At 48.9% G+C, this 57,671-nt stretch carries 58 protein-coding genes, 1 rRNA gene and 1 riboswitch (1 of these 60 running past the window's edge); of the genes, 58 read left to right on the forward strand and 1 reads right to left on the reverse strand.

Annotated elements, in window-relative coordinates:
- From rrf to rsmI, 12 genes are all read left to right on the forward strand, one after another.
- A 5S ribosomal RNA gene (rrf, locus tag KJS65_RS28495) occupies positions 1 to 85 on the forward strand; the annotation flags it as partial.
- 353 nt (positions 86 to 438) lie between these two features.
- Positions 439 to 858 (forward strand): hypothetical protein, encoded by a 420-nt coding sequence (locus KJS65_RS28500; protein ID WP_213653166.1) that lies wholly within the window; start codon positions 439 to 441, stop codon positions 856 to 858.
- Between the two features lie 802 nt (positions 859 to 1,660).
- The gene (locus KJS65_RS28505; RefSeq protein WP_136607541.1) at positions 1,661 to 1,846 is read left to right on the forward strand and encodes a sigma factor G inhibitor Gin; all 186 of its coding nucleotides are present in this window, start codon (positions 1,661 to 1,663) and stop codon (positions 1,844 to 1,846) included.
- A gap of 238 nt (positions 1,847 to 2,084) precedes the next feature.
- Positions 2,085 to 3,689, forward strand: coding sequence for an aminotransferase class I/II-fold pyridoxal phosphate-dependent enzyme (locus KJS65_RS28510; RefSeq protein WP_213653167.1), 1,605 nt, complete (start codon positions 2,085 to 2,087; stop codon positions 3,687 to 3,689).
- On the forward strand, positions 3,689 to 4,333 hold the full coding sequence (gene tmk / locus KJS65_RS28515) for a dTMP kinase (protein ID WP_213653209.1): 645 nt from the start codon (positions 3,689 to 3,691) through the stop codon (positions 4,331 to 4,333). Before KJS65_RS28510 ends, tmk begins: the two co-directional genes overlap by 1 nt.
- A gap of 74 nt (positions 4,334 to 4,407) precedes the next feature.
- Positions 4,408 to 4,737, forward strand: coding sequence for a cyclic-di-AMP receptor (locus KJS65_RS28520; protein WP_136607543.1), 330 nt, complete (start codon positions 4,408 to 4,410; stop codon positions 4,735 to 4,737).
- 87 nt (positions 4,738 to 4,824) lie between these two features.
- Positions 4,825 to 5,268, forward strand: a complete 444-nt coding sequence (locus KJS65_RS28525) for a YaaR family protein (protein WP_213653168.1) — start codon at positions 4,825 to 4,827, stop codon at positions 5,266 to 5,268.
- Between the two features lie 151 nt (positions 5,269 to 5,419).
- Positions 5,420 to 6,394, forward strand: coding sequence for a DNA polymerase III subunit delta' (gene holB / locus KJS65_RS28530; protein ID WP_213653169.1), 975 nt, complete (start codon positions 5,420 to 5,422; stop codon positions 6,392 to 6,394).
- 45 nt (positions 6,395 to 6,439) lie between these two features.
- A complete protein-coding gene (locus KJS65_RS28535; protein WP_136607546.1) occupies positions 6,440 to 7,240 on the forward strand; it encodes a PSP1 domain-containing protein in 801 nt (266 codons plus the stop codon).
- A gap of 28 nt (positions 7,241 to 7,268) precedes the next feature.
- Entirely contained in the window at positions 7,269 to 7,631 is a 363-nt protein-coding gene (gene yabA / locus KJS65_RS28540) for a DNA replication initiation control protein YabA (RefSeq protein ID WP_213653170.1), read from the forward strand.
- Between the two features lie 162 nt (positions 7,632 to 7,793).
- Positions 7,794 to 8,549, forward strand: a complete 756-nt coding sequence (locus KJS65_RS28545; RefSeq protein WP_213653171.1) for a tRNA1(Val) (adenine(37)-N6)-methyltransferase — start codon at positions 7,794 to 7,796, stop codon at positions 8,547 to 8,549.
- On the forward strand, positions 8,546 to 9,430 hold the full coding sequence (gene rsmI / locus KJS65_RS28550; RefSeq protein ID WP_213653172.1) for a 16S rRNA (cytidine(1402)-2'-O)-methyltransferase: 885 nt from the start codon (positions 8,546 to 8,548) through the stop codon (positions 9,428 to 9,430). The genes KJS65_RS28545 and rsmI overlap by 4 nt, the downstream gene beginning before the upstream one ends.
- A gap of 198 nt (positions 9,431 to 9,628) precedes the next feature.
- Here the strand turns inward: rsmI and KJS65_RS28555 are convergent, their stop codons facing one another.
- Positions 9,629 to 9,883 carry an AbrB/MazE/SpoVT family DNA-binding domain-containing protein gene (locus tag KJS65_RS28555; protein ID WP_006207408.1) on the reverse strand — a complete coding sequence of 85 codons (255 nt, stop codon included), beginning with the start codon at positions 9,881 to 9,883 and terminating at the stop codon, positions 9,629 to 9,631.
- A 314-nt stretch (positions 9,884 to 10,197) separates the two neighbouring features.
- On the opposite strand from KJS65_RS28555, the gene KJS65_RS28560 reads away from it, so the two are divergent.
- The 46 genes from KJS65_RS28560 to KJS65_RS28785 all read left to right on the forward strand — a co-directional run.
- Positions 10,198 to 11,478, forward strand: a complete 1,281-nt coding sequence (locus KJS65_RS28560; protein ID WP_213653173.1) for an HD domain-containing protein — start codon at positions 10,198 to 10,200, stop codon at positions 11,476 to 11,478.
- 57 nt (positions 11,479 to 11,535) lie between these two features.
- Positions 11,536 to 12,306, forward strand: coding sequence for a TatD family hydrolase (locus tag KJS65_RS28565; protein ID WP_213653174.1), 771 nt, complete (start codon positions 11,536 to 11,538; stop codon positions 12,304 to 12,306).
- Between the two features lie 205 nt (positions 12,307 to 12,511).
- Positions 12,512 to 12,738, forward strand: a riboswitch (cyclic di-AMP (ydaO/yuaA leader).
- Between the two features lie 273 nt (positions 12,739 to 13,011).
- A complete protein-coding gene (locus KJS65_RS28570; protein ID WP_213653175.1) occupies positions 13,012 to 14,169 on the forward strand; it encodes a resuscitation-promoting factor in 1,158 nt (385 codons plus the stop codon).
- Between the two features lie 155 nt (positions 14,170 to 14,324).
- Positions 14,325 to 14,873, forward strand: a complete 549-nt coding sequence (gene rnmV, locus KJS65_RS28575; protein WP_213653176.1) for a ribonuclease M5 — start codon at positions 14,325 to 14,327, stop codon at positions 14,871 to 14,873.
- A gap of 2 nt (positions 14,874 to 14,875) precedes the next feature.
- Positions 14,876 to 15,763, forward strand: a complete 888-nt coding sequence (gene rsmA, locus KJS65_RS28580) for a 16S rRNA (adenine(1518)-N(6)/adenine(1519)-N(6))-dimethyltransferase RsmA (protein WP_280531365.1) — start codon at positions 14,876 to 14,878, stop codon at positions 15,761 to 15,763.
- A gap of 128 nt (positions 15,764 to 15,891) precedes the next feature.
- Positions 15,892 to 16,788, forward strand: coding sequence for a sporulation peptidase YabG (gene yabG / locus KJS65_RS28585; protein WP_213653177.1), 897 nt, complete (start codon positions 15,892 to 15,894; stop codon positions 16,786 to 16,788).
- A gap of 197 nt (positions 16,789 to 16,985) precedes the next feature.
- Positions 16,986 to 17,261: a biofilm formation stimulator Veg gene (gene veg, locus KJS65_RS28590; RefSeq protein ID WP_136607554.1), complete on the forward strand. Its 276-nt coding sequence runs from the start codon at positions 16,986 to 16,988 to the stop codon at positions 17,259 to 17,261.
- A 209-nt stretch (positions 17,262 to 17,470) separates the two neighbouring features.
- Positions 17,471 to 17,650 (forward strand): small, acid-soluble spore protein, alpha/beta type, encoded by a 180-nt coding sequence (locus KJS65_RS28595; protein WP_136607555.1) that lies wholly within the window; start codon positions 17,471 to 17,473, stop codon positions 17,648 to 17,650.
- 152 nt (positions 17,651 to 17,802) lie between these two features.
- Positions 17,803 to 18,657 carry a 4-(cytidine 5'-diphospho)-2-C-methyl-D-erythritol kinase gene (ispE, locus tag KJS65_RS28600; protein ID WP_213653178.1) on the forward strand — a complete coding sequence of 285 codons (855 nt, stop codon included), beginning with the start codon at positions 17,803 to 17,805 and terminating at the stop codon, positions 18,655 to 18,657.
- Between the two features lie 167 nt (positions 18,658 to 18,824).
- The gene (purR, locus tag KJS65_RS28605) at positions 18,825 to 19,655 is read left to right on the forward strand and encodes a pur operon repressor (RefSeq protein WP_213653179.1); all 831 of its coding nucleotides are present in this window, start codon (positions 18,825 to 18,827) and stop codon (positions 19,653 to 19,655) included.
- Positions 19,656 to 19,848: 193 nt separating this feature from the next.
- Positions 19,849 to 20,133: a septation regulator SpoVG gene (gene spoVG / locus KJS65_RS28610; RefSeq protein WP_036712730.1), complete on the forward strand. Its 285-nt coding sequence runs from the start codon at positions 19,849 to 19,851 to the stop codon at positions 20,131 to 20,133.
- Between the two features lie 120 nt (positions 20,134 to 20,253).
- Entirely contained in the window at positions 20,254 to 21,636 is a 1,383-nt protein-coding gene (gene glmU, locus KJS65_RS28615) for a bifunctional UDP-N-acetylglucosamine diphosphorylase/glucosamine-1-phosphate N-acetyltransferase GlmU (RefSeq protein WP_213653211.1), read from the forward strand.
- A 115-nt stretch (positions 21,637 to 21,751) separates the two neighbouring features.
- On the forward strand, positions 21,752 to 22,705 hold the full coding sequence (locus KJS65_RS28620; RefSeq protein ID WP_136607559.1) for a ribose-phosphate diphosphokinase: 954 nt from the start codon (positions 21,752 to 21,754) through the stop codon (positions 22,703 to 22,705).
- A 92-nt stretch (positions 22,706 to 22,797) separates the two neighbouring features.
- Complete coding sequence (pth, locus tag KJS65_RS28625) at positions 22,798 to 23,358, forward strand: aminoacyl-tRNA hydrolase (RefSeq protein ID WP_213653180.1); 561 nt, start codon at positions 22,798 to 22,800, stop codon at positions 23,356 to 23,358.
- A 92-nt stretch (positions 23,359 to 23,450) separates the two neighbouring features.
- Positions 23,451 to 23,681, forward strand: coding sequence for an anti-sigma-F factor Fin (gene fin / locus KJS65_RS28630; protein WP_136607561.1), 231 nt, complete (start codon positions 23,451 to 23,453; stop codon positions 23,679 to 23,681).
- A 240-nt stretch (positions 23,682 to 23,921) separates the two neighbouring features.
- Positions 23,922 to 27,446 (forward strand): transcription-repair coupling factor, encoded by a 3,525-nt coding sequence (gene mfd, locus KJS65_RS28635; RefSeq protein ID WP_213653181.1) that lies wholly within the window; start codon positions 23,922 to 23,924, stop codon positions 27,444 to 27,446.
- Positions 27,433 to 28,512, forward strand: a complete 1,080-nt coding sequence (locus KJS65_RS28640; RefSeq protein ID WP_213653182.1) for a peptidylprolyl isomerase — start codon at positions 27,433 to 27,435, stop codon at positions 28,510 to 28,512. The genes mfd and KJS65_RS28640 overlap by 14 nt, the downstream gene beginning before the upstream one ends.
- Positions 28,513 to 28,850: 338 nt before the next feature.
- Positions 28,851 to 29,393, forward strand: a complete 543-nt coding sequence (gene spoVT, locus KJS65_RS28645; RefSeq protein WP_136607564.1) for a stage V sporulation protein T — start codon at positions 28,851 to 28,853, stop codon at positions 29,391 to 29,393.
- Positions 29,394 to 29,569: 176 nt separating this feature from the next.
- Entirely contained in the window at positions 29,570 to 31,213 is a 1,644-nt protein-coding gene (locus KJS65_RS28650; RefSeq protein WP_213653183.1) for a putative polysaccharide biosynthesis protein, read from the forward strand.
- Positions 31,214 to 31,314: 101 nt separating this feature from the next.
- Positions 31,315 to 32,805, forward strand: a complete 1,491-nt coding sequence (gene yabN / locus KJS65_RS28655) for a bifunctional methyltransferase/pyrophosphohydrolase YabN (protein WP_213653184.1) — start codon at positions 31,315 to 31,317, stop codon at positions 32,803 to 32,805.
- Between the two features lie 246 nt (positions 32,806 to 33,051).
- On the forward strand, positions 33,052 to 33,324 hold the full coding sequence (locus tag KJS65_RS28660) for an HU family DNA-binding protein (protein ID WP_136607567.1): 273 nt from the start codon (positions 33,052 to 33,054) through the stop codon (positions 33,322 to 33,324).
- Between the two features lies 1 nt (position 33,325).
- The gene (locus tag KJS65_RS28665) at positions 33,326 to 33,604 is read left to right on the forward strand and encodes an RNA-binding S4 domain-containing protein (RefSeq protein ID WP_127606651.1); all 279 of its coding nucleotides are present in this window, start codon (positions 33,326 to 33,328) and stop codon (positions 33,602 to 33,604) included.
- A gap of 167 nt (positions 33,605 to 33,771) precedes the next feature.
- Entirely contained in the window at positions 33,772 to 34,053 is a 282-nt protein-coding gene (yabP, locus tag KJS65_RS28670; RefSeq protein WP_136607568.1) for a sporulation protein YabP, read from the forward strand.
- Positions 34,050 to 34,634 carry a spore cortex biosynthesis protein YabQ gene (yabQ, locus tag KJS65_RS28675; RefSeq protein WP_213653185.1) on the forward strand — a complete coding sequence of 195 codons (585 nt, stop codon included), beginning with the start codon at positions 34,050 to 34,052 and terminating at the stop codon, positions 34,632 to 34,634. The genes yabP and yabQ overlap by 4 nt, the downstream gene beginning before the upstream one ends.
- Positions 34,635 to 34,695: 61 nt before the next feature.
- Positions 34,696 to 35,058 carry an FtsB family cell division protein gene (locus KJS65_RS28680; protein ID WP_213653186.1) on the forward strand — a complete coding sequence of 121 codons (363 nt, stop codon included), beginning with the start codon at positions 34,696 to 34,698 and terminating at the stop codon, positions 35,056 to 35,058.
- Between the two features lie 127 nt (positions 35,059 to 35,185).
- Positions 35,186 to 35,677: a S1 domain-containing RNA-binding protein gene (locus tag KJS65_RS28685; protein ID WP_213653187.1), complete on the forward strand. Its 492-nt coding sequence runs from the start codon at positions 35,186 to 35,188 to the stop codon at positions 35,675 to 35,677.
- A gap of 444 nt (positions 35,678 to 36,121) precedes the next feature.
- Positions 36,122 to 38,551 carry a stage II sporulation protein E gene (gene spoIIE / locus KJS65_RS28690; protein WP_374706229.1) on the forward strand — a complete coding sequence of 810 codons (2,430 nt, stop codon included), beginning with the start codon at positions 36,122 to 36,124 and terminating at the stop codon, positions 38,549 to 38,551.
- Between the two features lie 115 nt (positions 38,552 to 38,666).
- Positions 38,667 to 39,407, forward strand: a complete 741-nt coding sequence (locus KJS65_RS28695) for a vWA domain-containing protein (protein WP_213653189.1) — start codon at positions 38,667 to 38,669, stop codon at positions 39,405 to 39,407.
- A complete protein-coding gene (locus KJS65_RS28700) occupies positions 39,391 to 40,338 on the forward strand; it encodes a serine/threonine protein kinase (protein ID WP_213653190.1) in 948 nt (315 codons plus the stop codon). The genes KJS65_RS28695 and KJS65_RS28700 overlap by 17 nt, the downstream gene beginning before the upstream one ends.
- A gap of 90 nt (positions 40,339 to 40,428) precedes the next feature.
- The gene (gene tilS / locus KJS65_RS28705; RefSeq protein ID WP_213653191.1) at positions 40,429 to 41,880 is read left to right on the forward strand and encodes a tRNA lysidine(34) synthetase TilS; all 1,452 of its coding nucleotides are present in this window, start codon (positions 40,429 to 40,431) and stop codon (positions 41,878 to 41,880) included.
- 47 nt (positions 41,881 to 41,927) lie between these two features.
- Positions 41,928 to 42,467 (forward strand): hypoxanthine phosphoribosyltransferase, encoded by a 540-nt coding sequence (gene hpt / locus KJS65_RS28710; protein ID WP_136607575.1) that lies wholly within the window; start codon positions 41,928 to 41,930, stop codon positions 42,465 to 42,467.
- Between the two features lie 113 nt (positions 42,468 to 42,580).
- Complete coding sequence (ftsH, locus tag KJS65_RS28715; protein WP_213653192.1) at positions 42,581 to 44,701, forward strand: ATP-dependent zinc metalloprotease FtsH; 2,121 nt, start codon at positions 42,581 to 42,583, stop codon at positions 44,699 to 44,701.
- A gap of 330 nt (positions 44,702 to 45,031) precedes the next feature.
- A complete protein-coding gene (gene nadA, locus KJS65_RS28720) occupies positions 45,032 to 45,970 on the forward strand; it encodes a quinolinate synthase NadA (protein WP_213653193.1) in 939 nt (312 codons plus the stop codon).
- Positions 45,971 to 46,009: 39 nt separating this feature from the next.
- On the forward strand, positions 46,010 to 47,626 hold the full coding sequence (gene nadB / locus KJS65_RS28725) for an L-aspartate oxidase (protein WP_213653194.1): 1,617 nt from the start codon (positions 46,010 to 46,012) through the stop codon (positions 47,624 to 47,626).
- The gene (gene nadC / locus KJS65_RS28730) at positions 47,616 to 48,476 is read left to right on the forward strand and encodes a carboxylating nicotinate-nucleotide diphosphorylase (protein WP_213653195.1); all 861 of its coding nucleotides are present in this window, start codon (positions 47,616 to 47,618) and stop codon (positions 48,474 to 48,476) included. Before nadB ends, nadC begins: the two co-directional genes overlap by 11 nt.
- A gap of 16 nt (positions 48,477 to 48,492) precedes the next feature.
- Complete coding sequence (locus KJS65_RS28735) at positions 48,493 to 49,260, forward strand: type III pantothenate kinase (RefSeq protein WP_213653196.1); 768 nt, start codon at positions 48,493 to 48,495, stop codon at positions 49,258 to 49,260.
- Positions 49,261 to 49,407: 147 nt separating this feature from the next.
- Positions 49,408 to 50,292 carry an Hsp33 family molecular chaperone HslO gene (hslO, locus tag KJS65_RS28740; RefSeq protein ID WP_213653197.1) on the forward strand — a complete coding sequence of 295 codons (885 nt, stop codon included), beginning with the start codon at positions 49,408 to 49,410 and terminating at the stop codon, positions 50,290 to 50,292.
- A 13-nt stretch (positions 50,293 to 50,305) separates the two neighbouring features.
- Positions 50,306 to 51,268, forward strand: coding sequence for a peptidyl-prolyl cis-trans isomerase (locus tag KJS65_RS28745; RefSeq protein WP_213653198.1), 963 nt, complete (start codon positions 50,306 to 50,308; stop codon positions 51,266 to 51,268).
- Positions 51,269 to 51,520: 252 nt separating this feature from the next.
- Positions 51,521 to 52,459, forward strand: coding sequence for a cysteine synthase A (gene cysK / locus KJS65_RS28750; protein ID WP_213653199.1), 939 nt, complete (start codon positions 51,521 to 51,523; stop codon positions 52,457 to 52,459).
- Positions 52,460 to 52,713: 254 nt separating this feature from the next.
- Positions 52,714 to 54,258 carry an anthranilate synthase component I family protein gene (locus KJS65_RS28755; RefSeq protein WP_244864909.1) on the forward strand — a complete coding sequence of 515 codons (1,545 nt, stop codon included), beginning with the start codon at positions 52,714 to 52,716 and terminating at the stop codon, positions 54,256 to 54,258.
- The gene (gene pabA, locus KJS65_RS28760; protein WP_213653201.1) at positions 54,255 to 54,836 is read left to right on the forward strand and encodes an aminodeoxychorismate/anthranilate synthase component II; all 582 of its coding nucleotides are present in this window, start codon (positions 54,255 to 54,257) and stop codon (positions 54,834 to 54,836) included. Before KJS65_RS28755 ends, pabA begins: the two co-directional genes overlap by 4 nt.
- A complete protein-coding gene (locus KJS65_RS28765) occupies positions 54,833 to 55,741 on the forward strand; it encodes an aminotransferase class IV (protein WP_213653202.1) in 909 nt (302 codons plus the stop codon). Before pabA ends, KJS65_RS28765 begins: the two co-directional genes overlap by 4 nt.
- Positions 55,722 to 56,585, forward strand: a complete 864-nt coding sequence (gene folP, locus KJS65_RS28770) for a dihydropteroate synthase (RefSeq protein ID WP_213653203.1) — start codon at positions 55,722 to 55,724, stop codon at positions 56,583 to 56,585. The genes KJS65_RS28765 and folP overlap by 20 nt, the downstream gene beginning before the upstream one ends.
- A 22-nt stretch (positions 56,586 to 56,607) precedes the next feature.
- Positions 56,608 to 56,970, forward strand: a complete 363-nt coding sequence (gene folB / locus KJS65_RS28775) for a dihydroneopterin aldolase (RefSeq protein WP_136607588.1) — start codon at positions 56,608 to 56,610, stop codon at positions 56,968 to 56,970.
- 9 nt (positions 56,971 to 56,979) lie between these two features.
- Positions 56,980 to 57,528 carry a 2-amino-4-hydroxy-6-hydroxymethyldihydropteridine diphosphokinase gene (gene folK / locus KJS65_RS28780; RefSeq protein WP_213653204.1) on the forward strand — a complete coding sequence of 183 codons (549 nt, stop codon included), beginning with the start codon at positions 56,980 to 56,982 and terminating at the stop codon, positions 57,526 to 57,528.
- Positions 57,480 to 57,671 carry the 5' portion of a helix-turn-helix domain-containing protein gene (locus KJS65_RS28785; protein ID WP_136607590.1) on the forward strand. 12 nt of this gene lie beyond the right edge of the window, so the window shows 192 of its 204 coding nt (coding positions 1–192); its start codon is at positions 57,480 to 57,482; its stop codon lies off the right edge, out of view. Before folK ends, KJS65_RS28785 begins: the two co-directional genes overlap by 49 nt.

A 57,671-nucleotide genomic window follows, 5' to 3' on the forward strand; every position in this document is an offset into this window, starting at 1 on the left:
ACCCATCCCGAACACGACCGTTAAGCCCTCCAGCGCCGATGGTACTTGGACCGAAGGGTCCTGGGAGAGTAGGATGCCGCCAAGCGAAGAACCACTGTTGATGAATAATCGATGGTGGTTTTTTTGTTTTAATTAAGAACTTTTTAATGCATTTAAAGGAATAAATATAAAAGAAGAGAAGAGATATCAATATGGATGTAGGCAAGGTAATGATGGTGAGAAAGGCAAGGCATTGATGGTAAGAACATATGGAGGTTACAGTCTGTACTATTGAAGAGGTTAAGATTATTTTAAGGTCGAGAATGTATAATCGATAAACTAATGTAACATTTTTGTTACCGACGCGCCAAAAGTTGTAAGTATAATAGTGAGTGTACATGTCAGGAGGTGCTTTTAGGATTCTTGATGTTTAACGATCTTAGAAGAAGGAGGACATACATGCGCAGACAATCATGGCTGCATGCTCTTCTTTTGTTTGGCATCGTCGTTATGTTAATTACAGGCTGCGGAAAGTCTGATTCTTCATGGACAACGTTTGAGGGTGCAGCCAACGAGAAAACATTCCCGGTGCCGAAAGAAGCAAATCGAACTGACCGTAATGTAGGCAATACAAAAATAGATTATGTCCGGTATTCCATGAATGGACTTAAGGAAAAGGAAAGCATCCCTGATGTATATTTGGAGAAGATCAAAGAATGGGGATGGCGAGAGATCACGGATGAATCGGAGGATGCCTCAAGGGTTTTTGAGAAGCAGAACCGGATCATTCATTTAACAATTCACGATAACTACTTTACGGTCACTGTTCTAGCCAAAGGTAAAGCAACCGTGAAAAGCACGGATTCCACTAAACCATAAAGACCCGCATCCGAGGATGCAGGTCTTTTTCTAATTTATAGGCATTGTAATGTTGTACTGCAACTTATTGCTGGTAGTAGCTGATATCCTGGTTATTAAATTTAATCATGCCATCCTTGCGAACACCCGTGAGCCGTGCGTATGCATAAAAGCGAGGGAGCAACAGCCACAAGTGCCAGAAAAGCAAAGAGATTACAAACGATAGAGGTGACATGAAAATTAAAGCGAGAAAGAGCACGAGACCTATTGCAGTAATGTAGGTATACACTTTGCGAAACATTCGAAAACTGATATGTTGATCTGTTATGTATCCAATCCAGGGGAGCTGCATGGAAAATTTCCAACGCCTGCGGTATGAAGAACCGGAAAGCAGCAAAACCGAACGCGATATGACGTAATGTATCCATAAGACTAAAGGCGCCGCCAAAGCGAAGTAAAACAGACTTGCCCAGGATATGAGAAGCATTTCCGCTATAATAGCAATATAGGGAAGAAGGAGGTAGCAGCGAACTAGGATTCGCGTTACCGGGATCTTTTTAATCAATTTATAGTGATAAAAGGTAGCGTTGATATTATTCTCCTCAGCCATAGAAAAATAGCTTTCCTCCCTTGCCGTCTTTACTTCATATATCGGTTGTTCGGGCTGTTTTTTTTAAGTTTTCCGGTACAAACACGTGTAAAGTCGCAGTTGAATATGATTGATGTAGGTCATTAGGGATATGAAACAACTATGAAAAGGTTTAAAATAATAGAAAATGAGCCATACTTCATAGTAATCAAAGAAACAAAGGTGGGATGGTTGATGGAAGATCATACCGAACACGTCTGTATTATTTGCGGGCATGCAAAAGAGGAAGGGATTACGATTGTATCCCAGTTTATTTGTCAGGATTGTGAAAGTGAAATGGTCCATACAGATGCCGAAGATGCGAAATATCATTATTTTATTCATCAGATGAGACAAATCAGCATGCAAACACATGTGTAAGACAGAACATTTCCAAAGAACTCGATAATCAAGATATACATTGCTCCGCACAAATGGCGGATGAGGGAGGGCCAGCAGGCTGCTGCCCTTTTTTTATGAGATTAGAAAAGTGGAGACTTGCATTATTCCTCCTACTTATATCTTAAAATTGGTTCGTGAGCTTAGCACTTCGATAGCTTGATGGTTCAATATACGATAAAATAGGGTAGAGATTGAAACCGGAAGGAAACAGTATTACATGAAGCGTGATGAACTGTCAAAAGAACAAGCGCCTCTATATGAGGCTCTCTATCGATATAAGAATAGCAGACAAGCATCCTTTCATGTTCCAGGGCATAAGAAGGGAAGGGCTTACGCCGTTTCCTCAGGAGGAGCAGGCTTCCTGGAGCAGATCATGGAGGCTGATGTCACGGAAATATCCGGTACCGATGATCTTCATCATCCGGAAGGGGTAATCCGCGATGCCCAGCTGCTGGCAGCTGAATGCTTTGGTGCAGAGGAGAGTTTCTTTCTCGTAGGAGGAAGTACATCCGGTAATCTGGCGATGATCCTGACGGTATGTGAGAAACCGGGGGATATCCTGCTGGTGCAACGGAATGTTCATAAATCCGTGTTGAATGGTCTTATGCTTGCAGGTGCAAGGGCAGTGTTCCTGCAACCGCAGCAGGATAAGTCCAGCGGGCTTGTTACAGCACCTGCACCTGAGACTATAACGGCTGCTTTAGACGCGTATCCGGAGGCTAAGGGCGTCCTGGTCACGATGCCGAACTATTATGGCATGGGAACGGACCTGACGCCGATCGCGGATGCCTGCCACCGGCGCCATGTGCCGCTCTTGGTGGATGAGGCTCATGGCGCCCATTACGGGCAGCATCCACAGCTGCCGCAAAGCGCACTGGCCAGCGGCGCAGACGTCGTCGTGCAATCGACGCACAAGATGCTGGCCGCTCTCACCATGGGAGCTATGCTGCATGTGCAGGGTTCGCGGGTTAACCGCGGACTGCTCCGCCAGCGGCTCGCCATGGTGCAGAGCTCGAGCCCATCCTATCCGGTGATGGGCTCGCTGGACCTGGCGCGGCGCCTCCTGCATGTGCAGGGCGCCGGAGCCTTCACGGCGGGACTTGCCGCCGTGGAAGATCTGAAGCGCGGTCTGGCGGAGCTGCCGCGCTATGGGCTGCTGCATCCGCAGGAGCAGCAGGGAGAGGCCGCCGATGCAGGCGCGGCGGCATATGCCACACAGGACCCCTTCAAGGTGGTCATCCATGACCGGATGGGGATCCTTAGTGGCTACGAGCTGCAGCGCAGGCTGGAAGCCCATGGCTGCATACCTGAAATGAGTGATGACCGATATGTGGTCCTACTCTATAGTCTGGGATCGACAAAGGAGGACACCCGTCACCTTTTGGATGCCCTATCGCATATATCTGTAGAGAAGGCGGATGCCCAGACATTACATTCTCTCAATGGGGATGCAGGCATCTTCCCTGGTCCAGCCTCCACCGAAGGCAGCACGGAGGCGAATCCATTTGTCGAATTTTCCACGTGGAACAATTCATCACAAGGCCGTTTTTCGGAGCCAGTTCCTTTTAGCTTGGCAGCTTTGGAACCGGATGAAACGGAAGCCATTCGACTGCAGGATTGTTTAGGAAGAACAGCGGCTGAGATGATTATTCCGTATCCGCCTGGCATTCCGCTCCTGTATCCCGGAGAACGAATAACAGAAGCAGACGCACTCAGACTGCAGGGGCTTGCACAAGCTGGCGCCAAATGCCAAGGAGCACAAGACCCGCAGCTCAGAACAATAATCGTATTCAAGAATAGCAGAAAGCAGGGAAATGTTTGATGAACAATGGCCAGGGAATATTCGTAACGCTTGAGGGAGGGGAGGGATCCGGAAAAACGACTGTGATCGCTAAACTGAACGACTATCTGGAAAGACGCTCGATCCCCCATATTATTACTCGTGAGCCGGGAGGCATCGAGATCGCAGAGAAAATACGCGAGATTATATTGAATCCCAGCCACACCGCGATGGATGCACGCACAGAGGCTTTATTATACGCTGCTTCGCGAAGTCAGCATTTAGCGGAAAAGGTGGAACCGGCACTTGCAGAAGGCAAACTGGTGCTATGCGACCGATTTGTGGATAGCAGTTTGGTCTACCAGGGGTATGCCCGTGGCATTGGAATGGATCAGGTATGGAGTATCAATCAATTTGCGATTCACGATCGGATGCCTCAGCTTACTTATTACCTGGATATTGAGCCCGAAGCCGGGCTGGCACGGATTGCGGCAAGCCGGGAACGGGAGGTTAACCGTCTGGATCTGGAGGGACTGCCCTTCCACCATAAAGTTAGGGAAGGCTATTTGAACCTTGCTGAGCGATTTTTGGATCGGATTGTGGTAATTGACGCCTCTCAACGGCTGGAAAATGTCGAGGGAGACATCATCCGGAGCCTGGAAGAGCGCATTTTAAAGGATTTTTGAGGATCTTTGTCAAATAAGTAATGTATGGCTTGTACTCTGATACAGGCTTTAAATCAAAGAGGAGGGAATGCAGGATGAAACTGATCGTTGCGATTGTACAGGATAAAGACAGCAACCGTTTGTCGGGAGGGCTTGTTAAAGCGAATTTCCGGGCGACCAAGCTGGCAAGTACCGGCGGGTTTCTTCGGGCGGGTAACACCACATTTATGATCGGGGTGGACGACAGTCAGGTTGAGGCTGTCATGAACGTAATCCGCAGCAGTTGTAAAGTCAGGGAACAGCTTGTAACTCCGGTTACGCCAATGAGCGGTACGACAGATTCTTATTTGCCTCTTCCCGTTGAGGTTCAGGTCGGTGGAGCCACGGTATTTGTGCTTCCGGTAGACCGATTTGAACATTTCTAAACCAACATAACCATCTGAAAACGCGCCTTGGATCGAATGAAGTTGTAAGTTCAAATGATCCACGGTGTATAAAGGTAGGAGATTCTAGTGAAAATCAACCCGGGATTTAGACCCATTAAGAGTGAACTTCAGGTAACGGACGGTTCAGCAAAGCCGGTGCAGCAAAAGTCCTTCATGGACGTCATGCAGCAGCAGTCGGCAAATGCCTCCCAGGAAGAGCTTGGACGCCGGTTCAAGGAGATCCAGATGCAAGGAGACCGCTTGGCCAGAGCGATGACCATTCGGGAGCTGAAGGCTTATCGTTTGCTCGTAAAGCGTTTTTTGGAGGATACGGTAAGACGTGGCGTTACCATGAAGGAAGCCCGGGGCTGGGACCGGCGTGGACGGGGAAAACGCTACAAATTGCTCGATGAGATTGATTCGGCGCTGCTGGGAATGGCCGATGAGATGCTGGATAGCGAACAGGGCAAGATCGATCTGCTGCAGCGGATCGGGGAGATACGCGGTATGCTGATTAATCTTGCATTTTGAAGAAATAGGATTAAACATCATGGCCATCTCATGATACACTAAGGTATAGCAGTAAATTACATCAATGGATGTTGAACTAAGGAAGGATTTGCAAATTGAAGCTTTGAAACCGAAATCACACTTTGCAAAATCCTAAAGGAAGAGAGGAATTATGTCTTTTCAGAATATTATGGGGCAGGATATGGCAAAGAAGCTGCTGCAAAGCGCGCTTCGCAGCGATTCCGTCAGCCATGCTTATATTTTCAGCGGACCCGCCGGCTGCGGGCAGATGAAGACGGCGATGACTTTTGCCCAGGCATTATTCTGTACTGAGCTTGAGGATGATGCTTGCGGCCATTGCCTTGAATGCCGCAAGGTGGAGCACGGCAACCATCCCGATCTTCATCTTCTTTCTCCTGACGGATCTTCCATTAAAATAGACCAGATCCGCGAACTGCAGCGGGTCTTTTCCTATCGTTCGGAGTCGAAAAATCCGAAGGTATATATCATTGACCATGCGGACACCATGACCGTACAGGCAGCCAACAGTCTGCTTAAATTTTTGGAGGAGCCGCCAGTTCCGGCTGTGGCTGTCCTGCTCACAGAAAATGGACAGGCTTTGCTGCCGACAATCCAGTCGCGGGCTCAGACCATCTCCTTTTTCCCGTTGAAGCCGGCACTCATGCTGCAGCAGCTGGTGGATGAAGGTTATCCTCAACAGCTTGCACGCTGTGTGGTGCATTTGTCTTCAGGACTGGACGGCTGCCGCGAAATACTTACGCAGAATTGGTTTGCAGAAATTAGAAACGTAGTGTTACAATTAGGGAAGGAAACTCTAGGACGAGGCAGCTCTGCTCTAGTGACCGCGGGGCAGAAGGTGTTCAAAGCCGGACTTTCCGACCATTTGGATTTACTGCTAAGCTTGTTTCATTTGTGGTTCAAAGATATGCTTCACGTCCAATACGGAAGGCACGAAAGTATCGTTTTCATAGATCAGTTGGAGTTCTTTTCCACACATGCATCATCCCGCAGTACAGCACAATGGGTCTCCTATATGGATTTGGCCGCAGAGTGTCAAAAGAAATTGCGCTACAATGTGAATGGCCAACTTTGTCTTGAACAATTTTTGATCGGTTTGGAAGGATAGCTTCAAGGCCAGCCATCTTTCTCTGGCATACAAGGGGGTTAGTTTTTGTACAGTGTAGTGGGTGTCCGCTTTAAAAAGGCTGGCAAAATTTATTACTTCGATCCGCTGGATTTTCCGATCGACAAGGATAATAGCGTTATCGTCGAAACGGCGCGCGGCATCGAGTATGGTAAAGTTGTTGTTGGAAAAAAGGAGGTGCAGGAAGCTGATGTGGTGCTGCCGCTGAAAAAGGTGATACGTATCGCCGGAGACTCTGACGCGCGCGTCGTGGAAGAGAACAAGCAGGCTGCGAAAGAGGCTTTTACCACCTGTTTAAATAAAATCCGTGACCATGGGCTCAAAATGAAGCTGGTGGATGTGGAATTTACGTTTGACCGTAATAAAATTATTTTCTATTTTACGGCTGAGGGAAGAGTGGACTTCCGGGAGCTGGTCAAGGATTTGGCTGGTATATTCCGGACACGGATAGAACTCAGACAAATCGGGGTACGGGACGAAGCGAAGATGTTGGGCGGAATTGGCCCATGCGGTCGCATCCTTTGCTGCTCATCGTGGCTCGGCGATTTCGAACCGGTATCGATCAAGATGGCCAAGGATCAAAGCTTGTCGCTGAATCCTACCAAAATTTCCGGATTATGCGGAAGACTCATGTGCTGCCTGAAATTTGAGCATGATAATTATGAAAGTGTGAAGGAAGAACTGCCATCGGTAGGCAAAATCGTCATCACGTCCTTGGGCGAAGGCAAAGTAGTTGGCATCAATGCCGACACACGTTCTGTCCATGTCCAGCTGTTTGAAGTCGGCAAGGTCAAGGAACTGCAAATGGATGACGTTGTCATTAAGTAGACCATAGGGTTACTTTCGAGGTGGAAACTTGGAAAAGAAAAGTATTTTTGCACACATTCAAGAAATGGAAACACAAATGGGACAGATCCACAGTGATCTGGGTGAAATGAAGCTGATGATGAAAGAGCTGCTGGAGGAAAATCATCGACTGACTTTAGAAAATGAACACCTCCGCAAAATACTCAAGGAAGCTTTACCTGCTGAAGAAGGCATTCCTTTACCTCAGCCTCTTGTTTCAATGAAACCTGAGCATCCGAATGACGTGGTAAGTGAAGGCTACGACAACTTGGCGAGGCTTTATCATGAGGGCTTTCACATCTGCAACGTCTATTATGGACATTTGCGCACGGAAGGCGATTGCCTTTTCTGCCTGTCTTTTTTGAATAAATGAGGCCGTAGGAGCAACTCCTACGGTTTTTTTTAGGATTTATATATGGGACTCCCGCGAAGGATTTGGAAAACGCATCGTAGCAAACACTTCACCTTGTGGGGGTTATTTAGCAATCTATAATGGTCAACACTAGACGAATAAAGGAAAAAGGGATTAATGAACATGGACAACAGTATTTTGGAGCCATCAGAGCGCATAGACGATCTGCTGACCCATCAATTGCATATCATACAGAGCGATGAAGTATTCAGTTTTTCCATGGATGCCGTTCTGCTGGCACGGTTTGCAGGGATTCCTCCAAGGGGGAGAATCTTGGATTTATGTACAGGTAACGGCGTGATTCCTTTGCTTCTGACAACGCGCACCAACGCGGATATTGAAGGCATTGAAATACAGCCAAGGCTTGCCGGGATGGCAAGACGCAGTGTGGGCCTAAACGGAATGGAGGATCGGATTACGATCCGTGAAGGTGACTTAAGGGATCTTTATAAGGAAACGGGACATGGGGTATATGACGCAATTACGGTAAATCCGCCGTATATGCCGCTGAACGGAAGCGATATTAAGCTGAATCCGCATCAGGCGATTGCCCGCCATGAGATCAGCTGTACGCTGGAGGAAGTCATTCAGGCCTGTTTCAGGTTAGTCAAACCTGGCGGAAAAGTAAGTATGGTACACAAACCGCAGCGGCTTAGTGATATCATGGCATTGATGCGGCAGTACCGGCTTGAACCTAAACGCCTGCGTTTTGTCCACCCGCGCGCCCATCTTGAAGCAAACATGGTGCTGATTGAAGCGATGCGCGACGGTAAACCGGAGGTAAGGCTCCTTCCGCCGCTGATTGTCTATGATGAGCAAAATCAATATTGTCCAGAAATTATGGATATTTACTACGGTTCAAAAGAGGGAGAAGTATGAGTCTGACACGTCAAAGCAGCTTTCAAGAGCAATCGAATAATGGTAAGGGGTCGCTATACCTTGTGGCTACACCGATCGGCAATCTGGAGGATATGACTTTTCGGGCGATCCGGACATTAAAGGAATGCGATATTATCGCAGCGGAGGATACGCGTCAGACGCGGAAGCTGCTGACGCATTTCGAGATTAGTCCGCAGATGCTGTTCAGCTATCATGAACATAACAAGGCGGCAAGTGGACCGGAGCTGATACGTTATATAATAGAAGGAAAAAATTTGGCAATTGTAAGTGATGCGGGTCTGCCGGCTATTTCGGACCCTGGAGCAGACCTGGTAAAGCTGGCGATTGAGGAAGGGATAAGCGTTATTCCGATTCCGGGGGCCAATGCTGCATTGTCATCTTTAATTGCATCAGGACTGTCAACCGACCGGTTTACTTTTATTGGATTCCTCCCCAGGGAGCGAAAGGATGTAGAGGGAGTTCTCCAATCATTTCGTGCTTCGCAAGGAACACTGCTGTTTTACGAATCCCCGCACCGGGTAATCAAAACCCTAAACGCGATTTTGAACGTCTATGGCAATCGTCATGTGGTACTGGCCAGGGAACTGACGAAGCGATATGAGGAATTTGTTCGCGGCAGCGTAGAGGAATGCTTGGAATATCTTCAGGAGCATCCGCCGCTCGGTGAATATTGTTTGGTAGTGGAAGGGACAAGCTGGCAAGAGGAGCAAGAGCAGCTGGCAGCTTGGTGGCAGAAACTTACGGTGGAAGAGCATGTGGCTCATTATGAGGCAGAAGGGCATCCGCGCAAGGAGGCCATGAAGAAAACAGCTGGTGACCGTGGTGTTTCGAAGCGGGATATATATAACGCATTAATATAGAAGAAAGAAACATATCATCACGATAATAGGCTTATCCGTGGGGGATTGCTGCTTTAACGCTCCCCCGTATGGGTGAGCATTCGAAAAAAGGGCAAAAAAATGTCTCCCAAGGCCGGGTTCATAGCCTAGGAGACACCAAGGAGATATGAAAAAGGTTAGAATTAACAAATAGAATAATACTATTATATACTATAAAACTTAATTTGTCACAGGTGTTGGGATTTCTGATATACATTCGTGACAAACAATTTTTCCTTTGAAGTAAGTCACGTTCTCAGCGTTTCCACAGAAGATGCAGGCTGGCTCATATTTCTTGAGCATTATACGCTCGCCGTCCACATAAATTTCCAAAGCGTCTTTTTCCCCGATGCCCAATGTGCGGCGCAATTCGATTGGAATAACGACCCGGCCCAGTTCGTCTACTTTTCTTACAATACCAGTTGATTTCATCATAACTGATCATTGCTCCTCTCGCCATAGTTTTAAAGTGTCATAATTCGACAACGTTCTCTCTTTTATGATATTAATAATACCAACGATTCCCAAAACAGTCAACCTGCAAATTTGTCATCAGAATTAGTACAGATCGCGTAAAAGCTGGGATATCACACATATCAGGATTCTTTTTCCCATTATATAACGTTGGTAGGATAATGTCGATTTGGAAATCTATATTTCTACCATTATCGACAGTTTTCGACATGTATTGTCGAAAAAAGTTCAAAAACTATTTTAATTTAATCAATAATAGGAGAGGAGCATGAGATATGCATACCTTAAATGAGGAGAAAGTTTTTAAAGACCCGGTACATAATTATATTCATGTGCAGCATTCCACCATCTGGAGATTAATTAATACGATGGAATTTCAGCGCTTGCGGCGGATCAGACAGCTAGGCACCTCGTATTTGACGTTTCACGGCGCAGAGCACAGCCGTTTCTCCCACTCTCTCGGTGTATACGAAATTACCCGCCGAATTATTTCACAATTTGAACGGAGCGGATATACGGACTGGCCGAACAGCGAAAAGCTGCTCGCGTTGTGCGCAGCACTTCTACATGACTTAGGACATGGACCATTTTCGCATTCTATAGAAGAAGCATTTCACATGGACCATGAAGAATGGACCCGGCGGATTATTTTAGGGGATACCGAAGTGAATGCGATTCTTACCGAGGTGTCAGCAGATTTCCCGGCTAAAGTAGCATCGGTTATTGCCAAGGACTATGTCAATCCCATCGTGGTGAATTTAGTATCCAGTCCGCTTGACGCTGACCGGATGGATTATTTGCTGAGAGATGCTTACTATACAGGGGTAAACTACGGAACTATCGATATCGACCGGATTCTTCGGATGCTGCGGCCTTATCAGGGAAGGATTGTGGTGAAGGAGTCAGGCATGCATGCAGTGGAAGATTACCTAATGTCGAGGTATCAGATGTACTGGCAGGTGTATTTCCATCCGGTCACACGCAGCTCGGAAATTATTCTGCGGCAGATCTTCCGGCGTGCGAAGGAGCTGTACCAAGATCATTATTCATTTAACTTCATGATAGAGCCTCTTCCGGGACTTTTTGAGGACAGGCTTTCCGTACAGGATTATCTGAAGCTTGATGAAGCGCTAATCCAAACCGCATTTTCACAATGGGCTACGGAGAAGGATCTTGTGCTGAGTGAGCTTTGCTGCCGTTTTATGCATCGCAGGTTGTATAAATATGTAGAAGTTGAATCTGTAGACCTAGAGATGATCGATGAGATCCGAAGAGAGTTTAAGCAGGTGGGTCTGAATCCTGAATATGATCTCGAAATTGATTTTCCGACGGATCTTCCGTACGATGTATTTCGTCCCGGTGATGATTCCAGCCAGAAGCAGATTCTCCTGCTCGACCGTGAGGAACGACTGCGTGAAATTTCGGAGGTGTCGGATATTGTCCGTTCCATCAGTGGCATTCATCGCGGCAAATACCATTTATATTATCCGGGGTCGAAGCTGAAGGACGTCATTTCTTCCCTACCCGACTCGATATCCCATATTTTTAAGCGATAACGACAAAATAACATGAGGATGCATAGCCATGCTTTGCACATGAAGGGAGTTACAACGATGAATTTATTCGACACACATACACATCTCGATGCACTGCAGTTCGACGAAGATCGCGAAGAGACGATCCAGCGGGCGCTGGATGCCGGCGTCAGCCGAATGATTAACGTGGGCTTTAATCGGGAGACGATCCCGTCCACCATGAAACTTGCAGAGACACATGATTTTATATATGCGGCCGTCGGCTGGCATCCCCAGGATGCGATTACCATGAAGGAAGGCGATCTGGAGTGGATTGCATCCTTATGCAGTCATGAGAAGGTCGTCGCCATTGGCGAAATCGGACTTGATTACTACTGGGACACTTCACCCAAGGAAATTCAGCATCATGTTCTTCGTCAGCAGATTGGTCTCGCCCGTGAGCTGAAGATGCCGATTGTCATCCATAACCGGGATGCGCATGAGGATATCGTTAAAATTTTGCGTGAAGAGAAGGCCAGTGAAGTCGGGGGTGTGATGCATTCGTACTCCGGCAGCTGGGAAACGGCCAAATTATGCCTCAATATGGGCTTTCATCTCTCCTTCGGAGGACCCATCACGTTTAAAAATGCAAGACAGCCCAAAGAGGTGCTTGCCCAGGTTCCGATGGACCGTTTGCTGATTGAAACGGACTCCCCTTTTCTTACACCTCATCCTTTCCGTGGAAAGCGAAATGAGTCTGCCCATGTCCGGTTGGTTGCCGAGGCAGCAGCTCAGATTAAAGGGGTGGATCTGGAAGAAATCGCCCAAATTACAACCAAAAATGCACTGGAACGATTTGGAATTGTGTGAAAACGGGAGAAAAACAGTGGAAAAAACGAGCATGAGCGAAGGATTAAAGAATTTTAACCAATAAAACGATGAATATTACAAATTTTTAACCATATATTCAAATAAACGTGGTTGATTCCCGCTTTACAACATGCATCAAAACAGGATATCATCTTGTCAGTAAGCTTGAGCTGTTGTAAGAGGTTTCCTTTTCAGCAGTTTCCATGAACCAGTCTCGCTGAGTCTTTCGTCTTTCGAAAGAACGGGGGAACCGATACATAGAGTGATGATGATTTCGTAATCCGGAATAAAGCTCGATATGTATTTGATTTCTTTTCAGGGTCTTTGGGGTGAATTCAATGCAGGCCGCCATGAGCGGACTCGCGTAGATAGGGCGGTTCTCTTTCGTCCAAACCCGACAGCTAACCCCGTAAGCGCAAATAAAGAGAGGTATTCGTGCATTTACTTTTCCGTCATTCTGACATCTAGGGAAGCCACGAAAGAGTCCTCGTAAGCTCTTTACCCGGCTTCTTTTGTTTTGAATAAAGGAGAGGGCGTCATCATACTGTTGTATAACAGGAGGTGACAAATCATGAAAAAAAGACAGGTTCATGGTGCAAGAGCGCATGATCCTTGTGTGTTCTTGTAAAAAATTGAGTATAGCCCGCGTCAAAGTCATTCATGCGTAACTCTAAAATGGCGAGGCTATGAAGGAGGATCGAGAAAGTGGGCATTTTCCAACAAGAGGAGACCCATGATTCCAAAATCTCCAGCATGTCTTACGCATTGCGATGGAAGCATGAGAATTTGCGCCAGATCTCTACTGCAGCTATCGTTTCAATCGCGATCACCATCATGATTATGCTGCTCGTGAACACGCAAACACGCAAGCAGGTGTACTTGGTGGTAGACGGTCAGATCAAATCGATACAGACCCATAAATCATTATTACAAGAAATGCTGGAAGAACAATCTGTCAGTCTAAGACCGGAGGATCAGATTTCCATGCCGCTGAGCGGGTCGCTTCAGGATGGAGATAAAGTGATAATCGATCGTGCCGTATCGGTTCAACTGACGGCTGATGGAGCAACAAAGCATTTGAATACAACCGGTAACACCGTTGGCGAAGTCCTGAAGGAGATGGGTGTGTCGCTGAAGGAGACAGACAAAGTGACTCCTGCTCTGACGGAGCCTGTTACTGGCCAAACGGATATTCGGATCGTGCGCATCAACAAACAGGTCGTAGACCGTCATGAAAGTCTGCCTTTCCGCGTCATCAAAACCGCAGATCCCAGCCTGACAGCAGGTGAGGTGCGTGTCGTCCAACAAGGTACGCCAGGCGTAATGGTGCAGCATATCGAGAAGGTATATCATGATGGCAAAATGGTTTCCATGCGTATGGTGGGTAAAGAAGTTCAAACGAAAACGCTGGATAAAGTCATTGCTGTAGGCACCAAGAAAAGGCCGGTTGAAGCTGTCGTAAAGACAGCAGCCGTTAAGTCGGCAAGCACGGCCCAAACCAAGAAGGCCGTCACCAGCAATAACCGTGTAAGCAAGGCCGGTGTTGATTTCTCATATAAAAAATTGATTCATGTCTCCATGACGGCCTATTCTGCCGGCGAGCCAGGCATTGGCACCCGTACAGCTACGGGAACGCGTGTAACAGAAGGCCGCACCATTGCCGTGGATCCTAGTGTGGTTCCGCTTGGCTGGTGGGTGTACATCGAAGGCGTAGGCTTCCGCCGTGCTGAAGACACGGGCGGTGCTATCAAAGGCAATAAAATCGATATTTATTATGACTCCGTGAAGCGTGCCAACAGCTTTGGCCGCAAGTCTGGTCTGAAGGTATATGTGATTGGTCCGGTGAAGCCGGAGCTGAATTAATTTGGTTTTACAATGCCATTCTAATGTTATAGTATTATGATCATGAAAATGTCATGCTAAAGAAGAGGAGCATTCCTCTTCTTTTTGTTGTTTGGATGTCCGAAAAACGCTTGACACACGGACGGATGAGTTTTTGGGAAGGGAAGAATCGGGTCATGATAAAAGAAGTCATAGTTGTGGAAGGACGGGACGATACCGTAGCCATAAAGCGGGCGGTGGAAGCCGATACCATAGAAACCGGAGGCTCGGCGATTAATGCCCGGATATTGCAGCGGATTGCTCTGGCACAGGAGCGCCGGGGAGTCATTGTACTGACAGACCCTGACCATGCCGGCGAACGGATCCGCAAAATCATTTCAAACAAAGTGCCCGGCTGCAAGCATGCTTTCATTCCGGAAGTGGATGCAACGCGCAAAGGCGACATCGGAGTGGAGAATGCCTCGCCTGAGGCGATACGAAAGGCACTCTCCCGCGTACACACATCTTATGAAGGCGCTGAGAGTCAAGTAGATATGGAGGACCTGATGGCCGCGGGTCTGCTGGTGCATGAAGACGCGTCCCGCAGACGGATGATCATGGGGAACCTCCTTGGAATCGGATATTGCAACGGCAAGCAGTTTCACAAGAGGCTGGCAATTTTTCAAATCACCCGTGAGGAGTTTGCACAGGCGTTAGCCCACTTGGAACAGGAAGGGGAAGTTTAGGGATGAACGGTATGGATGGAATTGCTTCACCGAGGCGAACGAAGGAGATTATTCAGCGACATGGTTTTTCATTCAAGAAAAGCCTGGGACAAAACTTTCTGATTGACCAGAATATACTAAATAACATCGTGGAGGCTGCAGGCCTTGATTCCTCCAAGGGAGCTTTGGAAATCGGCCCTGGTATCGGCGCATTAACAGAAAAGCTGGCTCAGCAAGCCGCCACGGTGACGGCTGTAGAGATTGACCAGCGGCTTATTCCGATACTTCAGGAGGTGCTGGAGCCGTATCCGCATGTTCGAATTCATCATGGCGATGTGCTGAAGGCCGATTTGGCGGCATTGTTCGAGCAGGACTTCGCCAGTGTGTCCAAGGTCAGCGTTGTGGCCAATCTGCCATACTATGTGACAACGCCTATTCTGATGAAGCTGCTGGAAGAGAAGCTGCCGCTTGAGAATATCGTCGTGATGATTCAGAAAGAGGTTGCGGAACGCATGGCTGCGTCCCCAGGAACCAAGGACTATGGCAGCCTGAGCATTGCCGTGCAGTACTACAGCATTCCTGAGTTGGTATGTATCGTGCCGAAGACCGTATTTATACCTCAGCCAAACGTGGAATCCGCTGTCATTCGATTGACGGTGCGTGAGCAGCCACCGGTTGAGGTTGATGATGAAACATTCTTTTTCCAGGTGGTACATGCATCGTTCGCTCAGCGGCGCAAGACGATCTCAAATAATCTCAAGTCGCGCTTCTTCCCGAAAGACGGCAGGGAGCATGTGGATGCTTTGCTTCAGGAAGCGGGAATCGAACCCTCCAGGCGTGGTGAGACACTCAGCCTGCAGGAGTTTGCAACGCTGAGTAATGTGCTACTGCGTGCGGGAATTCGTGACTGAGTGTTTAGAACTGCAGGCTATCAGCCCGGGCTCTACAAAATAGTCCAGCAGTCTCCCAAGCTTATTTGACAAAAGGGATGAACCATTAGGGGGATTTGCCCATACCATGGGGTAGGGGTGATGTTGTGATGAATGTAGGAGACCTGGTCGTCCGCAAATCATATGGCGGTGATATCGCTTTTCGTGTGGAGGATATGCGGAGTAATCTGGCTGTAATCAAGGGGACCGAGTTTCGGCTGCTGGCTGATTCGCCCCTGGATGACCTTGTAAGGGTGCCATATGCAACGCTTAATGAAAAATCCCAGAAGGCCAATATTAGAGCGAATGAGTCACTCAGCAGGCTGAAACGCCACCGTGAGGAGCAGACTCAGCGCAATCAGGCAGATCTTAGCGGAGACTGGCCGCAGCTGGAGCAGCCTTCTTATTTTGAGGTTCCGGGTAAAGTGCTCCATCTCGATGGAGATTTAAATTACTTAAAAAAGAGTCTCAGCCTCTACCAGCAGCTGCGTGTGCCCGCAGAGGGCCACTACGTGAGCGAATCCGGCATGGCTGATGCCCTTTACCGGCTTCTGCCGCGAGTAAGGCCTGATATTGTCGTGATCACCGGTCATGACGGGGTGCTGAAACAGCGGCCCAATAATGACCTCTACAGCCTGAACAGCTACAAAAATTCGCAGAATTTTGTGTCGGCGATCCAGGTGGCAAGGCAATACGAGCGGCATTATGACACGCTGACTGTCGTCGCTGGTGCCTGTCAGTCGCATTTTGAGGCGCTGCTGCAAGCGGGAGCGAACTTCGCCAGCTCGCCGGGGCGCATCCTCATCCATGCGCTGGATCCCGTTTATGTAGCCGCTAAGGCTTCCTTTACCTCGGTCAGAGACACGATCAATATGACGGATGTGCTTCATAATACAATCAGCGGGACCCAAGGCGTTGGAGGCGTTGAGACGCGAGGGAGTTACCGGATTGGTCTGCCACGCCTGAATGATCTTTCGCAGCTGAAGGTGACGCCTTCAGTTCTGTAAAAAAGCGTATATTGAACCTTAATCCTGCTTCATGGATTAAGGTTTTTTGTCGTTTATGGCGTGTATACGGAAATATTACAAAATACCGCAAAAAAATCCGTTGACAATTTAATTTTAATGCTGATATAATTAAAATTTTATTTGACAAAAACTTCTCCCAGCGTTATAATGGACAAGGAAAGAGGTGGTCGTCGACAATGGCTAAAAATGCGCTGTTGGAAATCAAACGCAATCTCGAAGCCCATGTGGGTCAAAAAATATCGCTTCGGGCAAACGGTGGTCGCCGAAAGACCGTCGAGAGAACTGGTGTCTTGGAAGAAACGTACCCTTCTGTTTTTATTGTAAAGCTGGACCAAGAACAGCAAACTTTTAAACGTGTATCATACAGCTATGCAGATATTCTTACTGAATCCGTGGAAGTTACTATTTGCGATGATAACGCAGAGACACGAATTGAGTATGAAAAAGCGTAACTTTTTCATTGGAAACAGCCTTCCTTTCCGGAAGGCTGTTTTTTGTTGGCAGCGGACTTTTCGAATGAGGACCCTTCCTCTGAGAGATAATACATAAAGCATTTCCCTATATAGTTGGATTACAGGCAAGAAAACAGTCCCTAGAACGGGAGTTAAGTAGCAAGACAAGGCATTCGTTCCATTTGTACAAATGATAAGGAGGATATTCCATGAGCCGCAGACGCCGCAGTGTAATGTCAGAAGAACTGAAAAATGAGCTTGCCAAGGATTTGGGCTTTTATGAAACCGTCCAGCAAGAGGGTTGGGGCGGAATTAAGGCCAAGGATGCCGGCAATATGGTGAAGCGCGCCATTCAACTGGCCGAGCAGGCAGCATCGCGCAAATCGTAAACCAAAAAAGTAAAACCGGCGGAGACCCCTATTTTTACATGGGGATCTCCGTTTTTCATAACGAAACATCAGGTTCGAAATGACTTGCATGAGACAGTTTGATATAATGATTTGAAGCTGATATGAGGGAAACTTGAGGGTGGGTGAACGCCTTGAAAATTTACGAAAAAGCGCCAGCCAAAATTAACTTGATGCTGGACGTATTACATAAACGGCCTGACGGGTTTCATGAGGTCGAAATGGTGATGACCATGGTCGATTTGGCGGACCGGCTAGAGATGTCAGATCTGCCGCGGGACACCATTATTATTACGAGCCAAGCGGGGTATATCCCCTTGGATGAGAAAAACCTGGCATTCCAGGCTGCGAGGCTGATTAAAGACCGCTACGACGTCAAAAGCGGCGTGCATATCCATTTGGATAAAAAGATCCCCGTAGCTGCCGGCCTGGCAGGAGGGAGCAGTGATGCAGCTGCAGCGCTTAGAGGGCTAAACCGGCTCTGGAAATTAAACATACCGGTGAAGGAGCTGCAAGAGCTGGGCGCCGAGCTGGGCTCGGATGTTCCATTTTGCGTGACAGGGGGAACTGCGCTTGCGACGGGCCGGGGAGAGAAGCTGACGCCTGTCCGTAATCCGCTGCAGTGCTGGGTGATTCTGGCCAAGCCGCCGATCAATGTATCGACTGCCGAAGTATACGGCAAGTTCAGAGCGGCCGAGATCAAGCAGCATCCATCCGCAAGCGGGATGATCCAGGCGATTGAAACAGGGAACTTTGAAGCAGTATGTGACGGTCTCGGCAACGTGCTTGAGGATGTGACCTTGAAACTACATCCGCAGGTAGGCCAGCTTAAGGAGGCAATGATGAAGCTCGGAGCCGATGGAGTACTCATGTCGGGAAGCGGGCCAACTGTGTTTGGCCTGGTGTACAAGGAATCTAAGGTTGCCCGAATCTATAATGGTCTTCGGGGCTTCTGCAAGGAAGTATATGCAGTGCGACTGCTGACCTAATTACCTCCTTATTGTACAAACACGTACAAAAATGCTATATTTATACAATAATATTCGGATTTTACGTATAGATAAGGGTTTGAATTGGAAATTGGCTAGAAGTTATTCATTAAATTTTTGATTTCTGCCAGGTTTTTTATGAATAATGTGATAGCGAGGAGTCTTTCGTGAAAAAATTAAAGCGAAGCGCGCGTCTGGTTGAGATGACCCAGTATCTTTTGTCCAGACCCCATACATTAATCCCGCTTACCACATTCGCCGATCGGTACGGGGCTGCTAAATCCTCGATCAGTGAGGATTTGGTGATTATCAAGGAAGTGTTTGAGGACGAAGGCATGGGAGAGCTGATGACGATGGCCGGGGCGGCCGGAGGAGTTAAGTTCATTCCGAGAATTCCTAAGGAACAGGCACTCATATTCGCCCAGGAGCTGTGCAAACAACTGCAGCAGAAGGATCGTATTCTTCCGGGCGGATATCTGTACATGTCTGATCTGTTGGGTCAGCCTTCCTTGATGAACGAAGCAGGTAAAATATTCGCCACAGCCTTTGCCAATCAGGATATCGATGTGGTGATGACGGTAGAGACCAAGGGAATTCCGCTGGCTTACGCGACCGGAGCCCAGCTAAACCTGCCAGTTGTTCTGGTACGCCGTGACCATCAGGTTACGGAGGGTTCAGCCGTAAGCATCAACTACGTTTCCGGCTCACATAAAAGCATTCACACCATGTCGCTGTCGCGCCGTGCGCTGAAAGAGAAATCCAAGGTACTGATCGTGGATGATTTCATGAAGGCGGGCGGAACGATTCAAGGCATGGTTGATTTACTGGCTGAATTTGATGCTGAAGTAGCAGGTGTAGGAGTTCTGGTGGAATCCGGAGCAGTGGAATCAGAGGAACGTCTTCTCCATGATTACGTATCTCTGGCAATCTTGACGGGTGTGGATTCGAAATCAAAGGAAATTGACGTCAATCCGGGCAATTATTTTAACAAACGATAAATGCTGATATACACTGCAGATTTTGTCGATTAAAATCTTTTATCGGCGAATAGTTCCGAAGTCTGTCGACAATATCAATCTTAGAAAAAAAATTCCTGAATTTAGGACATTTTGTTACCCCAAAAAAGAGGATTTCGCTTCGCTGTGTGGAATTATACACCAAGTCTCTGATGGAAAAAGGTGGTGAACACACATGCAAATTACGGATGTCAGGCTCCGCCGAGTCAACTCTGAGGGGAGAATGAAAGCAATCGCATCCATTACCATTGATAACGAATTTGTGGTTCATGATATTCGGGTCATCGATGGTAACAACGGAATGTTCGTTGCTATGCCGAGCAAGCGCACTCCTGATGGAGAATTCCGCGACATCGCCCATCCGATCTCTTCCGGTACTCGGGAGAAGATCCAAACGGCTGTTCTGGCGGAATATGAACGCGCTGCCAATGAAGAAGAAGTGATTGAGGAAGGCGCTTAAGCTTTACAATTGGGGTTCAAGGAAAAGAGAGCCAGGACTATGGCTCTCTTTTCTTTTTGCGTAGAATACGATATATTCAGTAGTGAGTTCAAGAGTAGGAGGTCAAGACCCTTGAGAAGAATGGCGATTGTTCTTGCCGCAGGGCAGGGTAAACGAATGAAATCGAAACTATACAAAGTGCTGCACCCGGTCTGTGGAAAGCCTATGGTAGGGCATGTGCTGGATACTGTGAAACAAGTCAACTGTGAACGCAGCATTGTTATCGTAGGACACGGTGCAGAAGCAGTCCAATCTTATCTGGGTGAGGCCGCTGAATATGTACTGCAGGAGCAGCAGCTCGGTACAGGTCACGCCGTGAAAATGGCCAAGGATCTGTTGGGATCAGAAAAAGGCTCCACCATTGTCATTTGCGGAGATACACCACTGGTTACCGCAGAAACGCTGGAGGCTCTGACAGAGCTTCATGAAAGCAATAACGCGGCCGCGACGGTGCTGACAGCTTACACGGAGAATCCTAAGGGCTACGGACGCGTTATCCGCAGCGAGGACGGAAGTGTCCTGCGCATTGTGGAGCAGAAGGATTGCTCACCTGAAGAGGATGCCGTTTGTGAATTTAATACAGGCACATACTGCTTTGATAATGCCAAGCTGTTCGCAGCATTGGAGAAAGTGACAAACCAGAACGTACAGCAGGAGTATTATTTGACTGATGTCATTGGAATTATGGTCAGCCAAGGGGAAACCGTTCTTGGTTACATGACAGATGACTATGCGGAATCGATCGGTGTTAATGATCGTTTAGCCCTCTCGGAAGCGGAACGTCTGATGCGTGAACGTATCAATAAACGTCATATGCTGAATGGGGTAACGATTATTGATCCGGCATCAACTTATATCGGCGCTGATGTGATTATTGGCTCAGATACAGTTCTTCATCCAGGGACTGTGCTCAAAGGCAGCACGACTATCGGCGAAGACTGCCAAATCGGCCCGCAAAGTGACATTACGGATTCCGTGATCGGTGACGGCGTCGCTATTAAGCATTCCGTGCTCGACCAGGCCGAAGTCGGTAGCCGTACCACTGTCGGTCCTTTTGCATATCTGCGTCCAAAATCCCAGTTAGGGGAAGATGTAAAGATCGGCGATTTTGTGGAAATCAAAAATGCCAAGATCGACGATGGCTCCAAAGTATCCCATCTCAGTTATGTGGGAGACGCTAGTGTAGGCAAAAACGTCAATGTAGGCTGTGGAGCGATAACAGTTAACTATGATGGGTATAATAAATTTATTACTGAAATTGAAGATGATGCTTTTATCGGCAGCAATGTAAATTTGATAGCTCCCGTGAAGGTTGGAAAAGGTGCTTATGTGGTTGCAGGCTCGACCATTACACATGCCGTGCCTGAGAATGATCTGGCTATCGCCAGAAATCGTCAGGAGAATAAACCGGGTTATGCAGAGAAAATCCGAGCCCGTGCAAAGGCAAAAAAAGACAAGAAGTAGCTTTAACGTCCAAAGGATGATTAAATAGAAGTATAAAATGTATTAGAAACATTGTTCAAACGGCAATGGAGACAGGCATGAATTTCAATGAACCAGCACGGAGGGTTTTTATTCTATGACTTATTGTGATTCGAAATTAAAGATTTTTACTTGTAACTCCAATCCGAAGCTCGCGCAGCAAATTGCCGATTACATCGGAATTCCTATGGGCGATTCCCACACCACCAGCTTTAGCGATGGCGAAATTCAGGTTAAACTGAATGAGAGCGTCCGTGGCTGTCATGTGTATGTGGTGCAGTCTACCTGCGGACCGGTCAATGACAATCTGATGGAGCTGCTTATCATGGTCGATGCCCTGAAACGCGCTTCAGCCAAAAGCATCAACGTAGTTATTCCTTACTACGGTTATGCACGTCAGGACCGTAAGGCTCGTTCCCGTGATCCGATCACCGCGAAGCTGGTGGCGAATCTCATTGAGAAGGCCGGAGCGCACCGTGTAATTACAATGGATTTGCATGCCATGCAGATTCAGGGATTCTTCGATATTCCAGTGGATCATCTGCTCGGTGTGCCTATTCTGGCGCAGTATTTCCGTTCCAAGCAGATCGAGAACCCGGTCGTTGTATCTCCAGACCACGGCGGCGTTGTACGTGCCAGAAAGCTGGCTGATTTTCTGAACGCACCGCTTGCGATTATCGACAAGCGCCGTCCGGAACCAAACGTAAGCGAAGTGATGAATATTATCGGTCATATCGAAGGTAAAACTGCGATTTTGATTGATGATATCATTGATACAGCAGGTACAATTGTTCTTGGCGCCAACGCCTTAATGGAGGGTGGAGTCAAGGAAGTATACGCATGCTGTACGCATCCGGTATTCTCCGGTCCGGCAATGGAACGTCTGGAAAACTCTCCGCTGAGCGAGGTCATTGTGACGGATACCATCCCGATCATGCATTCTGATCCCAGCAATAAAATCAAAGTGCTTTCGGTAGCTCCGCTTATGGGCGAAGCCATCATCCGGGTTCATGAAGAATTGTCGATCAGTAAGCTGTTTGAAATTGAATAGAGATGTAATAAGCGCAGAAGGGGTTATGTTTCCTACGACAGGAAATGTAACCCTTCTCGCCATATAAAGCTGTATGGAGGAATAGAACCAACATGAAATGGATTGTCGGGCTGGGGAACCCCGGTTCAAATTATGAAAAAACACGACATAATGTCGGTTTTATGATGCTTGACGCATTGGCAAAGCGCCATGGGATTACATTTGGTCCAAGCAAGTGTAAGGCGCTCATTGGTGAGGGCTTCATTGGGATGAATAAGGTCGTACTGATCAAGCCGATGACCTATATGAATTTATCAGGTGAAGCAGTTCGGGCATATATGGATTATTACAAAGTTAAGCTAGAAGATATGATCGTTGTATATGACGACTTGGATACAGAGATCGGAAAAATACGTCTGCGTTATCAAGGCAGCGCCGGGGGTCATAACGGCATCAAGTCGATCATTCAGCATACAGGAACGCAGGTATTCGACCGCATTCGCATGGGGATTTCCCGTCCGGAGCCTGGCTTTGCTGTAGTAGATTATGTATTGTCCGCGTTTCCCAAGAAGGAGAAGGAACTGCTGGAGAATATGATTGAACATGCATGTGATGCGGCTGAATTTAGCTTGGAGCATACCTATGAACAAACGATGGCGAAGTTTAACGGATAGAAATAATATGACCTGCTGCTTCGGAAAACAGGGCTAAATCAAGTGCAGGGCGGGCATAATGAGGGTATAAATCACCTTCAGGAGGCATATAAATGGCTATAAATTATATCTGCCGGCATTGCCGCACGCCGCTAGGAAGTATTGATTCCGCCCAGGTGACCGATGCGCAGCTCGGATTCCATTCCTTGACCGCTGCGGAACGTAGAGATATAATAGCGTATGATTTAAGCGGAGATATCACGGTCAAAGTGATTTGCGATTACTGCAGAGAAGCATTGGAGCAACATCCGGAGCTGAATCTTGTGGCAAGTCCGCTTCAATAGACGTTACGAGTAGGATACCCTGTTCATTTTGGGGCCTTGGCAGTGTGCTGAGGCTTCTTTTCGGTATTCCCTGAGGTGACCTGAGAGCACAGGACAGAAATAATCGCAAGATGAACCATTTTATGGTAAAATCCTTTCGGGATGCCCACGAATAGTATGAAAGACCAAGGCTTTTCGTGAACAAATAATCAAACAACATATCGGAATATCTTAAAAGTAAGCATGAGAGAGGTGCCCCTTTTGTTACAAGCACTTATAGAAGCGTTTTCCAAAGATCCGGATTTGCAATCCGTGATGGCCGGAGTAAAGGCCGGAATGAAAGAGCAGCTGGTATCCGGCTTGTCGGGTTCCGCGCGGCAGATGATGCTGGCGGCGTTGTTTGAAGAAGTAAAGCGGCCGATGCTCATCGTTACCCATAATATGTTTTCCGCACAAAAAATCGCGGAGGATTTACAGGAAGCGCTTACACCGGATCGGGTTCTATTATACCCGGCTAATGAGCTGGTAGCTGCTGAATCAGCCGTGTCCAGTCCTGAAACCCTTGCCCAGCGCATAGACGTGCTGATGAGATGTGCACAGGGTTTTTCGGGTATTGTCGTAGCACCGTTTTCCGGCGTACGGCGGTTTTTACCTACTCCTGAAGTAATGGGAGGTGCTCGGATCCGGATTGAGGACGGTGGAACACTTTCGGTAGATGGGTTCATGTCCCAAATGATTGAAATGGGCTATGAACGAGTGGAACGTGTTGAAGGCAAAGGCGAGATGAGTCTTCGTGGCGGTATCATTGACTTCTATCCAATGACCTCTTCATTGGCATACCGTGTAGAGCTGTTTGATGAAGAGGTGGATTCCATCCGCACCTTTGATCCTGCCGATCAGCGCTCCATTGATAAGGTCAAGGAAGTGACCATTACCCCATGCAAGGAAATCATTGCCGATCAGCATCGGCTGGTGCAGGCCGCAGAGGCTGCCGGGCACTTGCTGGAAGAACAGCTTGATAAAATGGCCGATCGTCAGGCAAAACTGCGCTTAACCGAAGAAATGAACCGGGAAATGGAGCTTCTGCGCGAGCATGTCTATTTTCCTGAAATCTATAAATATATTTCTCTGCTTTATCCGGAGCGCAAAACGCTATATGATTACATGCCGAAGGATACGGTCCTTATTTTGGATGAGCCGGCCCGTCTGCTGGAAACTGCAAGGCAGCTCGAGCGCGATGAGTCGGAGTGGAATCTGCATTTACTTCAAAACGGTAAAACGTTACCGCAGCTGCATCTATCGGTAGAAAATGAAACGGTGCTGTATCACCGTCCTTTCCAGACGATTTTTATGTCTATTTTTCTGCGTCAGGTGCCGCATACCCAACCGCAAAATATCCTGAACTTCATCAGCCGAGGGATGCAGGATTTCCATGGTCAGATGAATGTGCTCAAATCGGAAATGGACCGTTGGCACAAAACCGGTGTTCGGGTGATTATGCTGGCTAGCGGTGAAGAACGGCTTGACCGGATGCGGCGCGTGCTGCAGGACTACAACATTGATGAGCCTGTGATGCTGCAGGGCAATTTACAGACCGGATTTGAGATGCCTTCTATTCATTTGGCTGTGATTACGGAAGGCGAAATGTTCTCGCAGAAGCAGCGTAAAATCCGCAAGCTGGGCAAAAACATGGACAATGCCGAGCGCATCAAGAGTTATACCGAACTGAAGGTTGGAGACTATGTCGTTCACCAGAATCACGGGATCGGTAAATACATGGGGATCGGCACCCTTGAGATCAATGGAATTCACAAAGATTACATGCATATTTTATATGCGGGTGGCGACAAGCTGTCGGTACCTATTGAACAGATTGACCTAATTCAGAAATACGTCGGCTCCGAGGACAAAGAGCCTAAAGTATATAAACTGGGCGGCAATGAGTGGAACAAGGTAAAAAGCAAGGTGCGCTCATCCGTACAGGATATCGCCGATGATCTGATCAAGCTTTATGCAGAGCGCCAGTCGACTACGGGTTTTGGCTTCGAGAAGGATACGGCCGAGCAGCGTGAGTTTGAGGAAATGTTCCCATATGATGAGACGCGGGACCAGCTGCGGGCCATTGAGGAAATTAAGAGGGATATGGAGCAGAACCGTCCGATGGACCGGCTTTTGTGCGGAGATGTGGGTTACGGTAAGACCGAAGTGGCCATACGTGCAGCTTTTAAATCGGCAATGGAGGGCAAGCAGGTTGCCGTGCTGGTTCCAACGACTATTTTAGCCCAGCAGCATTATGAAACATTCCGGGAACGTTTTACGGGGTATCCGATCAACATCCAGGTATTAAGCCGCTTCCGCTCCCGCAAGGAACAGAATGAGACCACCAAGGGCATTCGTCAGGGAACGGTGGATATTGTCATCGGAACGCATCGTCTTTTGTCCCAGGATCTTATCTTTAAAGATTTGGGACTGCTGATCGTGGATGAGGAGCAGCGGTTCGGCGTGACCCATAAGGAAAAGCTGAAGAAGCTGAAAACAAATGTGGATGTACTCACGTTGACAGCGACGCCAATTCCGCGCACGCTGCATATGTCGATGCTGGGTGTGCGTGATTTGTCGGTTATCGAGACACCGCCGGAGAACCGTTTTCCTGTGCAAACTTATGTGGTGGAACACAGTCAAACCCTTGTACGCGAAGCGATTGAGCGTGAACTTGCACGCGGTGGCCAGGTATATTATCTATACAACCGGGTGCAGGGCATACAGGAAATGGCAAGCCAAATCACGGCGCTTGTGCCGGATGCCCGAGTGGGAGTAGGTCATGGGCAAATGTCTGAATCAGAGCTGGAAAAGACCATTCTGGACTTCCTTGATGGTGAATATGATGTGCTCGTCAGTACGAGCATTATCGAGACCGGCGTGGATATTCCTAACGTAAATACGCTCATTGTGCATGATGCCGATAAAATGGGCCTGTCCCAGCTTTATCAGCTTCGCGGTCGTGTAGGCCGGTCCAACCGGATCGCTTACGCCTATTTCACCTACCAACGGGACAAGGTGCTGACCGAGGTAGCCGAAAAGCGGCTGCAATCGATCAAGGAGTTCACGGAGCTTGGATCCGGTTTTAAAATCGCCATGCGTGACCTGTCCATCCGCGGTGCGGGGAATTTGCTTGGCGCGGAGCAGCACGGATTTATCGCTTCGGTCGGCTTTGATCTGTACTCGCAAATGCTCGCTGAAGAGATCAAGAAGCGAAAGGTTACCATGCTTGGGGAGAAGGAAGAGCCGTCGAAGTCATGGAATACCACCATCGATATCGGCATCGATGCGTATCTGCCGGCTGATTATATATATGACAGCATTCAAAAAATCGAAATATACAAAAAGGTCGCCGTAGTCGGCAATTTTGCTGAGGAAAGAGAGCTGGAGGATGAACTGCTCGACCGGTTCGGGGAACTGCCTGAGGCGGTGGTTAATCTGCTCGCGGTGGCTCGCTTGAAGGTATACGGTAAAATGTATGGCATCGACACCATTACCAAGCGCGGGGATGATCTTGTGCTGAAGTTCTATGAGGGTCAGGAGAAAAAGGTCAGCACTTCGAAGCTGGCCCAAGTTGGCAATAAGTTTGAAAGACGTGTACAATTTGAGCAGGAGTCTCATATGTCGATACGCATCAAGGGTAAGGGGCTCGACGAAGGACAGCTGCTTAGTTTGCTGGAGCAATTTCTGAAGGCAATTCGAGAGCTGTTTAAATCGAAGGAGGAACTTCAGGATGTTGTTCAATAAAAAGAAGGCATGGAAGGGCATCACGCTTACGGTAGCCGCGGTTATGGCCGTGTCCATGCTCGCTGCTTGCGAAAAGAAAGAGTCGGCAGACAAGAGTGACTCAAGTAAAGTTGTGGCAACCTATAAAGGCGGGGAAATTACCGAGAAGGAGCTTGAAAGCCAGAAAAAAATTATTTCTTTCATGTCTCCGGAGTATGCCCAGTTCATAAACCTAAGTGATTTTCAGGATTATATTGTGAAGCAAAAAATCGCTTTTGAATATTTGAGCAATAAAGCGGATGACGCCTCGAAAAAAGAAGGCGAGAAGCAGGCAAGCCAGCTGATAGACCAGAACAAGAAGAGCATGGGGGAAGAGCAGTTCAAGAAGCAGCTTGAAACCCAGAAACTGACGGAAGACGATCTCAAGCAGTACCTGGTACAAGCCATGACCGCCATGACGGATATGACCAGCAAGGTAACCGAAGACGATATTAAAAACAAATACAACTCCACTAAACAGGACTACACGGTGGCTACCCTTCATCATGTGCTGATTGGCTTGCAGTATGGGGACAAAAAGGAACGTACCAAGGAAGAAGCGCTCAAGATTGCCAGGGATGTAAAATCCCAGCTGGATAAAGGTGCAGACTTCGCCGAAATGGCCAAGAAATACTCTGATGACAGCTCAACAAAAGAAACCGGCGGATTGTACGAGAACTTTACTATTGGACAGTACAATATCAATGAGCTTAAGGAGCAGGTGTTGACCCTGCCGCTGAATAAAATCAGCGATCCGTTTGAAACCACGCTGGGCTATCATATCGTAAAGGTGGATTCCCGAAAGGAAACGCCGTATGATAAGCTGACCAAGGAGCAGAAGGATATTATCAAGCAGAACCTGGGTGCGTCCAAGATCGACAATTTCATGCAGAACGAGCTGAAGGATATCATCCAAAAAATTGATCTGCCGAAAACAACGGAAACACCAGCTGGAAGCACAGGCTCAGATCAATCCAAGACCGACGATACGACAGGTGTGCCGTACAAAGAGGAAGTAACCAAAAACGCAGGCACTAGCGGTAAATAAAATATAGCTCAAAACACAATATATAGATCATTAAATTATTTTTTATCTATATACTGCGCGTGGGAATGTAAAGGATTTTAGTTTTGCTAAATGTTTATTTGAATAGGCAAAAACTGAAAACGCGGAGAAATCCGCGTTTTTATCATGGGCGCAAACTTGGAGCCAGTTCAGATAAAATACTCTTTTCGACCGCAACTATTCATTCCAAGATCATGTATAAGGATTTGGGAAAGGATGAATACTATGGTCAGATATCACACTTATATTTCCTGGGACACTCCTCTTCCCATCCGAACAGTAGTTGAAAAATCTTCTCGAGAAAGCGGGGCAACATGTCAATGAAAGCTACTGGAATAGTCCGCCGTATTGATGACCTGGGTAGAGTGGTCATCCCTAAAGAAATTAGAAGAACACTGCGAATCCGTGAAGGAGATCCGCTTGAAATTTTTGTTGACCGTGACGGTGAAGTCATTCTGAAAAAATATTCACCAATCGGAGAGCTTGGCGATTTCGCCAAGGAATACGCTGAATCACTTTACGAAGGTACGGGACATATCACCATCATTTCTGATCGAGACACATTTATTGCTGTAGCCGGAGGCTCTAAAAAGGAGTATCTGGAGAAGCAAATAGGCGCACCGATCGAAAGCTGCATGGATAACCGCAAGACGCTACTTGAAACGAACGGCGGTAACTATGAAATCAGTAAGGATCATCAGGAAACATTGTCGTCTTTCGTGTCTGCACCGATCATTTCGGGCGGTGACCCGATTGGAACCGTGATCCTCCTTAGTAAAGATGATTCCGTTAAAATGGCTCAGCTGGAGATCAAAATGGCTGAAACAGCTGCCGCATTTCTCGGCAAACAAATGGAACAGTAAACTTAAATACATCCAACTCCCGCTTCGAAGGCTGCGAGCAGCAGCCATGCAGAAGAAGCGGGAGTTTTTTGTGTCTGCAATCCCAGGTATAATAAAAGCTGGCGGGTGTCTACCTGCTTATGGGAATAGGTCGACTGTCATTTTCTTTATAAATCGGGAAGAAGTAGGGAAACGGGATGAAAGAAGCGGGGACATCCTCAAAAATATTGCAAGGGGCGTTCGTGCTGAGCATCGCTATGATGCTCTCAAAGCTCATTGGAACGCTGCAAAAAATACCGCTGCAAAATATGGGCGGCGATGTCGTTTTTGGCATTTATAATACGGTATATCCGTTTTATACCTTAATGATTACGGTGGCACTGGCCGGGTTTCCGGCAGCAATCTCCAAATTTGTTGCCGAGGATGCGGCTATGGGCGGTCAATCACAAAGCCGACGGGTCATCCGCATTGCTTCGGTGGTGATGGCATTGTCGGGTATTGTGTTCGGAGCTGTGATCTATTTTGGGGCTCCGCTGATTGGCATGGTCATCGATAATGCAAGTGTTGTGCCGGCTCTTAGGGCCTCGGCTATTGCTCTGCTATTCGTGCCTTTGATGTCCGGATTAAGAGGTTTTTTTCAGGGGCATCAGAATATGATGCCAACTGCGGTCTCCCAAATTACAGAGCAATGTGTAAGAGTCGCCGTGATGATCATATTGCTTGTCTATCTAACTACGGTTGGCGCATCGGCGGAACACATTGCTGCCGGTGCCCTCTTCGGCTCAGCAGCCGGGGGAGCAGCGGGACTGGTCGTGATGGGTGGTTACTGGCGGGGGTATCGCAGAGGCAGACATTCGGCCATCCGGGGAACTGCCTCAGCGGGAGAAGCTCGTGAGATCGGTCAAAAGAGCAGGAGTTTGCTCTGGAGTATGCTGAGGTATGCGATTCCCATATGTCTGGGAGCGCTGGCCATTTCACTGGTTAACCTGGCAGATACCTTTACCGTGCCGCGTCTACTTAAAGCCAGCGGAGCGGGGGAGGACGGAGCAATGATCCAGTTTGGCATCTACAACCGGGGTATGCCGGTGGTGCAGCTCATTACGATGCTTGCTACATCGCTGTCTGTGCTGTTCATTCCTGCGCTGGCTGAAGCGAAGGTTACGGGGGACAAGCAGCTGGTTGCTGATCGCTGCCGCCTGTCGCTGCGCTGGTTCTGGCTTGTGGGAATGGCCGCATCCATAGGGATCGCTGTATTAGCGATGCCGCTCAATATCGCGCTCTACCAGGATGGAACGGGCACCAGCGTTATCCGCTGGATTGCCTTTACGTCAGCCGGCAGCGCGCTCAGCATTATTTCTGCCGCCCTGCTGCAGGGCATCGGCATTGTGAAGGCACCGGCGCTGCATCTCTTAGCCGCAGCGGCGGTGAAGACGCTTCTGAACCTGCTGCTGGTTCCGCAGCTGGGTATTACCGGCGCGGCCATCGCCAGCGTAGCCGCGCATTTCCTGGCCGCAGCGCTTAATATCGCGCTGCTGTCCCGCCGCACCGGCCTGCGTATCCGCGCAGGTGCCATGCTGGCGAAGCCGGCGATCATATTCGCCGGCATGGCCCTGGCGGCGTGCGCCGCCATGCTCGCTGCAGACGCGCTGCTGTCTGCGCTCGGGCTGCACGCACGCATCACGGCAGCGGCGGCAAGCCTGGCTGGTGCCGCAGCAGGGGGCGCCGTTTTCCTGGCCGGCGCTGTCAAGACCGGTCTGCTCAGCGAGCAGGAGCTCCGCATGCTCCCTAAGATCGGGGCTCCGCTAGCCAGCCTGCTTCGCAGACTTCATCTTCTTGCATAGGGAGGCTGGCGGGAGTGATTTTTGTGCAGTGATTAACCGTGATATAGTATAGCTGCTGCCAATTACCGGAAAGAATGATTTATAGAGCGGGGGAATGAAGAATGAGTGCATCCATAACAATCGTCGGCCTCGGATCCGGAAATCCGGACCGCCTGACGATGGGTATCGTCAAAACATTACAGCAGGCTTCGGAGGTGTACATACGGACCAAAGAGCATCCGGTCATGTCCGTGCTGGATGAACTGAAGGTTGCTATGCAGTCCTTTGATCATATCTACGAAGCCCGGGATTCATTTCCTGAGGTTTACGCGTCCATTGCGGACACTTTGCTGGAGAAGGCAGCGTCGGGTGATAAGGGCTCCGTTATCGTATATGCCGTTCCAGGTCATCCGATGGTTGCCGAGTCTACAGTACAGATTCTCCGTGAGCGCTGCCTGCATGATGGCATAGAGCTGAGTATACTTGGCGGGGAGTCTTTTCTGGATGAAGCGTTCATTCGTCTTGGATTTGACCCGATTGAAGGATTCCAGCTGCTGGACGCCAGCGGCCTGAATTCAAGCTTTCTTCAGCCGCAGCTGCATACTGTCATTGGGCAGGTGTATGACTCATTTACAGCGTCGGATGTTAAGCTCGCATTGATGGAGCTTTACCCGGATGATTATATCGTTGTTGTCGGCCATGCTCTGGGTGTGGACGGGCAGGAACAGATCATCAAGGTACCCGTATATGAACTGGATCGGGTAGAGGGTTATGGGAACTTATCGCTGATCTACGTACCACGGACCGATGAAGAGATGCTGCGCCAGCGCACATTTGCCAGGCTGCATGAAATTGTCGGAATTCTCCGCAGCCCTGAAGGCTGCCCTTGGGACCGGGAACAAACGCATGAATCACTCCGCAAAAATCTGATCGAAGAAACCTATGAGGTCATCGAGACGATTGATGAGGATGATCCTGAGCATATGCAGGAGGAGCTTGGAGATCTGCTGCTTCAGGTCATGCTGCACTCACAGATGGAGGAGGAGGTCGGTACCTTTAACGTCTTTGATGTGATTCAAGGTCTGAATGACAAGCTTATATTCCGGCATCCGCATGTATTCGGGCAGAACAAGGCCGAGGACGCGGAGGACGCGCTTCAGAACTGGGAACAGATGAAAGCAGAGGAGAAGCGCCGCAAAGGCATTCAGCCGGAGCAGGCTTCCGTTCTGGATGGAATACCAAGAGACCTGCCCGCGCTGATGAAGGCGTACAAGCTGCAGAAAAAGGCCTCAAAGGTAGGCTTCGATTGGGATCAAATCAACGATGTTCTTCTCAAGATTGAGGAGGAGCTGGCCGAGCTCCGTGAGGCTGTCGAAAAAGGCTTTGATCCGGAGGAACAGGTCGCTGAGCTTGGGGATCTCCTTTTCGCCGCTTCAAACGCTGCACGCTTCCTGCATACAGACCCTGAAGAGGCGCTGTCCAGGACTAACCGCAAATTCATCCGCAGGTTCCATTTTATTGAGGACAAGCTGAGATCCGAGGGCAAAACCGTGGAAGAAAGCACGCTGGAGGAAATGGACGAAATTTGGCAACAGGCGAAAAATCAGGTATGATAAGAACTCACCTGCTTGGAGGCCTCGTGCTGCTTCGGAGCGGAAGCAACAGGCAAATGTAAAATATTCCTGTATATTTAACAAGAATTTCCTCGCAAATTATAAAATTTTGGCGGAACCAGGCAGGAATTCGGACAGGACATCAAGAATAACCATACACATGAAAATTGCGGCAGTGCTTGCATATCCATGCATTCAATGACGCACCTATACTTATTTCTTTGTATATTGGGAGGATAATAATTTATGAACAAGACAGACCTGATCAACAACATTTCGACTAAAAGCGGCTTGACCAAAAAAGATGTGGAGTCCGTTCTTAACGGTTTCCTTGGTGAAATCACTGATGCTTTGGCAGGCGGCGACAAAGTGCAACTGATCGGCTTCGGCACATTCGAAACACGCAAGCGTTCCGGACGTACTGGCCGTAACCCTCAAACCGGCAAAACCATCGACATCCCAGAAGCAAACGTACCTGCTTTCAAAGCAGGCAACAAGCTTAAAGAAGCTGTAAAATAAGATGCGTGTCGACAAATTCCTGAAGGTATCCAGGCTGATCAAACGGCGTACCGTAGCCAAGGATGTCTCAGATCAAGGCCGGGTGCTGATTAACGGCAGAGAAGCGAAGCCAAGCAGCACAGTGAAGATCGGCGATGAAATTACTGTTCAGTTCGGACAGAAGCTGGTCACCGTGAAGGTGGAACGTCTCGCTGAGAGCACCCGCAAAGATGAGGCCACAAGCCTGTACTCCTTGGTCAAGGAAGAGCCGATTGCAAAAGATAACGGTTTGAACTGGTAATAAGCACTTTCATAGTCAGCATATAAGGGCACCCTCCGATTATCCGGGGGGTGCCATGCTCTTTTTTTAGGGGTTCATCTAATCACACGCCCCGTAAGTTCATCATCTCTGGTTCTAAACCGCATGTACCCTCCATAAGCTATTGGTAAGAAGGAGGGGTACATGCCATGATCGAGCCAGCCAAAAGCAAACAGCATGAGCTGCATATGCTGAATCGCAAGCAGCTGAACCTGACAGGAGTCCATAATGTGGAGAGCTTTGACAGTGAAGAGTTTTTGCTTCATACCGAGCTTGGGCACCTGACTGTTAAAGGACAAAATTTACATATTAAAAATTTAAGTCTCGAGGAAGGCCTGCTATCCATCGAAGGCTTGGTCCATTCCCTGGTTTACCTGGATCCCGGTTCACACGGCAAAAATAAGGGAATGCTCGGCAAGCTTTTTAAATGAGTCCAAATATACAGTGGATTACCCTGTTTTGGATGCTGTTCTCGGGAGCAGCAATGGGACTGGCCTATGACAGCTACCGGGTGCTGTCGGGCCAGTTGCATTTTCCGAGATGGACCCTTCATGTTCTGGACCTCTTCTATTGGTGCGGAGCCGCTCTTTTTGTATTCAGAATGCTGTATGTCAGCAATTACGGGCAGCTTCGATTCTATGTGTTTGTCGGACTCTTTCTGGGAGTATGGCTATATTTTTTATTCTTAAGTGTTACAACTCAGCGTTTTGTGGTAATGTTAATAAAGGTAGTACGTTATTTTATCGATGTGTTGATACGACTTTTCAGGTTGATGTTATGGACGCCGATTCGGCTGCTGCTGAAGCTGCTGAAGGGACTAGCTATCATGCTGGGCAGCCTGCTGATGTTTGTTTTTCACGTTGTGCTGAAAATTCTGCTGCCTTTCTGGAAGCTGACAAAGTGGATGCTTAAGCCTATAACCTCGCGTCTTCGGATGCCGAAGTGGCTTGACAAGCTCATACACTCTGCAGTTGTTCTATGGGGGAAATGGTTCCCAAAGAATAACGATTAGAGGAGTACGGCAGCTGCACCTAGAAATGAAGGCTATCAATGCCCTGTAAAGGAGGAATCACATGGGGAAATATGCTGCCAAGGAACAAGCACGCACACAAAAGGCAAGAACGAATCAGGAAAGTAAAAACGTCAAAAGTGCTGGCGGGCGCAGGCGGATATGGATCTGGGTTTCCTTTATGGTCGTCTTTATGGGATGGGCGGGATATTCCTTTATCTCTCAGCAATCGCAAATTGCGGACAAGAGTGCAGAGCTTGCGAAGAAGAAGGTGGAGCAGCAAACCACGCTGAAGAGTAAAGAACAGCTGAGCACCGAGGTAAAGAGGCTTAATGACCCTGAATACATCGGGCAGCTGGCACGCAAGAATTATGGAATGTATTTACCTGGGGAAACCCCCATCCATACAGAGGAAACAAGCCCGTAATATAGGCGCTTAAACTGGGTGATTACTCAGTTGACCTCAGTTTACGCTTTATGTATAATCAAATCACCACAGCCAAGGTTTGACTCAAATCTTGTTGTATATTTTTAAGGGAGGATCATTTTATTCTATGGCAATCGAAGTGGGCACCAAGTTAGAAGGCAAGGTGACAGGCATAACGCATTTTGGAGCATTTGTGGATCTGTCAGGAGGTGTCACGGGTCTCGTTCACATCTCGGAAATCGCCGATAATTACGTCAAGGATGTCAACGATCACCTGAAGATCAATGATGTTGTTACCGTGAAGGTGATCAATGTCGATAAGGACGGTAAGATCGGACTTTCCATCAAACAAGCTGTTGATAAGCCAGCTTCCGAAGCTCGGCCTCCAAGAGGACCAAGACCGGAACGTACCGGTGGCGGAAGTGGAGAGCGGTTTGGAGGCGGTGGTGGTGGCGGCTTTAATCGTGAACGTGGCGGGCGCCCATTTAAGCCTGCACCCAACAAACCTTCGTTTGAGGATAAAATGTCACGCTTCCTGAAGGATAGCGAAGAACGTATCTCTTCGATCAAGAAACAAACGGAATCCAAGCGCGGAGGACGCGGTGCTAAACGCGTGTAATTGATGCTTTAGGACAGATGCGCCGATGACTTGAATAAGATAAACCGCAGCAGGTTTGCACCTGCTGCGGTTTTTTTTGTCGCCTCCGAAAAAAATTACCGACAGCATCCAACTGATTTCCGGCTCTGTCTATAGCAATCGCTAGCGGATTCTTGGGGAGGAAGCGGAAAGCCCTTACAGGAGATACCAGTATGAACGAGGCTCAAATCGCTGGGGCGGAGGAAGTCGCGGCCCATTCCCGATGTTTCGCGAGGCAGGCTTTTTTGTCGGAAACTTTTTTGAAGCCTGTCCGCTGTTATGACAAACTTTCATGTTTCAAGGACTCTATAATGGGTACCATCAAATCTACGAAATGGTGGTGCGGAATTCATGGAGAAGTTGAACGTAAACATACCCGGACTCAAAACGCTGCAAAGAGAAGCGATGATGGAGGAAAACGGCTGGATGGCGCGGTTGCGCAATATGCAGATGCTCCAGCGTCCCTTGCAGTTGCTTGCAGCCAAGAAGTGGATGCTTTTGCTGACACTGATGGCGTTTTTGCTGGGGAAAGCCATGATACTCAACGAGCTATCGCCGTTTGCGATCGCCTACTTTGCCGTCATCGCCTTTATGCGTCGCGATTATTTGCTTCCTGTCACCGTCGCACTTATAGCAGGCAGCCTGTTTGCTCCCTTTCCTGCTCCCTTGATTATTGCGGCTGAACTCCTTATTTTTTATTTTATTCATCGGGGATTGAATGCCTTCGATCATGCTGAACTTTCTTATGCGCCGCTCATGGTTTTTGTATCTTCTTTCGTCGTTAAGCTATTCACGATTATGACCGGCCCGCCATTTACCTGGTATTCGCTGCTGATGGGTTCGCTGGATGCCATCCTCAGCTTCGTGCTTACCCTGGTGTTTATCCAGGCTATTCCAGTATTCACCTACCGCAAAAAGAACTATCAGCTGCGGAGTGAGGAAATACTTTGCCTAATTATTCTTCTGGCTTCTGTCATGACCGGAGCAGTGGGCTGGACTGTATATTCAATGTCTGTGGAACATGTGCTCTCCCGGTATTTAATCCTGATCTTTGCTTTGGTAGGCGGTGCACCGCTAGGGGCTTCGGTTGGGGTTGTGACCGGACTGATTCTAAGCCTGGCGGACATATCTGCTATCTATCAAATGAGCCTGCTTGCATTCTCCGGCATGCTGGCCGGTATGCTGCGTGAAGGCAAAAAGGGTGCAGTTATGCTCGGGATGCTTCTTGGATCCTCGATCTTATCGATCTATTTTAGCGGTCCGGCAGATGTGATGACCTCGACCTGGGAGTCCTGCGCGGCGATTGTATTATTTTTAATAACACCAAAATCGATCATTAAGATGATCTCCAAATATGTTCCCGGCACGAATGACCACAGTAAATCCCAGCATGAATATGCCAAAAGGGTGCGTGATCTGACGGCGGATCGGGTTACGCAGTTCTCCCGGGTATTCCGGCAGTTATCCCAGAGCTTCGGACAGGTGGCCGGTACGGAGGAGGTCAGCAAACGAAATGGTGAGATGGATCATTTTATGAATGCTGTGGCAGAAGGCCCCTGCTCCAACTGCTTCAAACACAGTCATTGCTGGGATGCGAAATTTTATCAAACTTATAAATATATGACGGACGTCATGACCGCCGTGGAAGAAAATCCGGAGATCAACGTTCAACAAATTCCAAAGGAATGGGCGCGGATCTGCGGTAAAACCGATGAAGTGCTTCAGGAAATGAAGCAGCAGTACAACCTCTATCAGCATGATATGCAGTGGAAACGCCAAATATACGACAGCCGTCATCTGGTTGCGGAACAATTGTCCGGCGTATCACAGGTGATGGAGGACCTTGCACGAGAAATTCAGCGTGAGGGGCAGGCGATGTACCGGCAGGAGGAGCAGATCCGCGAAGCGCTGGAGCAGCTCGGCCTCTCCATTCAGGGCATCGAGATTATTAGCCTTGATTCCGGGCATGTGGAAATTGAAATCGTTCATGCGTTTACCCGCGGTTATGATGAGTGTCGCAAAATTATCGCACCGCTTCTTTCGGATATCCTGGATGAACATATCGCCGTCCATCATGAGTCTTCCATCTCCTCCAAGGATGGTCTTGCGACTGTTATGTTCGGATCAGCCAAAACTTTTGAAATAACAACCGGTATCGCTGGGGCAGCCAAAGGTGGAGATATGCTGTCCGGAGATAGCTTTAGTATGGTGGAGCTTGGTAATGGCACTTTTGCAGTCGCACTTAGTGATGGCATGGGCAACGGGGAGCGCGCGAAACAGGAAAGCAGCACCGCATTGTCTATTTTGGAACAGCTGCTCCAAAGTGGTATGGATGAGAAGCTGGCCATCAAATCCGTCAACTCGATCCTTATGCTCCGGTCTCCGGATGAAGTGTATGCCACCGTTGATATGGCACTGATCGATCAATATACAGCGGAGACCACATTTATGAAAATCGCCTCCACGCCAAGCTTTATAAAACGTGGACTTGAGGTCATTCCGGTATCCGCGAGCAATCTGCCAATCGGTATTATTCAGGATATCGAGGTGGACCTTGTTACCTTAAAGCTGCAGGCAGGTGATATTGTGATCATGATGACTGACGGTATTTACGATGCGCCTGGGCATGCCGTGAACAAAGAGCTGTGGATGAAACGGATGATCCAGGAGATCGACAACGAGGACCCGCAGCAAATCGCCGATATTCTTTTGGAGAAAGTGATTCGTTATCAGCAAAATATGATTCATGATGATATGACCGTTGTGGTAGGCAAAGTCGAACATTATCGTCCGGAATGGACGACGCTGCATGTACCTGGTCTTGAAAGAATGGAGCGCCCGCGTACCGTAAGCTAATCTATGATGATTACCCGGGAAATGCGGCGGAAGGAGGAAAATGGAGCGTTTGGAATCTCTCAAAAGTGGAAATGATAGAAGCAAGAGAAAACCACTTTTGGGAGGATGATAGATCGTGAAACAGATTCTTTTGATAACGGACGGATGTTCGAACGTGGGGACAAGCCCGGTGCTGGCGGCAGCCCACGCTTTTCAGGAGGGAATTACGGTCAATGTGGCGGGGGTGGTGGATTACGGAACAATCGGTGAGTTGGGCAGTCTTGAGATCGCTGAAATTGCCAAGGCGGGAGGAGGAGTCAGCCAGGTTGTGGGTACGAGGCAGCTTGCCCAAACCATGCAGATGATGACGCGAAAAACGGTGGTTCAGACCATTCATCAAGCGGTTAATAGGGAGTTAAAGCAAATATTGGGACATACCACATTAGAGGAGCTGCCTCCATCACAACGCTCGCAAGTGGTGCAGGTCGTCGACGAAATGACGGAAACAACATCGCTGCAGGTTGCGCTTTTAATTGATGCTAGTGCCAGTATGAAACCGAAGCTTAGTGCTGTAGAGGATGCCATCCGTGACTTGATGCTCAGCCTTCAGGCGCGCGAAGGCATCAGTGAGATTGCCGTATTCCATTTTCCGGGACGCCGGAGCGGGGAGGATGCGGTGCTCGACAGCGATTGGACGCGGGATGCGGGTACATTAAGAGCGCTGTTTCAACGACTTCAGATGAAAGGAGCCACACCGACCGGACCTGCCATCATGAGGGTGATTGATTTCTTCCGTTATGGTACACTAGATGAACATCAAACATGGCGGGGAAATACCGATGAAGGAGAAGGGATGCTCGGTGACTACGTCGTCTAAACCGGCGTATCCGGCCGGAACAGTCATTACAGGAAAATGGCGCAAAGGCCGCTTTGTCATCCGGCGCGTGCTGGGCCAGGGAGCCAACGGGATTGTATACCTTGTTCAAAAGGAGGGCTCCCGTAATCCGTATGCTCTGAAAATGGGATATGATACGCTGGATCTCCAGTCTGAGATCAATGTGCTGATGTCATTGCAGTCGAAACGCAAGTCTTCAGCATCGCCCAGAGGTGGCTCACGTATGTCCTATCTGCTCGATGTGGATGACTTTAAGGGACAGCAAGGGGATATACCGTTTTATGTTATGCGCTATTTTCCGGGCAGCTCATTACATCATTTTATACGCAAACGCGGCCGGGAATGGATTGGCCTTACAGGACTGCGTCTTCTGGAAAAGCTGAACGGACTGCACCGATCAGGTTTTATTTTCGGGGACTTAAAGCCGGAGAATGTAATGGTATCCGATGTCGGCCATGTGGAGCTGATTGATTACGGTGGGGTAAGCTCGATCGGACGGAGCGTCAAGCAGTTCACGGAGTGGTACGACAGAGGATATTGGAACGCCGGCTCACGCACTAGCGATGAGGGGTATGACTTGTTTGCCTTTGCGGTTCTAATCATACAGCTTCTAAATGAAGAGGATTTGAAAACGGCTGCTGTGCAGCATCTGCCTCAGACCCGGAGTCCGGGACAGCTGTTATCCCTGGTGCAGCGGAGTCCAAAGCTTAAGCCGTATTCAGAGTGGCTGCGGCGGGCAATCCGCGGGGAATTTTCTAATTCACATGAAGCGCTCAAGCTGTGGAAGGAAACGATTTATACACCGGCTTTAGTTGGCAAGCTGCCGGGTAAAACACCGCGTTGGCTGATTAATGCATTCGCCCTTTCCATCATGATTGTGTGTCTGGCTTGCCTATGGGCATTTTTCTTGTGAATATGCGAGCAGGCTGATTGGAATGGATGAAAGTAATGAGAGCAACAAATCGTTAATACATAGGGTATGCTGTAGAAGAGGGGATTTTGGATGGAAAGCAGGGCTGACTTGAATACGCTGATGGAACATGTTCTCCATACGGCCGGGGAGCATGACTTATGGTTGCCCCATGACACCATTGTAGTCGCAGTGTCCGGCGGACCGGATTCTGTGGCTCTTTTGCATGTCCTGCACCAGATTTCAAAGCGGTATATCCCTCTGCAGCTTATTTGCGCGCATGTTCATCATGGTCTTCGTGCAGAATCAGACAGCGAGGAGGAGCTTGTCCGTCATCTGGCGCAAGAGCTAAACCTCCCGTACGAGACGGTGAGAATTGATGTTCTTTCTTATATGAAGGAAAGCGGAAAGGGTTTTGAGGAGGCGGCGCGGGATAAACGATATGCATTTTTGCATGAAATCGCAAAGCGGCACGGTGCCTCCTCGATTGCACTTGCCCACCATGCCGATGATCAGGCTGAAACCGTCCTGCTGCATTTGCTCCGGGGCAGCGGCCTTGGAGGCCTCAAAGGCATGAAGATTAAAAGATGCGAAAAAAATGTGGAACTCATTCGTCCCTTTTTACGTATATACAAAACGGACCTTATGAGCATTTGTAAGCAGAATGGTTATGCGTACGCCATTGACAGCTCTAATCTCTCCAATCAATACAGACGAAATGCGATTCGGCTGGATGTGCTGCCCTTTTTGGGGCAATATAATGGTCAGATCAGGCAATCGCTGGTTCAACTTGCCGATATAGCGGGTATGGAAGATGATTACATGGAGCAGGCTGCGAATCATGCATATCATGATTTAGTACAGCATAAGGATGGAAGGCTCTACTTTCAGGCGCCTTCCTTTTTGGCCTTACATGTCGCTTTACAACGAAGGTTGATTAAACTAATATTAAATTATCTGTCGGCAGGCATTGAAATCACCGATTTTCACAAGATTGAGCTTATCCGCCAAAGTATTGATCAGAACAAAAGCACGACCTGGAGCCTTGATATTGGAGGAGGCTTGGCCTGCATACGCGAATACGATATGATATTGTTTATGCAAAGGCCGCCAGAGCAGTCCAAGAGCTATACATATGAGCTTCAAACTGCTGTTCCGGAATTGTGTATTCCTGAGATTGGCAAAAAGTTGAAAATGAAGGTGCAGTCGCCGCATGACCGTTATTTTTCGAACATGGCCGGAGCCTGCGCTGAAGCAGTGTTTGATGCCGGCCAACTGAAATATCCATTAACACTCCGTTCAAGGCTGCCTGGAGATACCATGAAAGTCATGGGATTAAACGGAAGCAAAAAGGTAAAAGATATTTTCATTGACGCGAAGATACCTCCATCCGTGCGCTCCCGCATTCCTGTGTTAGTTGATGGTTCAGGCAACATGATCTGGATTCCGGGGGTCCGGCGCTCCATGCATGCTGCAGTCGGGACACAAACGACATCCGTTCTCCACATGTGTCTGGAGGATACAGAGGCAGTGGAGCAACTGTAATGGTCATTGTAAGACTTTCATAGTATAAACGTAGGAGGTTCGCTCAGTTGCAAAACGATATTCAAGAAGTTCTCATCAGCGAAGAAGAAATCCAGAAGAAAATCAAGGAACTTGGAGCTCAGCTCAGCAAGGTTTATGAAGGACGCAATCCTTTGGTCATTTGTGTTTTGAAAGGTGCGTTTATTTTCATGGCCGATTTGGTTAAAAATATGACAGTACCCATGGAACTCGATTTCATGGCGGTGTCGAGCTACGGCGCATCCACCAAATCATCGGGTGTCGTCAAAATCATCAAGGATTTGGATGTACCTGTTGACGGTCGCGATGTCCTGATTGTTGAAGACATTATCGACAGCGGTCTCACACTCAGTCATTTGATTGAGCTCCTGAAGAGCCGCAACGCCAAATCCACGTGCGTAGTCACCTTGTTTGATAAACCCGTACGTCGTACCGTAGATCTGGAAGCGGATTACACAGGCTTTACCCTGCCTGATGCTTTTGTCGTCGGATACGGTTTGGATTACGCCGAACACTACCGGAACCTGCCCTACATTGGGATCTTGAAACCGGAAATCTATTCCCACTAATGGTGATACTCCAGCCCATGGACTTATACTTGGTTCATGCTAATACCACCTCTGTTGAGATGGTCAGACAGGCTATGGTAAAATAATTAAAGTGTTTCGAGAGGAGGTAGGGGATGAATCGGTTCATCCGGAATTCTGGTTTTTATTTGATTCTTTTTTTAGTTGTGGTGGGCATTGTCCAGTTTGTAAGTAATAGCGGTGAATCTGCTCACAATCCTAGATACGATGAATTTCGGCAAGAGATCAAGGCTGGCAATGTGAAGGATATCACGGTTCAATTTGACGGTTACGCCTATCTCGTAACCGGTAAATATAATCAAAAACCGGACGGGGTCAAATCAGACAGCTTCTCGACCTACATTCCGGCTACAGATGCCGCGATTCAGGAACTGGTAGATGCCAGTGATAAAAACGGCATGACATATACCCAGAAGAAAATGGAAGGCGAAAGTATTTGGCTGACGCTGCTTTCTTCCATGATTCCTTTGGTCATTATGTTCATTCTCTTCTTCTTCCTGTTCAATCAGGCGCAGGGCGGCGGCGGCAAAGTCATGAACTTCGGCAAGAGCCGTGCCCGTCTATATAATGAAGAGAAGAAGAGAGTCACATTTGAGGATGTGGCTGGAGCCGATGAAGAGAAACAGGAGCTCGTCGAGGTCGTGGAATTCCTGAAGGATCCGCGGAAGTTTGCCGCAGTAGGAGCGCGTATCCCTAAAGGGGTTCTGCTCGTAGGTCCTCCGGGAACAGGTAAAACACTCCTCGCCCGTGCAGTGGCTGGTGAAGCCGGCGTTCCTTTCTTTACCATTTCCGGTTCTGACTTCGTGGAAATGTTCGTAGGTGTGGGTGCATCCCGTGTACGTGACTTGTTTGAAAACGCGAAAAAGAATGCACCATGTATTATCTTTATCGATGAAATCGATGCAGTTGGCCGTCAGCGTGGTGCCGGTCTTGGCGGAGGCCATGACGAGCGCGAACAAACGCTGAACCAATTGCTCGTAGAGATGGATGGTTTCGGCGGTAATGAAGGTATTATCATCGTTGCGGCAACCAACCGTGCTGATATTCTCGACCCTGCACTCCTGCGTCCGGGACGTTTTGACCGTCAAATTACGGTGGATCGTCCGGATGTAAGAGGCCGCGAAGCTGTGTTGAAAGTCCATGCCCGCAATAAACCGCTGACAAAAGACGTTAAGCTGGATATTGTGGCTAAACGCACCACAGGCTTTACGGGTGCAGAACTGGAGAACCTGATGAATGAGGCTGCCCTGCTTGCGGCACGCCGTAACCGGAAGGATATATCCATGCGTGAGGTTGACGAAGCGATTGACCGTGTTATTGTCGGTACTGAGAAGCGCAGCCGCGTGATCAGTGACCGTGAGAAACGGATCGTTGCTTATCACGAAGCTGGTCATACCATTGTCGGCTACTTCCTGGAAAATGCCGATATGGTGCATAAGGTAACGATTATTCCTCGCGGCCGTGCCGGCGGATATGTTATCATGATGCCGAAGGAAGACCGCATGCTCGTAACGAAACAGGAGTTGCTGGATAAAGTAACAGGTCTCTTGGGGGGCCGGGTGTCCGAGGAAGTCTTTATTGGTGAAATCGGAACTGGCGCCTACAGTGACTTCCAGCAGGCAACCGGTATTGTTCGCAGCATGATTATGGAATACGGTATGAGTGAGAAGCTTGGACCGCTGCAGTTCGGTTCGACCCAAGGCCAGGTATTCCTGGGCCGGGATCTCGGACATGAACAGAACTACAGTGATTCCATCGCATATGAGATTGATCAGGAAATGCAGCGCATGACAAACGAATGTTATCAGCGTTGTAAAGAATTACTCATCAAGCACTCCAAAGAAGTTCATCTCATCGCGAATACACTGCTTGAGAAGGAAACGTTGGAACTTGATCAAATCAGAGAACTGATCGAGCAAGGATACCTGTCGGAAGATGGACCGCATGATGGTGGAGACGACGAAGGTTCTTCCGAAAATGGCGCAGCAATCATCGACAATATTGGCGATGTACGCGTCCGCATTCAAGGCAAGGATGATGCATCCGATCTGCCAACGAATGAAATTCCGAATGACGTTCCTGAGAACATCACGAATGATACGCCTGAAAGTCCGGCCGACATTCCTGGAGATATTCCAAACGATGTTCCGAATTCGGGTCCAGCAGATGATCGCAATCCAGGTAACGGAGGCACACCTCCCGAATCCAGATCCTAATGGTTCCTGACCCTATAGTATGATGAATCAGCCCGGAAGACGACGGCAATCGTCTTCCGGGCTTTTTATTGTTTATATAAAATATTTTAAATTTTATTTTTAAAGTGACATACGCTTTACACGAGAATGGAATGCATGAAAGGGGCAATGCAAAGGGATTTTTTACATATCAGCCCCGTTTTCCGGCAAGGGAACAGCCAATTGACAGCCCGGGAAACCTTGTGTACATTAGTTGGTAACTGAAAAGACCTCGAGGCTTGGACACCCAACTTTGAGAGAAATTTCACAAATGTTGATCTTGAATGACATCATAAAAGGAGTGGGTCACTGGTGGAAGCTCTTGCGCTGCAGCATAAAGAGGAACAAAAACGGGAATTAACGGAGAAGCTGATTCAGCTTAAAAAGGAAAGAAACGCTATTATTCTTGCTCATTATTATCAAAGAGACGAAATTCAGGAGGTTGCTGATTTCCGCGGCGATTCCTTTTTGCTAGCACAAAAGGCAGCACAAACGGATGCGGAGACTATTGTATTCTGCGGCGTGCATTTCATGGGGGAAAGCGCGAAAATACTGGCTCCGAACAAGACGGTTCTGATTCCGGATGAACGCGCAGGATGCCCGATGGCGGATATGGTCAATGTGGATGGCCTCCGCAAGCTGAAAGCACAGCATCCGAATGCCAAAGTTGTTACATATATCAATTCCTCTGCCGATGTCAAAGCAGAAACGGATATTTGCTGTACTTCTGCCAACGCCGTTAGAGTGATACAATCCCTGGACTGTGATGAAATTATCTGGGTGCCGGATAAGAATCTCGGCCATTATGTGCAGCAGCATACCGACAAGAAGATGATCATTTGGGAAGGCTATTGCAACACGCATGATATGTTGACAGTCAAAGACGTTGTTGAGATGAGAGCCAAGCATCCGAACGCCCAGTTTGTCGTACATCCGGAATGCCGGCCGGAGGTGGTGGAGATGGGTGATTTCGTAGGAAGCACCACTGCCATCATCGATTACTGCAAAAAATCAGATTGCCAGGAGTTTATTGTGGGTACGGAAGATGGAACCGGATACCAGCTCCGCCTGGACAGCCCGAATAAAGCCTTCCATTTTGCCACCAAATATCTGGTATGCCCGAACATGAAGGTCAACAATCTCAAAAAATTGGTGAAGTGTCTGGAAACCATGAAGCCGCAGATTTATGTGCCGCCGGTTGTTGCAGATCAAGCCCGAATTTCCTTAGAGCGCATGTTACAGGTAAAGTAGCATGCGCTACTCTTTCTCTTAAGACAGGTGAATGGATCCATGATTCCTCAGTATTTGGTTGACTTTGACTTGCAATCCCTGCCCTGTATTGAAACCGATGTTCTTGTGATTGGCTCAGGAATCGCGGGATTATATACGGCAATTGAGGCTGGCAAAGACCATAACGTTATCATGATTACCAAAAATGCACTTTTGGAAAGTAATACCCGGTATGCTCAGGGCGGTATTGCTGCTGTTACCTCGGAGGATGACTCTCCAGCCTACCACCGCGAGGATACGCTGATGGCCGGGGCTGGGCTATGCTCCTCTGCTGCTGTTGATGTACTCGTGAACGAAGGCCCGGAGGGTGTAAGGGAGTTAATCCGGTTAGGCACGTCCTTTGACCTCGAGAATGGCGAGCTTGCTCTAACCCAGGAAGGGGCCCACAGCCGCCGGCGAATTCTGCATGCGAATGGGGATGCGACCGGATTTGAGATTGTGAGGGCACTCGCCGCGCAGGTTCAGATACATGATCGTGTACAGGTGTGGGAGCATCATTTTGTCATTGATGTGATAGCCATAGAAAACGAGTGCATCGGAGCCCTTGTACAACGTCCGGATGGTCAGAGAGTGTACATAAAGGCGGGGGCTACGATTTTGTGCACCGGAGGAGCCGGGCAGCTCTACCGTTATACAACAAATCCCGATGTTGCTACTGCAGACGGTATTGCCATTGCCCACCGGGCGGGAGCGCAAATCCGCGATATGGAATTTATCCAGTTTCACCCGACTGCCTTATGTTACCCGGGTGCTCCACGTTTCCTGATCTCGGAGGCCGTACGGGGCGAAGGTGCTGTGCTGCGCAATATCAAGGGTGAACGTTTTATGGAAAAGTACCATGAGCTGCTCGAGCTGGCACCGCGTGATATCGTGGCCCGTGCCATCGTAAGTGAGATGGAGGAGACGAGATCTACCTTTGTCTATTTGGATATTACGCATGAATCGGAGGATATGCTTAAGCACCGTTTTCCCACCATTTATGAGACCTGCATGAATTATGGGCTGGATTTGGCTGCCGATTGGATTCCTGTGGCTCCGGCTGCGCATTATATGATGGGTGGAGTCAAAACGGATCTCAATGGGGAGAGCAGCGTGTCACGTCTTTTTGCCTGTGGCGAAGTTTCCTCAACGGGAGTTCATGGCGCTAACCGTCTGGCGAGCAATTCCCTGTCAGAGGCCATTGTGTTTGGCAAACGGATTGTGAATCGTATCAAAGACCTGACGCCTTTATACGGAACGGCAAATATTACACATGAGGATGAAGAGCGGACAGGCGCGCCCAAGCAAGCGATGATCGAACGCAGACTTAAGCTGCAGAAAGTCATGGTTAGATACGCCGGGCTCAGACGCAATGAGACGCTCCTTTATAAAGGGATGGACGAGCTGAATCGCCAGCTTCCGATCTTTCATTCGGAGCTCACCAGGAAGGAAGAGTTTGAATTTGCGAACATGCTGACCAGCTGTTTGTTGGTCACTCGCGCCGCTCTGGAGCGCAAGGAGAGCCGAGGCGCACATTACAGGGAGGATTATCCTCAGAAGGACGACGCGATGTGGCGCAAGCACTTGCTTCAGCATCGTCAAGATGAAATCATGGAGGAGTTCAGCGATGATGTTTAACGGATATAATGAGGGTCTGGTGGAATCCATTCGCTTGTGGCTGCAGGAGGATGTGGGTTCTGGTGATATTACGACCATGACAACGATTCCGGCAGGCCGTGAATCCAAAGGGATCATTCACGCTAAGGATGCCGGTATTGTGGCGGGCATTCCAGTCGCGGAGCTGGTGTTTCAAGTGGTAGACCCTTCTCTGTCCTTTACGGCCCATGTCAAGGACGGAGATCATGTGGAAAAGGGTACCGTACTAGCAGTCGTTGAAGGCAGCACGCATCATATTTTAACGGGAGAGCGGATTGCTTTGAATCTGCTGCAGCGTCTTTCGGGCATTGCCACCCGGACGCGTACATTCGTTGATGCACTGGAAGGACTGCCGGCCCGACTGGTCGATACACGCAAAACAACGCCAGGGCATCGTATGCTGGAGAAATATGCTGTCCGGATCGGCGGCGGTGCGAATCACAGGTTTGGTCTATATGATGCCGTCATGATTAAAGATAACCATATCAAAGGGGCGGGCGGAATCCGCAGAGCAGTTGAGCGTGCACGTGCCCATATACCACATACGATGACCATCGAAGTGGAAACAGAGTCCCTGCAGCAGGTAGAAGAGGCGCTGGAAGCCGGCGCTGATATTATTATGCTGGACAATATGGATAAAGATATGATGAAAGAGGCTGTCAGACGGATTAAGACGAAGGCTCCACATGTGCGTGTGGAGGCTTCAGGAAATGTCTCACTGCAGACGGTCAAAGGAATTGCCGAGTGCGGGGTTGACGTAATATCCGTAGGGCGGTTAACCTATTCTTTTGAGAGTCTCGACATCAGTCTGGATCTCAATGCTGTAAAGTAAAGGAGGGATCATCCTCGTGATCCTTGTCATCGACATCGGGAACACCAACATTGTGCTGGGCATATACAAGAGACGTGAACTTCTCCATCATTTTCGTCTCAGCACCATTCGTCATTCGACATCGGATGAATATGGAGTTTTGTTTCATAATCTATTCCACATGTCCGGAATACCGGTTTCGGATATCCAGGGGGTTATTATGTCCTCCGTTGTCCCGCCGATGGTGCATATTATTGAGGAAATGTGCCGCAAATATATCCATAAGCAACCGCTTATGGTGGGACCAGGCATTCGAACAGGGCTAAATCTGCGTTCTGAAAATCCGCGGGAGGTTGGAGCGGACCGTATTGTGAATGCGGTGGCGGCAGTGGATCTCTACAAAGGGCCGCTTGTTGTGGTTGATTTCGGAACAGCCACTACATTTGACTGTATCGATGAAAAGGGGAACTATCTCGGCGGAGCCATTGTTCCGGGGATCGGTATAGCTACGGAGGCCTTGGTTCAGCGGGCATCGAAGCTTCCGCGCATTGAACTGGAAAAGCCCAAAAAAGTCATTGGCCGCAATACAGTCCATGCAATGCAGGCCGGCATCATATTCGGATATGCCGGACAGGTGGACGGCATTGTGAAGCGGATGAAGCAGGAAATGGAGGCGCCACATTTAAAGGTGGTTGCCACCGGTGGACTGGCGGAACTCATCGCAAGCGAATCGGAAGCGATCGATGAAGTGAATCCGCTATTAACCCTCGAAGGATTGCGGCTTATTTATGAACGTAATATGTAATTCGTTTGGACGACATTGCAGTCTGTTTACTTCAAGAATTCATCTTATAAAGATGGTTTCTCATGAAATTTTGGAAACAATACTACGAAGAACGGCTAAGAGCAGCTGTACTTCGGTTAAATAGAGAGCAAGGAGGCTGGATACGACATGGATAATAAACAAGATCGCCTCATCCGAGGCACCGCAATGGGCGGACGCGTCCGGGCCTTCGCAGTAAGAACGACCGGTCTCGTTGAGGAGCTGCGCCGAAGACATGATACATGGCCAACCGCTACAGCGGCTTTGGGGCGTACATTGACGGCCGCAGCCATGATGGGCACCATGCTCAAAGGTGAAGAGCAGCTGACCATTCAGGTACAAGGCAATGGTCCCATTGGCCAGATTGTCGTCGATGCGAACGCCAAAGGCGATGTGCGGGGTTATGTGAACGAACCGCATGTCCACCTTCCAAGCAACAGTATGGGGAAGTTGGATGTAGCCGGAGCGGTAGGCCGCGAAGGTTATTTGCATGTTACTAAGGATTTGGGGATGAAAGAGCCATACCGCGGCAGCATACCCATTGTCTCTGGTGAGCTTGGCGAAGACTTTACGTATTATTTTGCCGTTTCGGAGCAAACGCCTTCGGCTGTAGGATTGGGTGTACTCGTTGCTCCCGACAACTCTGTTATTGTGGCTGGCGGCTTTATTGTGCAGCTTCTGCCGGGGCTCACTGATGAGGAAATCTCTTTGATCGAGCAGGCTGTTGGCGCTATGCCGCCGGTAACATCACTTCTTGATCAGGGGCTGGAGCTTGATGAAATGCTGCGTCGGCTTCTGCCGGATGTGGAGATCCTGGAACAAATGGATGTCCAATTTCAGTGCAAATGCTCACGTGATCGTGTGGAACAGACCCTCGTCAGCCTTGGCAAAAGTGAATTGGAGCAGTTAATTGAAGAGGATGGCAAGGCGGAAGTGGTATGTCATTTTTGCAATGAAGCCTATACGTTTGAAAAAGACGAGCTGCAGCAGATTTTAGAAAAAGCAATTCATTAAGGCGCGGTACACGATGATGACCCGACAAGAAAAGGCGCTTTGGGCCGCAGTCATCATTTTGGCAGCGGGCGTGTTGTTCATGGGGAGCCTGATCGTCATCCGCGGGTTAAAGCCGGCGGGATCCGTGCATGAGTCGGAAGAGGAGCAGAGAGGGCTCGATGCAGTGGCATCTTTTGACGGCCAGATCATTACGGAAGATGAGTGGGTCAGGGAGCTGAAGCGGGCGCGTGGGCATGAAGTGCTTTTGCAGATGCTGAATCAGAAAGCGGTATCCACTGAGGCGAAAGCACTTCGGATACAGGTTACACCGGAGGAGATCGCAGAAAAGGTTCATGAGGATGCCAGTGGGTACGAATCGGAAGACGCTTACTACCAGGCCATGTCGGTACAGCTGGGAATGACCTCCGAAGATGTCAGGGCGGAGGCGGCCTATCAACTGACGCTTGAAAAAATAGCAATCGTCAATATCCATATTAGCGATGATGAGGTTAACCGTTATGTTGACCAGCATGAGGAGGAGTTTGAACCCAAGAGGCAATATGAGCTGGCCTGGATCAAACTCAAAAGCCGTAAGGAAGCGAATAGGACGCTGGACCGACTTGAGCAAGGGGAAGATTTCGGCAGCCTGGCCGGAGAACTGTCTCTTGACGAGTACACCCGTATGCAGGGTGGAAGGCTGGGGATGATAGAGGAAGATGATCCGTTTGTTCCTGGGGAGCTTCTGAGCGCAGCGAAGGATTTGGAGGCGGGAGATATTGCCGGACCAATCGAGCTGAAAGACGATGGATATGCAGTGATGCGGGTTATCGATATTGTGAAGACAGGGGAACGGAGCAGCGGGGAAATCCGCGCCAGTGTCCGTAAGCAGCTAGCCCTTAATGAGGCCGTTCCACTGACGCAGCTGGAGGCCAGCTTGAGAGATAAGTACGGAGCCAAACTAATCACGAAACCAACCCCTGAAGAGGGTGCCAAATAAAGCTGTGTTTTCAAGCCTTTGCCGCATGGATATCGCTCCATAAAGCAAGGTTTGTTTTTTGTCAAAACCTTATGGAATAGGCCTTAGATATGGATGGTTCATATTGACATTCGTATGGAAGGTTGATAAGATAAAGGTATTAAATACCTACTTAATTACTCGGATATAAAACCGTTAAACAGCCAGATGCTTGATCTGAATTAGCATATATCAAAACCAGAATTCTACAGTTAAAAAGGGAGGATTTATTCCATGGCTAAAGTCGTTAATAATGTTACTGAACTCATCGGTAGTACACCACTCGTTCGTTTGAACCGTTTGGCTCCGGAAGACAGCGCAGAAATCTATCTCAAACTTGAATACCAAAACCCGGGCTCCAGCGTGAAGGACCGGATTGCTATCAGCATCGTTGAAGAAGCGGAGAAAGACGGGACTTTGAAACCGGGCGGTACGATCGTTGAAGCAACGAGCGGCAATACGGGAATCGGTCTTGCTATGGTCGCTGCAGCAAAAGGATATAAGTCGGTTATCGTTATGCCTGAAACGATGAGCTTGGAGCGCCGCAATCTGCTTCGTGCTTATGGAGCTGAGCTGGTGCTGACACCAGGAGCGGAGGGCATGAACGGCGCAGTTAAAAAAGCCGAGGAGATCGTAAGCGAGAACCCTGGTTACTTTATGGCAGAGCAGTTCAAGAATCCGGCTAACGTAAAAATCCACCGTGAAACTACAGGTCCGGAAATCGTAGAAGCCATCGAATCCATTGGCGGCACGCTGGACGCATTTGTTGCCGGCATCGGCACCGGCGGTACGATCTCGGGCGCGGGTGAAGTACTGAAGCAGAGCTTCCCGAATGTGAAAATTGTAGCGGTAGAGCCTGCGGCTTCTCCGATTCTGTCCGGCGGCAAACCAGGGCCTCATAAAATTCAAGGTCTTGGCGCCAACTTTATTCCTGATATTCTGAATCGTGAGATTTATGATGAAATCATTCATGTTGAAAATGATGAAGCCTTCGACACGGCACGCCGCGTTGCGAAAGAAGAAGGAGTTCTTGCAGGCATCTCCTCCGGCGCTGCAGTATTTGCCGCACTTAAGGTAGCCAAAGAACTTGGAAAAGGCAAACGTGTCGTTGTGATTATTCCTAGTAATGGGGAACGTTACCTGAGCACGCCGCTGTACAATTTTGAAGGATAAGTTTGCAGAACAATGTGTTCTGACATTTTAATATGATTCTCGCCCCTGCTGCTGTTCTTACAGTAGCAGGTTTTTTTAGGTTGCAGATCGTATTTTTGTAAAAACCTCAAGGAAAAGTCTTTTCAAAAGGGCATCTGGCAAAGTATACTGACAACCAATAGAAAGCTCTTGCAGCAAAGGGGATGAGGAATGTGAACGGGAACAGCAGGTTTACGCATGAACATTGGAAGAGGTGGGTAGAGCAGGGATACACCATGCTGCCATTCATACTTGAAATGGAGCTGGAGAAGGATGAGTCAGGCCTCCCCGCTTCTTGGTCTCGTGCCTGGGAGCAAGCATCCCCGTATTCTTTTGTCCTCGAGAGCGGCAAGGATGGACGGTACACATATCTGGGTCTTCAGCCTGTATCTATTCTTAAGGGAAAGGGAGAACAGGGTGAGATTACCGTTTTGAAGGCTGGCAGCAGCACTGAACATACGGCAGGATCGCCTCTGGATGTTATCAGGCGTTGGATGGAGCCCTTTCAGGCTCCCAAGCCTCAGGATGATGAGGAGCAATCAGCGGGACTGCCTCCGTTTCTCGGAGGTTGTGTCGGGTTTTTAGGATATGATGTGGTTCGTTTCCTGGAATCTCTGCCTGTGAGTGCAGCGGACAATCCGGATATACCCGATTATCTCTGGATGCGGCTTGAAGAGATATGGATCTACGATCATACAGCACATAAGCTGATTTGTGCAGTTCATAAGCCAATATCGGCAGCTGGCGATCTGGAGCGCATATATGAACAAGCACAGGAACAGGCACGGTCAATGCTGACGCAGTGGCGCTCTTTTACGGAACAAATGCAGGCAGAGCTGGATGAAGAGCGGATTATGCGGCAAAGGCATATGATAGATGCACAGTCGCAGCAGGACCAAGGACAGTGGCCTGGCATGAAAAGCGCTTTTCCTCAGGATGCTTTCGAGCAGGCAGTAGAGACGATACAGAACTATATCCGGCAGGGCGATGTGTTTCAGGTTAATTTGTCGCTCAAGCAGGAACAAGAGCTGAATTCAGATCCGGAGCGGATTTATGAATGGCTGCGGATTTTAAATCCATCGCCGTATATGGGAATGCTCCGCTCGCCGGGCTTCAGTCTTGTGAGCGCATCACCTGAGCTTCTGGTCAAGCGCCAGGGAGAGCGGATCAGCGCTCGTCCAATTGCTGGCACCCGCCGCCGCGGGCATACGCGGGAAGAGGATATCGCGATGGCGGAAGAACTGCTCAGCAGCAAGAAGGAACGCGCGGAGCATGTCATGCTCGTTGATCTGGAGCGCAATGACATCGGCAAGGTGGCAGCTTACGGCACGGTAAGGGTACCGGAGCTAATGACCGTCGAGCACTACTCCCATGTCATGCATCTTGTGTCACAGGTGGAAGGACAGCTGGCTTCCGGTAAAGGTGCATTTGATGTCATCGCTGCCTTGTTCCCTGGAGGGACAATAACGGGAGCACCTAAAGTCCGGACGATGGAAATTATTGAGGAGCTGGAGCCGATAAGACGGGGACCTTACACGGGCTCCATGGGCTGGATTGACTACAACGGAAATTTGGAATTAAATATTATCATAAGAACACTGGTTGTATCGGATGGAATCGGCATGATTCAGACCGGCGCTGGAGTCGTCATTGACTCCGAGCCGTATCGTGAGTATCGTGAATGCCATAATAAAGCCAAAGCCATCGTCAAGGCAGTCCTTTTAAGTGAACAGGAAGCAGCTGCTGACATGACCCGGCAGGAAAAGGGGATGAGAGTATGATACTGGTGATCGATAATTATGACTCTTTTACGTATAACCTGGTTCAATATCTTGGTGAACTGGGAGAAGAAGTGAAGGTAATCCGCAATGATGAAATAGATATCCAGGGTATTGAAGCGCTCGCTCCGGATCATATTCTGATATCGCCGGGCCCGTGCACTCCGAATGAAGCGGGAATCAGTCTGGAGACCATTGCACATTTTAAAGGGAAAATCCCGATTTTCGGCGTCTGCCTTGGACATCAGGCCATCGGACAGGCATTTGGCGGACAGGTTGTCCGTGCTGAGCGGTTGATGCACGGCAAGACTTCACCGATTTTGCATCACGGAACCTCCATATTTGAGGGCCTGCCATCCCCGTTCACGGCGACTCGGTACCATTCCTTGCTTGTGGAACGCAGCACACTGCCTGATTGCCTGGAAATTACAGCTGAGACGGAAGAGGGCGAAATTATGGGACTGCGTCACAAGGAATATCCTGTAGAGGGTGTACAGTTTCATCCGGAGTCGATTATTACCGATTACGGACACCAGATGCTCCGCAACTTTCTGAAGCGGACAGCAACGACTAACGCATGAAGTGGATTCTGCTGAACGGTAAATGTATCGATGCTTCTGCTGCCGTGGTTTCCGTTATGGATCACGGCTTTTTATACGGTATGGGATTATTTGAGACCTTCCGTACCTACGGAGGCAAGCCATTTTTGCTGGAGAGGCATTTGGACCGACTGGCTCAAGGCTGCGAAACACTGGGAATCGGGACCGATACCCTGCCTGATCCCTTTCTGCTGCGGCAATCTATCAGCGAATTAATGAAGGCGAACGGTCTGGAGGAGGCGTATATCCGCTATACCGTCAGCGCGGGTGAAGATGTGCTGGGTTTACCAACAGGAAAATACACCCGCCCGAGTCAAGTACTCATGGCCAAACCTCTGCCGGAAACTCCTGATGAGCTGTACACCCAGGGGAAGGCACTGAAGCTGCTCAACATCAGGCGCAATTCCCCGGAAGGCTCTGTGAGGCTGAAGTCGCTGCATTATATGAATAATATTTTGGCGAAAAGAGAGCTCTCCTCTTATCCTGAAGCTGTACAACTTCATGCCGAGGGTCTGATGCTGAGTACGGATGGATATCTCTCGGAAGGAATTGTGAGCAATCTTTTCTTCGTTAAAAATAATCAACTATATACGCCGGATACAGCCTGTGGGCTATTGCCCGGCATTACGCGCGGCCTGGTGCTGGAGATGGCAGCTGCTGAAGGCCTGAGCTGTGAGGAAGGGTTTTATACATGGGAGGATGCGGCCTCGGCCGATGAAATATGGCTGACCACCTCGATTCAGGAGCTGGTGCCTGTCACCACGCTCATCAACGGTTCGGGTGCATTGTCTATAATTAGCGGCGGTCGTGTCGGGCCTGTCACAAGCAGGCTGCTTCGGCTGTATCGGCAGCAAACGGGAGGCTATCATGAAAACGACAATTTATGAACGAACCTATACCATGGGTGAGGCGGTGCTTGAGCTTGGAGCATCCACGAAAATCATGGGAATCTTAAATGTAACGCCTGATTCCTTTTCGGATGGCGGCCGGTATGTTGATCCTGAACAAGCAGTACATCACGCGCTGCAGATGGTTCAGGAAGGGGCGGATCTGATCGATATCGGAGGCGAATCGACACGGCCCGGATTTGAGCCTGTCTCTGCGGAGGAGGAGCTGCGCCGCGTCATTCCTGTTGTTGAGGCTCTTCACCGCGCGGCTCCCCATATTCCGATTTCGGTTGATACCTATAAGGCTGAGGTTGCCCGTAAAGCAATAGAAGCTGGAGCCCATATCATGAATGATATCTGGGGAGGCAAAAAAGATCCGGATATGCTGAATGCGGCGGCTGAGCTCGGCTGCCCGATTATTTTAATGCATAACAGGAAAGATATGAACTATAGTGATTTTGCCACTGACGTTGTGCGGGATCTGGAGGAAAGTGTCGAACTTGCGCTGAAGGCCGGTGTGGATGAAAAGCAGATTATTTTAGACCCGGGTATCGGATTCGCCAAGAACGGACCGGAAAATCTGCAAATTATGACCCAGCTTGACCGGCTGGTGGATATCGGGTATCCGGTGCTGCTCGCGACTTCGCGCAAAAAGTTTATCCGGACAGTCATGGACCTGCCAGTAAACGACATTGTCGAAGGAACGGCTGCTACCGTTGCATTCGGTATTGCCCAAGGCTGCCAAATTGTACGAGTGCATGACGTGAAACAAATCAAACGGACCGTGATGATGTGCGACGCTATGTTGTATGCATCAATGGACACCAGACGGATCGGCTCTTAATTTATTGGAGGGATGATGGATTATGGATAAAATGAAAATGCATCGCATGGAATATTACGGGTATCATGGCGTTTTTGAAGAGGAGCGTAAGCTGGGCCAACGCTTTTATATTGATCTGGAGCTTGAGCTGGATTTGCGGGCCGCCGGGGAAAATGACGATCTGACTCAAACGGTAAATTATGCCGAAGTTCATGAAGTTGTGAAAAAAGTCGTTGAAACCGAGTCTTTCCGCCTGATCGAAGCATTGGCCGAACGTATTGCATCCTCGGTACTGGACACTTATACTAGTATCGATGCATTGACGGTCAAAGTGACCAAACCGCACCCTCCCTTTGACATCCATTTTCAGGGCGTCACTGTGGAGCTTCACAGAACAAGGAAGTGAGAACCCATCATGAATGCACATTCCACCTCTGACTCATCAGAGGCTTATATTGCTTTAGGGGCCAATTTGGGTGACCGTGAAGATACACTGATGGAGGCGCTGCGTCGCCTCGATGAAACTCCCGATATCACCGTGCTCCACTGCTCCAATATCTATGAAACGGAGCCGGTTGGTTATGTAGACCAGCCTTTGTTTCTGAATATGGCTGTACGGGTCCGCACAAGTCTGAATCCATATGGATTGCTGCATGTGATGCAGCAGATCGAGAAAGAGCTCGGAAGAGTCCGCCATATTCGTTGGGGTCCGAGAACCGTCGATTTGGATCTGATCTGGATGGAAGGGCAGAAGGAGAACACGGAAGAATTGATTCTGCCTCATCCCCGTATGGAGGAGCGTATGTTTGTACTTGCCCCGCTGAAGGACATTGTGCCTGCGGATGAATCCTCCGGTTTGCGGACTGTAGTCATGGCAGCAGTGGAAAGACTGGATGGAAAGGAAGGTTTGCAGCTTTGGAAAACTTGCAGCTGGCGCAGCGTATCCGCGCCTTCCGGAAACTAAAGGGATTTACACAACAGGAGCTGGCATCCGGGTGCGGCATTTCGCTGGCGGTGCTCGGTGCTATAGAACGCGGAAACCGGCGCGCTGATGAACAGACGTTGACGAGAATTGCCGAGGTTTTGGACATTTCGCTCCAGGAACTC

It is taken from the genome of Paenibacillus sp. J23TS9, from assembly GCF_018403225.1.
Classification (GTDB): Bacteria; Bacillota; Bacilli; order Paenibacillales; family Paenibacillaceae; genus Paenibacillus_AQ.

What these genes read in the sequence shown, in the direction of transcription:
- KJS65_RS28500 (WP_213653166.1), top strand. Translation starts at nt 439, where the DNA reads ATGCGCAGACAATCATGGCTGCATGCTCTTCTTTTGTTTGGCATCGTC.
- KJS65_RS28505 (WP_136607541.1), top strand. Translation starts at nt 1,661, where the DNA reads ATGGAAGATCATACCGAACACGTCTGTATTATTTGCGGGCATGCAAAA.
- KJS65_RS28510 (WP_213653167.1), top strand. Translation starts at nt 2,085, where the DNA reads ATGAAGCGTGATGAACTGTCAAAAGAACAAGCGCCTCTATATGAGGCT.
- tmk (WP_213653209.1), top strand. Translation starts at nt 3,689, where the DNA reads ATGAACAATGGCCAGGGAATATTCGTAACGCTTGAGGGAGGGGAGGGA.
- KJS65_RS28520 (WP_136607543.1), top strand. Translation starts at nt 4,408, where the DNA reads ATGAAACTGATCGTTGCGATTGTACAGGATAAAGACAGCAACCGTTTG.
- holB (WP_213653169.1), top strand. Translation starts at nt 5,420, where the DNA reads ATGTCTTTTCAGAATATTATGGGGCAGGATATGGCAAAGAAGCTGCTG.
- KJS65_RS28545 (WP_213653171.1), top strand. Translation starts at nt 7,794, where the DNA reads ATGGACAACAGTATTTTGGAGCCATCAGAGCGCATAGACGATCTGCTG.
- rsmI (WP_213653172.1), top strand. Translation starts at nt 8,546, where the DNA reads ATGAGTCTGACACGTCAAAGCAGCTTTCAAGAGCAATCGAATAATGGT.
- KJS65_RS28555 (WP_006207408.1), bottom strand. Translation starts at nt 9,883, where the DNA reads ATGATGAAATCAACTGGTATTGTAAGAAAAGTAGACGAACTGGGCCGG.
- KJS65_RS28560 (WP_213653173.1), top strand. Translation starts at nt 10,198, where the DNA reads ATGCATACCTTAAATGAGGAGAAAGTTTTTAAAGACCCGGTACATAAT.
- KJS65_RS28565 (WP_213653174.1), top strand. Translation starts at nt 11,536, where the DNA reads ATGAATTTATTCGACACACATACACATCTCGATGCACTGCAGTTCGAC.
- rnmV (WP_213653176.1), top strand. Translation starts at nt 14,325, where the DNA reads ATGATAAAAGAAGTCATAGTTGTGGAAGGACGGGACGATACCGTAGCC.
- rsmA (WP_280531365.1), top strand. Translation starts at nt 14,876, where the DNA reads ATGAACGGTATGGATGGAATTGCTTCACCGAGGCGAACGAAGGAGATT.
- yabG (WP_213653177.1), top strand. Translation starts at nt 15,892, where the DNA reads ATGAATGTAGGAGACCTGGTCGTCCGCAAATCATATGGCGGTGATATC.
- veg (WP_136607554.1), top strand. Translation starts at nt 16,986, where the DNA reads ATGGCTAAAAATGCGCTGTTGGAAATCAAACGCAATCTCGAAGCCCAT.
- KJS65_RS28595 (WP_136607555.1), top strand. Translation starts at nt 17,471, where the DNA reads ATGAGCCGCAGACGCCGCAGTGTAATGTCAGAAGAACTGAAAAATGAG.
- spoVG (WP_036712730.1), top strand. Translation starts at nt 19,849, where the DNA reads ATGCAAATTACGGATGTCAGGCTCCGCCGAGTCAACTCTGAGGGGAGA.
- glmU (WP_213653211.1), top strand. Translation starts at nt 20,254, where the DNA reads ATGGCGATTGTTCTTGCCGCAGGGCAGGGTAAACGAATGAAATCGAAA.
- KJS65_RS28620 (WP_136607559.1), top strand. Translation starts at nt 21,752, where the DNA reads ATGACTTATTGTGATTCGAAATTAAAGATTTTTACTTGTAACTCCAAT.
- pth (WP_213653180.1), top strand. Translation starts at nt 22,798, where the DNA reads ATGAAATGGATTGTCGGGCTGGGGAACCCCGGTTCAAATTATGAAAAA.
- fin (WP_136607561.1), top strand. Translation starts at nt 23,451, where the DNA reads ATGGCTATAAATTATATCTGCCGGCATTGCCGCACGCCGCTAGGAAGT.
- KJS65_RS28640 (WP_213653182.1), top strand. Translation starts at nt 27,433, where the DNA reads ATGTTGTTCAATAAAAAGAAGGCATGGAAGGGCATCACGCTTACGGTA.
- spoVT (WP_136607564.1), top strand. Translation starts at nt 28,851, where the DNA reads ATGAAAGCTACTGGAATAGTCCGCCGTATTGATGACCTGGGTAGAGTG.
- KJS65_RS28650 (WP_213653183.1), top strand. Translation starts at nt 29,570, where the DNA reads ATGAAAGAAGCGGGGACATCCTCAAAAATATTGCAAGGGGCGTTCGTG.
- yabN (WP_213653184.1), top strand. Translation starts at nt 31,315, where the DNA reads ATGAGTGCATCCATAACAATCGTCGGCCTCGGATCCGGAAATCCGGAC.
- KJS65_RS28660 (WP_136607567.1), top strand. Translation starts at nt 33,052, where the DNA reads ATGAACAAGACAGACCTGATCAACAACATTTCGACTAAAAGCGGCTTG.
- KJS65_RS28665 (WP_127606651.1), top strand. Translation starts at nt 33,326, where the DNA reads ATGCGTGTCGACAAATTCCTGAAGGTATCCAGGCTGATCAAACGGCGT.
- yabP (WP_136607568.1), top strand. Translation starts at nt 33,772, where the DNA reads ATGATCGAGCCAGCCAAAAGCAAACAGCATGAGCTGCATATGCTGAAT.
- yabQ (WP_213653185.1), top strand. Translation starts at nt 34,050, where the DNA reads ATGAGTCCAAATATACAGTGGATTACCCTGTTTTGGATGCTGTTCTCG.
- KJS65_RS28680 (WP_213653186.1), top strand. Translation starts at nt 34,696, where the DNA reads ATGGGGAAATATGCTGCCAAGGAACAAGCACGCACACAAAAGGCAAGA.
- KJS65_RS28685 (WP_213653187.1), top strand. Translation starts at nt 35,186, where the DNA reads ATGGCAATCGAAGTGGGCACCAAGTTAGAAGGCAAGGTGACAGGCATA.
- spoIIE (WP_374706229.1), top strand. Translation starts at nt 36,122, where the DNA reads ATGGCGCGGTTGCGCAATATGCAGATGCTCCAGCGTCCCTTGCAGTTG.
- tilS (WP_213653191.1), top strand. Translation starts at nt 40,429, where the DNA reads ATGGAAAGCAGGGCTGACTTGAATACGCTGATGGAACATGTTCTCCAT.
- ftsH (WP_213653192.1), top strand. Translation starts at nt 42,581, where the DNA reads ATGAATCGGTTCATCCGGAATTCTGGTTTTTATTTGATTCTTTTTTTA.
- nadB (WP_213653194.1), top strand. Translation starts at nt 46,010, where the DNA reads ATGATTCCTCAGTATTTGGTTGACTTTGACTTGCAATCCCTGCCCTGT.
- nadC (WP_213653195.1), top strand. Translation starts at nt 47,616, where the DNA reads ATGATGTTTAACGGATATAATGAGGGTCTGGTGGAATCCATTCGCTTG.
- hslO (WP_213653197.1), top strand. Translation starts at nt 49,408, where the DNA reads ATGGATAATAAACAAGATCGCCTCATCCGAGGCACCGCAATGGGCGGA.
- KJS65_RS28745 (WP_213653198.1), top strand. Translation starts at nt 50,306, where the DNA reads ATGATGACCCGACAAGAAAAGGCGCTTTGGGCCGCAGTCATCATTTTG.
- cysK (WP_213653199.1), top strand. Translation starts at nt 51,521, where the DNA reads ATGGCTAAAGTCGTTAATAATGTTACTGAACTCATCGGTAGTACACCA.
- KJS65_RS28755 (WP_244864909.1), top strand. Translation starts at nt 52,714, where the DNA reads ATGCTGCCATTCATACTTGAAATGGAGCTGGAGAAGGATGAGTCAGGC.
- pabA (WP_213653201.1), top strand. Translation starts at nt 54,255, where the DNA reads ATGATACTGGTGATCGATAATTATGACTCTTTTACGTATAACCTGGTT.
- KJS65_RS28765 (WP_213653202.1), top strand. Translation starts at nt 54,833, where the DNA reads ATGAAGTGGATTCTGCTGAACGGTAAATGTATCGATGCTTCTGCTGCC.
- folP (WP_213653203.1), top strand. Translation starts at nt 55,722, where the DNA reads ATGAAAACGACAATTTATGAACGAACCTATACCATGGGTGAGGCGGTG.
- folB (WP_136607588.1), top strand. Translation starts at nt 56,608, where the DNA reads ATGGATAAAATGAAAATGCATCGCATGGAATATTACGGGTATCATGGC.
- folK (WP_213653204.1), top strand. Translation starts at nt 56,980, where the DNA reads ATGAATGCACATTCCACCTCTGACTCATCAGAGGCTTATATTGCTTTA.